The organism is Zongyangia acetica (genome assembly GCF_038739695.1).
Classification (GTDB): Bacteria; Bacillota; Clostridia; order Oscillospirales; family Ruminococcaceae; genus Zongyangia; species Zongyangia gallinarum.
The window spans coordinates 1-51,440 of sequence record NZ_JBBEWN010000017.1 but is presented as its reverse complement, the minus strand read 5'-3'; the positions used below and the strand labels follow the sequence as shown (position 1 = coordinate 51,440).

38 protein-coding genes, 1 tRNA gene and 1 pseudogene are annotated in these 51,440 nt (G+C 56.8%); 35 read left to right on the top strand and 5 right to left on the bottom strand.

All coding sequences use genetic code 11. From position 1 onward, the window contains the following. Positions 1 to 125: 125 nt before the first annotated feature. From WGC32_RS13285 to WGC32_RS13240, 9 genes and pseudogenes are all read left to right on the top strand, one after another. Positions 126 to 398, top strand: coding sequence for an antitoxin (locus WGC32_RS13285; protein ID WP_000301765.1), 273 nt, complete (start codon positions 126 to 128; stop codon positions 396 to 398). 1 nt (position 399) lies between these two features. Continuing rightward, a pseudogene (locus tag WGC32_RS15155) lies at positions 400 to 1,029 on the top strand (P-loop nucleotide/nucleoside kinase family protein). A 46-nt stretch (positions 1,030 to 1,075) separates the two neighbouring features. Further along, positions 1,076 to 1,813: a 23S rRNA (adenine(2058)-N(6))-methyltransferase Erm(B) gene (erm(B), locus tag WGC32_RS13270; protein WP_002292226.1), complete on the top strand. Its 738-nt coding sequence runs from the start codon at positions 1,076 to 1,078 to the stop codon at positions 1,811 to 1,813. A 145-nt stretch (positions 1,814 to 1,958) separates the two neighbouring features. Beyond that, complete coding sequence (locus WGC32_RS13265; protein ID WP_073459356.1) at positions 1,959 to 2,243, top strand: topoisomerase C-terminal repeat-containing protein; 285 nt, start codon at positions 1,959 to 1,961, stop codon at positions 2,241 to 2,243. A gap of 144 nt (positions 2,244 to 2,387) precedes the next feature. Further along, entirely contained in the window at positions 2,388 to 3,224 is an 837-nt protein-coding gene (locus WGC32_RS13260; protein ID WP_021377930.1) for a ParA family protein, read from the top strand. Between the two features lie 739 nt (positions 3,225 to 3,963). Further along, complete coding sequence (locus tag WGC32_RS15150) at positions 3,964 to 4,089, top strand: hypothetical protein (RefSeq protein ID WP_431834113.1); 126 nt, start codon at positions 3,964 to 3,966, stop codon at positions 4,087 to 4,089. 6 nt (positions 4,090 to 4,095) lie between these two features. After that, positions 4,096 to 4,344: a helix-turn-helix domain-containing protein gene (locus WGC32_RS13250; protein ID WP_002323370.1), complete on the top strand. Its 249-nt coding sequence runs from the start codon at positions 4,096 to 4,098 to the stop codon at positions 4,342 to 4,344. A 394-nt stretch (positions 4,345 to 4,738) separates the two neighbouring features. Then, positions 4,739 to 4,996 (top strand): helix-turn-helix domain-containing protein, encoded by a 258-nt coding sequence (locus WGC32_RS13245; protein ID WP_009269671.1) that lies wholly within the window; start codon positions 4,739 to 4,741, stop codon positions 4,994 to 4,996. Positions 4,997 to 5,014: 18 nt separating this feature from the next. Then, complete coding sequence (locus tag WGC32_RS13240; protein WP_003423078.1) at positions 5,015 to 6,460, top strand: site-specific integrase; 1,446 nt, start codon at positions 5,015 to 5,017, stop codon at positions 6,458 to 6,460. Positions 6,461 to 6,668: 208 nt separating this feature from the next. Here WGC32_RS13240 and WGC32_RS13235 read toward each other — a convergent pair. Then, positions 6,669 to 6,745: transfer RNA gene (locus WGC32_RS13235), tRNA-Arg, on the bottom strand. Between the two features lie 465 nt (positions 6,746 to 7,210). On the opposite strand from WGC32_RS13235, the gene WGC32_RS13230 reads away from it, so the two are divergent. After that, the gene (locus WGC32_RS13230; protein ID WP_342682554.1) at positions 7,211 to 7,639 is read left to right on the top strand and encodes a bis(5'-nucleosyl)-tetraphosphatase; all 429 of its coding nucleotides are present in this window, start codon (positions 7,211 to 7,213) and stop codon (positions 7,637 to 7,639) included. 88 nt (positions 7,640 to 7,727) lie between these two features. Here the strand turns inward: WGC32_RS13230 and WGC32_RS13225 are convergent, their stop codons facing one another. Continuing rightward, positions 7,728 to 7,961: an AbrB/MazE/SpoVT family DNA-binding domain-containing protein gene (locus WGC32_RS13225; protein WP_342682552.1), complete on the bottom strand. Its 234-nt coding sequence runs from the start codon at positions 7,959 to 7,961 to the stop codon at positions 7,728 to 7,730. A 762-nt stretch (positions 7,962 to 8,723) separates the two neighbouring features. Between WGC32_RS13225 and WGC32_RS13220 the strand changes: the two genes are divergently transcribed. Beyond that, complete coding sequence (locus tag WGC32_RS13220) at positions 8,724 to 13,766, top strand: GH32 C-terminal domain-containing protein (RefSeq protein WP_342682550.1); 5,043 nt, start codon at positions 8,724 to 8,726, stop codon at positions 13,764 to 13,766. A 1,381-nt stretch (positions 13,767 to 15,147) separates the two neighbouring features. On the opposite strand, the gene WGC32_RS13215 is transcribed toward WGC32_RS13220, so the two are convergent. Further along, positions 15,148 to 20,538 carry a cadherin-like beta sandwich domain-containing protein gene (locus WGC32_RS13215; protein WP_342682549.1) on the bottom strand — a complete coding sequence of 1,797 codons (5,391 nt, stop codon included), beginning with the start codon at positions 20,536 to 20,538 and terminating at the stop codon, positions 15,148 to 15,150. 419 nt (positions 20,539 to 20,957) lie between these two features. Here WGC32_RS13215 and WGC32_RS13210 point away from each other — a divergent pair, with 419 nt between their 5' ends. Further along, positions 20,958 to 22,097, top strand: a complete 1,140-nt coding sequence (locus tag WGC32_RS13210) for a glycosyltransferase family 4 protein (protein ID WP_342682548.1) — start codon at positions 20,958 to 20,960, stop codon at positions 22,095 to 22,097. Further along, a complete protein-coding gene (locus WGC32_RS13205) occupies positions 22,094 to 23,212 on the top strand; it encodes a glycosyltransferase family 4 protein (RefSeq protein WP_342682546.1) in 1,119 nt (372 codons plus the stop codon). The genes WGC32_RS13210 and WGC32_RS13205 overlap by 4 nt, the downstream gene beginning before the upstream one ends. Before the next feature lie 512 nt (positions 23,213 to 23,724). On the opposite strand, the gene WGC32_RS13200 is transcribed toward WGC32_RS13205, so the two are convergent. Together WGC32_RS13200 and WGC32_RS13195 are read right to left on the bottom strand one after the other, a co-directional pair. After that, positions 23,725 to 24,843, bottom strand: a complete 1,119-nt coding sequence (locus WGC32_RS13200; RefSeq protein WP_342682545.1) for a glycosyltransferase family 4 protein — start codon at positions 24,841 to 24,843, stop codon at positions 23,725 to 23,727. Positions 24,844 to 25,776: 933 nt separating this feature from the next. Next, entirely contained in the window at positions 25,777 to 27,504 is a 1,728-nt protein-coding gene (locus tag WGC32_RS13195; RefSeq protein ID WP_342682544.1) for a phospho-sugar mutase, read from the bottom strand. Between the two features lie 154 nt (positions 27,505 to 27,658). Here WGC32_RS13195 and WGC32_RS13190 point away from each other — a divergent pair, with 154 nt between their 5' ends. The 22 genes from WGC32_RS13190 to WGC32_RS13085 all read left to right on the top strand — a co-directional run bounded on the left by WGC32_RS13190 (position 27,659) and on the right by WGC32_RS13085 (position 51,320). After that, a complete protein-coding gene (locus WGC32_RS13190; protein WP_342682542.1) occupies positions 27,659 to 28,729 on the top strand; it encodes a mannose-1-phosphate guanylyltransferase in 1,071 nt (356 codons plus the stop codon). A gap of 814 nt (positions 28,730 to 29,543) precedes the next feature. Next, positions 29,544 to 30,581, top strand: coding sequence for a GDP-mannose 4,6-dehydratase (gmd, locus tag WGC32_RS13185; protein WP_342682541.1), 1,038 nt, complete (start codon positions 29,544 to 29,546; stop codon positions 30,579 to 30,581). A 22-nt stretch (positions 30,582 to 30,603) separates the two neighbouring features. Further along, positions 30,604 to 31,377, top strand: a complete 774-nt coding sequence (locus tag WGC32_RS13180) for an ABC transporter permease (RefSeq protein ID WP_342682539.1) — start codon at positions 30,604 to 30,606, stop codon at positions 31,375 to 31,377. Further along, positions 31,377 to 32,132, top strand: a complete 756-nt coding sequence (locus WGC32_RS13175) for an ABC transporter ATP-binding protein (RefSeq protein ID WP_342682538.1) — start codon at positions 31,377 to 31,379, stop codon at positions 32,130 to 32,132. Before WGC32_RS13180 ends, WGC32_RS13175 begins: the two co-directional genes overlap by 1 nt. 4 nt (positions 32,133 to 32,136) lie before the next feature. Continuing rightward, positions 32,137 to 32,463: a hypothetical protein gene (locus WGC32_RS13170; protein ID WP_342682536.1), complete on the top strand. Its 327-nt coding sequence runs from the start codon at positions 32,137 to 32,139 to the stop codon at positions 32,461 to 32,463. 584 nt (positions 32,464 to 33,047) lie between these two features. Continuing rightward, the gene (locus tag WGC32_RS13165; protein ID WP_342682534.1) at positions 33,048 to 33,518 is read left to right on the top strand and encodes a hypothetical protein; all 471 of its coding nucleotides are present in this window, start codon (positions 33,048 to 33,050) and stop codon (positions 33,516 to 33,518) included. Then, the gene (locus WGC32_RS13160; RefSeq protein WP_342682533.1) at positions 33,515 to 34,558 is read left to right on the top strand and encodes a glycosyltransferase family 4 protein; all 1,044 of its coding nucleotides are present in this window, start codon (positions 33,515 to 33,517) and stop codon (positions 34,556 to 34,558) included. The genes WGC32_RS13165 and WGC32_RS13160 overlap by 4 nt, the downstream gene beginning before the upstream one ends. A gap of 794 nt (positions 34,559 to 35,352) precedes the next feature. Then, positions 35,353 to 36,078, top strand: coding sequence for a hypothetical protein (locus tag WGC32_RS13155; RefSeq protein ID WP_342682532.1), 726 nt, complete (start codon positions 35,353 to 35,355; stop codon positions 36,076 to 36,078). Beyond that, positions 36,050 to 38,227, top strand: coding sequence for a hypothetical protein (locus tag WGC32_RS13150; protein WP_342682531.1), 2,178 nt, complete (start codon positions 36,050 to 36,052; stop codon positions 38,225 to 38,227). The genes WGC32_RS13155 and WGC32_RS13150 overlap by 29 nt, the downstream gene beginning before the upstream one ends. After that, positions 38,224 to 39,327, top strand: a complete 1,104-nt coding sequence (locus tag WGC32_RS13145) for a polysaccharide pyruvyl transferase family protein (RefSeq protein ID WP_342682529.1) — start codon at positions 38,224 to 38,226, stop codon at positions 39,325 to 39,327. The genes WGC32_RS13150 and WGC32_RS13145 overlap by 4 nt, the downstream gene beginning before the upstream one ends. After that, on the top strand, positions 39,324 to 40,526 hold the full coding sequence (locus tag WGC32_RS13140) for a Coenzyme F420 hydrogenase/dehydrogenase, beta subunit C-terminal domain (RefSeq protein WP_342682527.1): 1,203 nt from the start codon (positions 39,324 to 39,326) through the stop codon (positions 40,524 to 40,526). The genes WGC32_RS13145 and WGC32_RS13140 overlap by 4 nt, the downstream gene beginning before the upstream one ends. Before the next feature lie 970 nt (positions 40,527 to 41,496). Then, on the top strand, positions 41,497 to 42,723 hold the full coding sequence (locus tag WGC32_RS13135; protein ID WP_342682526.1) for a lipopolysaccharide biosynthesis protein: 1,227 nt from the start codon (positions 41,497 to 41,499) through the stop codon (positions 42,721 to 42,723). Next, on the top strand, positions 42,720 to 43,865 hold the full coding sequence (locus WGC32_RS13130) for a glycosyltransferase family 4 protein (protein WP_342682524.1): 1,146 nt from the start codon (positions 42,720 to 42,722) through the stop codon (positions 43,863 to 43,865). Before WGC32_RS13135 ends, WGC32_RS13130 begins: the two co-directional genes overlap by 4 nt. Next, positions 43,862 to 44,866 (top strand): acyltransferase family protein, encoded by a 1,005-nt coding sequence (locus tag WGC32_RS13125; protein ID WP_342682523.1) that lies wholly within the window; start codon positions 43,862 to 43,864, stop codon positions 44,864 to 44,866. Before WGC32_RS13130 ends, WGC32_RS13125 begins: the two co-directional genes overlap by 4 nt. Further along, positions 44,863 to 45,570 (top strand): glycosyltransferase, encoded by a 708-nt coding sequence (locus tag WGC32_RS13120; protein WP_191510714.1) that lies wholly within the window; start codon positions 44,863 to 44,865, stop codon positions 45,568 to 45,570. The genes WGC32_RS13125 and WGC32_RS13120 overlap by 4 nt, the downstream gene beginning before the upstream one ends. Continuing rightward, entirely contained in the window at positions 45,567 to 45,917 is a 351-nt protein-coding gene (locus tag WGC32_RS13115; protein ID WP_191483333.1) for a DUF2304 family protein, read from the top strand. Before WGC32_RS13120 ends, WGC32_RS13115 begins: the two co-directional genes overlap by 4 nt. Before the next feature lie 197 nt (positions 45,918 to 46,114). Continuing rightward, complete coding sequence (locus WGC32_RS13110) at positions 46,115 to 47,170, top strand: hypothetical protein (protein ID WP_342682522.1); 1,056 nt, start codon at positions 46,115 to 46,117, stop codon at positions 47,168 to 47,170. Positions 47,171 to 47,174: 4 nt separating this feature from the next. Further along, positions 47,175 to 49,286, top strand: a complete 2,112-nt coding sequence (locus WGC32_RS13105; RefSeq protein WP_342682520.1) for a hypothetical protein — start codon at positions 47,175 to 47,177, stop codon at positions 49,284 to 49,286. Continuing rightward, entirely contained in the window at positions 49,283 to 50,008 is a 726-nt protein-coding gene (locus tag WGC32_RS13100) for a hypothetical protein (RefSeq protein WP_342682519.1), read from the top strand. Before WGC32_RS13105 ends, WGC32_RS13100 begins: the two co-directional genes overlap by 4 nt. A 16-nt stretch (positions 50,009 to 50,024) precedes the next feature. Next, positions 50,025 to 50,279: a phage holin gene (locus WGC32_RS13095; RefSeq protein WP_342682518.1), complete on the top strand. Its 255-nt coding sequence runs from the start codon at positions 50,025 to 50,027 to the stop codon at positions 50,277 to 50,279. After that, positions 50,269 to 51,036, top strand: coding sequence for an N-acetylmuramoyl-L-alanine amidase (locus WGC32_RS13090; protein WP_342682517.1), 768 nt, complete (start codon positions 50,269 to 50,271; stop codon positions 51,034 to 51,036). Before WGC32_RS13095 ends, WGC32_RS13090 begins: the two co-directional genes overlap by 11 nt. Beyond that, complete coding sequence (locus WGC32_RS13085) at positions 51,033 to 51,320, top strand: hypothetical protein (RefSeq protein WP_191510465.1); 288 nt, start codon at positions 51,033 to 51,035, stop codon at positions 51,318 to 51,320. The genes WGC32_RS13090 and WGC32_RS13085 overlap by 4 nt, the downstream gene beginning before the upstream one ends. Positions 51,321 to 51,440: the final 120 nt, after the last annotated feature.

Genomic DNA, 51,440 nt, shown 5'->3' with positions numbered 1-51,440 from the left:
AGCCCAAGGAGTGATTGGTCAGCCAGTTGCTCCTCTCATTGTAGCTTAGGCACGAGATGGAGGGAAAGCCGGACTGGCTGTCCGGCTTTCCTGTCCAAATTTATTGTAATAGGAGTGAAAATGAAATGGCAGTTACTTATGAAAAAACATTTGAAATAGAGATCATTAACGAATTATCGGCAAGCGTTTATAATCGAGTATTAAACTATGTTTTGAATCATGAATTAAATAAAAATGACTCTCAATTATTGGAAGTCAATTTATTAAACCAATTAAAGCTTGCAAAACGTGTAAATCTTTTTGATTATTCTTTAGAAGAATTACAAGCCGTTCATGAGTATTGGCGGTCAATGAATCGCTATTCAAAACAAGTTTTGAATAAAGAGAAAGTGGCTTAATATGGCAAATATAGTCAATTTTACTGACAAACAATTTGAAAATCGCTTAAATGATAATTTAGAAGAATTGGTTCAAGGAAAAAAAGCGGTTGAATCGCCAACCGCTTTTTTACTTGGTGGGCAACCAGGGTCAGGGAAAACGAGTTTGCGAAGAAGATGATTGAGCAGGCAGGAACAAAGTGATAAATTCAAATTGTGAGGGAAAATATAGATGAATCAAGGAAGAATTATTGTGATTACAGGCTCACCGGGGACAGGAAAAACAACAACTGCGTCAATTGTCGCAAAGGAATCAGATATGGATAAATCAGTGCATATGCACACCGATGACTTTTTTCATTACTTAAGCAAAGGCGCAATACCACCACATTTGCCAGAATCCAACAAGCAAAATCTGGTTGTCATTGAAGCCTTTTTAGAGGCTGCAAAGCGATATGCTCGTGGCGGATATGATGTAATTGTAGATGGGATTGTCGGGCCATGGTTTTTGGAGCCATGGAAAGCTCTTGCCCAAGAAGATTACGAGGTACACTATATTGTATTAAGAGCGAGTATGGAAATAAGACTTAGAAGCAAACTTAAGAGTGTGTTGATAGTGCAGTATCTTAAAATTTTGTATAATAGGAATTGAAGTTAAATTAGATGCTAAAAATTTGTAATTAAGAAGGAGTGATTACATGAACAAAAATATAAAATATTCTCAAAACTTTTTAACGAGTGAAAAAGTACTCAACCAAATAATAAAACAATTGAATTTAAAAGAAACCGATACCGTTTACGAAATTGGAACAGGTAAAGGGCATTTAACGACGAAACTGGCTAAAATAAGTAAACAGGTAACGTCTATTGAATTAGACAGTCATCTATTCAACTTATCGTCAGAAAAATTAAAACTGAATACTCGTGTCACTTTAATTCACCAAGATATTCTACAGTTTCAATTCCCTAACAAACAGAGGTATAAAATTGTTGGGAGTATTCCTTACCATTTAAGCACACAAATTATTAAAAAAGTGGTTTTTGAAAGCCATGCGTCTGACATCTATCTGATTGTTGAAGAAGGATTCTACAAGCGTACCTTGGATATTCACCGAACACTAGGGTTGCTCTTGCACACTCAAGTCTCGATTCAGCAATTGCTTAAGCTGCCAGCGGAATGCTTTCATCCTAAACCAAAAGTAAACAGTGTCTTAATAAAACTTACCCGCCATACCACAGATGTTCCAGATAAATATTGGAAGCTATATACGTACTTTGTTTCAAAATGGGTCAATCGAGAATATCGTCAACTGTTTACTAAAAATCAGTTTCATCAAGCAATGAAACACGCCAAAGTAAACAATTTAAGTACCGTTACTTATGAGCAAGTATTGTCTATTTTTAATAGTTATCTATTATTTAACGGGAGGAAATAATTCTATGAGTCGCTTTTGTAAATTTGGAAAGTTACACGTTACTAAAGGGAATGTAGATAAATTATTAGGTATACTACTGACAGCTTCCAAGGAGCTAAAGAGGTCCCTAGCGCCTACGGGGAATTTGTATCGATAAGGGGTACAAATTCCCACTAAGCGCTCGGGACCCCTTGTAGGAAAATGTCCTAAGTGTGGCAACAATATTGTATTAAAAAAATCGTTTTATGGTTGTTCAAATTATCCTGAATGTACCTTCACTTTAGCTGAACATTTTAGAAAGAAAAAACTCACCAAAACAAATGTAAAAGAATTACTAGAGGGAAAAGAAACCCTGGTAAAAGGAATCAAAACGAAAGATAGAAAGTCCTACAATGCCGTTGTAAAAATCGGAGAAAAGGGATATATTGATTTTATCTCTTTTTCAAAATAAGCATAAAAGCCCTTTAAAGAGGGCTTTTATATATTAATCACAAATCACTTATCACAAATCACAAGTGATTAATCACAAATCACTTGTGATTTGTGATTCCTAATGATACAATATTACTATACAAAAAAAGAATGGGGCGTAGTTATGGAGAAGGAAGAACTCAAAATACTTGAAGAATTAAGACGTATTTTAAACAGTAAAAATGAAGCGATTGTTATCTTAAACAATTATTTTAAAGGTGGTGTTGGAAAGTCAAAATTATCGACTATGTTTGCTTACTTGACAGACAAATTTAATTTAAAAGTTTTAATGATCGATAAGGACTTACAAGCAACATTGACAAAAGACTTAGCAAAAACATTTAAGGTAGAATTGCCACGTGTTAATTTTTATGAAGGACTGAAAAATGGAAACTTGGCTTCTTCTATTGTTCATTTGACTGATAATTTAGACTTGATCCCTGGCACGTTTGATTTGATGTTACTGCCAAAATTAACTCGCTCATGGACTTTTGAAAATGAAAGTAGATTGCTTGCTACTCTTTTAGCACCTTTAAAAAGTGACTATGATCTCATTATTATTGATACTGTACCAACGCCAAGCGTTTATACAAATAATGCAATCGTGGCAAGTGATTACGTCATGATCCCTTTACAAGCAGAAGAAGAAAGTACAAACAACATTCAAAACTATATTTCCTATTTGATTGATTTACAAGAACAGTTTAACCCTGGACTAGATATGATCGGTTTTGTTCCTTATTTAGTTGATACGGACAGCACAACGATAAAATCAAACCTGGAAGAACTGTACAAGCAACATAAAGAAGATAACTTGGTTTTCCAAAATATTATCAAGCGAAGTAATAAAGTAAGTACCTGGTCTAAAAACGGCATTACAGAACACAAAGGCTATGACAAAAAAGTTTTATCTATGTATGAGAACGTATTTTTTGAAATGCTTGCATATAGTATGCAGTAATAATTCAAAAGCTGTTATCGTGTGCGGTAAATAAAAAAAACCGTTCCTAGATAATACACTTTTGTGCGTCTTGAAAAATAACGGGACGGTTTTGGATATAACCAGAACTGTCCTTTTTTCTTAGGAGTAAATAAGGCATAGCTCTGGTTAAAGGGGGCTATACCATGATTGCATACGGAAGAACGTTCTGCCGTTCTCAACTGAATAAATATTTCAGTCCACTATTACAATCATTACACCCTTTACAAGAATTAAAAATTCATATCAATAGAATTTATAAAACAGTCTGTTTGTGTAATTACACATTATCGGGCTGTTTTTGTTTTGTTAAAAATTTTTTTCAACTTTTTTCGGTTTCAACTTAGCAAATCACACCTGTCGTTCCCTATATGGTGCGGAAAGAGGGATAACCACTTTTCATATCGTAACGGAAAGGGGGTGAGATTGATGAAACCATCTGACTTCCAGAAAACAGTTCAATGCCGTTTTGAAAGTTGTTTGAAGAAAGTTGTCCGACATGTTGTTAAGGACTATCAGAAGAAATTAAAGCGACGACAAAAGGGAGAAACGCTTTTTTTGTGAACTTCCAGAAATCGTTGTAGAAAATCTGGCTGTCTGGGACGACTATGATACGGACTATACGATTTTCAATGTATGTGGTAGTGATATTCGTATTTGTGATGATGAACTGGCAGAAGCCTTGAAACATTTGTCTGAGCGTAATCGAGAAAATTTGTTGATGTATTATTTCTTGGAAATGAGCGATACCGAGATTGCAAAAAGACAAAATATTTCAAGAAGTGGTGTTTTTCAAAACCGACACAATTCACTAGAGCTTATGAAAAAAATACTAAAGGAGAAATGATAGCAAATGAAACACACAATGAAGAAGCCGTCCTACTACTTGCTTTCGCAGGCAATGGACGGGGACGAAAAAGCGATTGAAAAGATACTGGCATTTTATGACCCTTACATATCAAAGTGCTGTCTACGACCACTCTATGATGAATACGGCAATGTCTATATTGTTGTAGATATGGAATTAAAGGGACTTATCAGAGAAGCACTTATTAAAATGATTTTAGGGTTTGATATTGCCTTAGAAATCGAAGAAGAATAACAAGCAGTAACCGCAGAGCATGATTTGTTCAATCCCCTCTTTCCTGCTCTGCCCCTGCTTTTATATGAAAGCAACACGCTTTCGCCACAGCTCTTTGACAACTGAATAAAGCAGACAGATACGTTTGTGAGATAGCGAGCCACGGGAACTGTACGCCACGACCTTTTCAAAAGAAAGCGAGCGACCCACGCAGTGATCCGAGAGCGACTGTTGGAAAAGTCGTTTTGCCATGACCTATCCTCACAGAATAATGATACGTCCGCATGGTGCGGTTCTGCCCACAAGAATGGGAATAGTTGAGATACTAACGGAGCTTTCCAAAGCCGTCTGCCTGCTTATAATTGATAGTTTCAGCAACAAAATCTATCTACTCTTTTTATTTAGGTGTGTTATAATGACCTTATTAGACGAGTGTATTTTGTTGCTGTCACAAATGAAAGGGGTCTTAATAGTGATAAGTGATACACAAAATGCACAATCTCCTACAAAGGAAAAAAAGACTTATACAGTAGAGGAAATTGCTGAACAACTGGACATTAGCAAAAAGGTAGCTTATTCATTAGTAAAAAGCGGTCAATTCAGTTATGTTCGTGCTGGTAAAGCCATACGGGTATCAAAGGTTTCTTTCGATAAATGGTTAAATGAAATTTAACTATAAGGAGAGAAAATTATGGCTTCAATCAAACAAAGAAAATCAAGTTTTTCAGTTATTTATTGGTACTTAGATAGTGCAGGAGAAAGAAAACAAAAATGGGACACGCTGGAAACAAGAAAAGAAGCAAAACAGCGAAAAGCCTTTATAGAATACTATCAAGAGAAATTTGGATATGTGATAGTTCCATTAGAGGAACAATTTGCACATCAGATTGAAAATTCTAAAAAGGAGTTAGATGTTGTAGACAAAGATATTACATTGCGTGATTTCCTAGAAATTTTTGTTAATTTATATGGCACATCTAAATGGTCGCCGAGTACATTTAGTAGTAAGGTAGGCAGTATTGAAAATTATATCAATCCGATTATTGGAGATTGGAAACTGAATGAAATAACTACAAAAAGTCTATCAAAATACTACAATGATTTATTGAGCGTTCCAGAAGTACCACGGGCAAACAGAAAAGCAACTGGTCGTTGTGTTCAACCAGCGAACATCAAAAAAATACATGATATTATCCGCTGTGCCTTAAATCAAGCTATCCGCTGGGAGTATATTGATACAAACAAAAGAAACCCTGCGTCTTTGGCTACGTTACCAAAAATTCCAAAGACTAGGCGAAAAGTGTGGAGTGTTCAAACATTTCGAGAAGCGGTAAAAGCCACGGAAGATGATTTGCTTTCAATTTGTATGCACTTAGCTTTTTCCTGCTCTATGCGAATTGGAGAAATTACAGGACTTACATGGGAAGATGTTATTATTGATGAAGAGTCCATTGCTACAAATAATGCAAAGGTAATCATCAATAAAGAACTTTCAAGAGTAAATGCAGAAGCTATGCAGAAATTAAAGGAAAAGGATATTTTAAAGATTTTCCCAACGCAAAAACCGCATTGTACCACAAGGCTTGTCTTGAAAACGCCAAAAACAGAAACAAGTAATCGTGTTGTCTGGTTACCTAAAACAGTTGCGGAACTATTGGTGCAATATAAAAAAGACCAGCAGGAATTAAAGGAATTTTTAGGAAGTGCCTACAATGATTACAACCTTGTTATTGCGTTGGATAATGGCAATCCCGTGGAAAGCCGTATTGTTAGAGATAGGTTTCAAAAGCTCTGTGAAGAAAACGATTATGAAGTTGTGGTATTTCACAGCCTACGCCATTTAAGTACGGGTTATAAACTCAAAATGACAAACGGAGATGTTAAGTCCGTACAAGGCGATACTGGTCACGCAGAAGCAGAAATGGTTACAGATGTATATTCAGAAATCATTGACGAGGACAGACGTTTCAATGCACAAAAAATGGATAAAGAATTTTATTCTACGCTTAATGATGATACAGACAATCCAAAGCAAGATACCGACTTAACCGATAGTGATATGGCGTTATTGGAACTGATTAAATCTTTATCGCCAGAAATGAAAGAGCAATTTTTAAAGCAGGCACTTCAAAGATAGAATTTCAAAAGTGTTAGCAAATTCCAAAAAAACCAGCGATTTTTCTTCAAAAATAAAAAAGTGTTAGCAAGCCTATTTCCTTAAAAGTCTTAAAAAAATATCGAATAAAAAATGACAGATTGAAAACAATTCGTATTCAGCGTAAATAGAAAGCCATAAATAAAGAAACGCTGAAAACCTTGTAAAATAAGGCTTTCAGCGGAGTTTGTGGCGTCCCAGACAGGAGTCGAACCTGCGACGTTTCGCTTAGGAGGCGAACCCTCTATCCTGCTGAGGTACTGGGACATTCTTAAAAATCTATTCAATTTTATCTAGTTATCATATCAAAAGGCGTTTGTTCCACCTAGCCCTTAGGAGGGAAGCACTCTATCCAGCTGAGTTACAAGCGCGGATGTAAAAATGTGTTTGCAGGGAAATACGAGATAGATGATACTATCTCATACTACAACAAAAGCGTCCCGATGTCAACTCAACCCGGCCGGACCGGAAGGGAAAGGCTGGATAAAAGACGGCGGATGGCTTTTCGGCAGGGAGGCCTAGCCAAATCCGCAGCCTGGATGAAAATGCGCTTTGCTTTCCTTATAAAAAGTGCTATAGTAATAGAATAGAGCGACGGGAGAAAGACAGGATTGCTGGGAGACGCCAGCCATAGGATCGACCTGTAAAAGGGATGGAAGAAAGGGAAAGATCCGGAGCTGTCTTTGGCCGCGGCAGACGGCCGTGGTAGAGAAAAGAAAGGGAGAAAAGAGTGTGAAACGGGAGAAATCATGCGGAGCCCTGGTCTATCGGCTCCTGGACGATAACAGGACCCAGCTGCTGCTGCTCAAGCACCGGTACGGCGGTCATTGGTCCTTCCCCAAAGGCCATGTGGAGCGGGGGGAAAATGAGGTGCAGACCGCGCTGCGGGAAATCAAGGAGGAAACCGGCCTCAGCGTGGACCTGCAAAATGGGTTTCGGGAATGCGTATCTTATTCCCCCAAGCCCAATGTAAAAAAACAGGTGGTCTATTTCTTGGGCTATGCCCGGGACGACCGGGTCCAGAAGCAGGAGGAGGAGGTCAGCGAGATCCGCTGGGTGGATATTGAGGAAGCTCCAGCCCTGGTGACCTTTAAAAACGACAAGAATCTTATTAACAAAGCCACCCGATTCCTCTTTGAGGATAAGGGGCCGCGCGTATAAAAGCCAAGACGCCGCTTCCGGTTTCGGGAAACACAGATAAAAAAACAGCCGCATTGCGGCTGTTTTTTTATGACTCAGGGTCTTTGTGTCATGGTGATCTTTTCATAACACGGGTCACAGATGAGGTAAGGGCCTCGGGCATGCACCAACTCACTGCCGCCCACAGGGCACATGTTACCCCGGCCTTGCGCAGCAGGATGGCATCTTCCTGAATAGTAATCTCAAGAATTTGATCTTTTTCAAAGCCCATATGTTTCCTTACGTCCATTGGTAGAACAATGCGTCCTAGCTCGTCAACTTTGCGGGTGAATTTTATTTGCATTTCCCCCCACCTCCCAATACAATTATAAACATAATTGGTAAAAATTTCAAGTGGATGTTGTAAAATTTTGTAAAAAAGTGAAAGGGCAAAAGACACTCATTTAATTAGAAAAAAATGGAAGCCATCTCGGAAAAATCTTTTTCTCATGCCGGGAGGAGAAAGGTTAAAGTGAAAACGATGAAGATTTCTTTCCAGGCGGTCCATAAAATAACAAGGTGAATATAAATTCGGCGGCTGGAATAATAAGAAATTTATATTTTTATGCAGAAAGTGAATTATTTATAAACGCAGGAAATCGCTAAAATGACAAAAATAGTATTTGCCTAGGAACAGAGATTTTCGAGAAAGATTACATGCTGAATTTTTGATTAGATTTTTGGAGGAAATAGACAAACAACTTTACAGCGAGACAAAAAATAATGATCGTTTACCATTAAAGACAAAAAAATGTATGAAATTGTTTGTGAACTATGCGTAATTTTTAAACTTAAAATTGTTTATTATGCTCTATTGGGAAGCTTAAAATTAAATATGACACAAAAGATATATTCAAAATATGTACACAATATACAAATATGCTGTAAGGGATGGGTAGATATTGCGAATTTTTGAAGGACATGTTATCACAACAAAGCATTATGATGTCTTTATGAGGATGTTTTTCCATGAAAATGAAGGGGAGGTTCCTCAATAAGGACAAGCCGTTTACTTTTCCAAGGGCAAAGCCCTGAAAAAGAACACCAATGAGGAGGAAATGTGAGAATGAGAAACGGTTCACAAGCGCGTAAAGGCGCGACCCGTTGCGCATCCCTGCTGTTTGCGCTGATCATCGCGTTGACCAGCGTACTTCCCGGCGGGCTGCTGACAGCGAGCGCGGCCGCCGTTGGCTTGGGCGATCTCGATGGCGACAGCGTCATCAACGGCGCCGCTACCTATGAGATGCTCAACACCGGCGGTAACAACAAAGCGGTGGGCGGCGAGAAAACAAACGCTGCTTTCACCTATGAAGCAGACCTTACCTATGTTGAGGGCAATACCGCCTCCCTGATCTTCGGCGCGGGCGCCAACGACCCCGCCTTGATTGGACGTGAGGGCGACACCACCGACGGCTTCTTCGGCCTGGAGTTCTCCCGCACTGGGGAGGGTACCGCCAATATTAACCTGAAGCTGTTCTATGACGGCCCGAATGGTACCACCCTGGACGGCATTATTCCCCAGGGCACCCTGGGCGCTACCGGCGTGGACACCACTAAGCCCGTCCATGTGAAACTGGAAATGACCTCCGACGAGCAGCTGAAAATCTGGATTAATAGCCAGGAAGTCAGCTACTCCATGGATCCTGCCAAGGTAGACGGCTTTAAAGAGCGCTACGAGGCGGGCTACTGCGGCTTCATGACCTGGAGCACCGACGCTATCTTCGCTAACCCCACCGTTGACGGCACCACCATCCTGGAGAACGTCAAGGGCGAGAGCATGACCACCCGCACTTCCTATGAGCTGGCAAAACTGAATGGCAACAACCGTGCGGTTTCCAACACCAAGACCGCTTACTTCGAGTATTCCGCCGACATCCTCTTCCAGGATGGCGCCTCCGCCTCCATGATGTTCGGCGCCGGCAGCAATGTCTACTCTGACCTGGGCAACGCGGACGGCACTACCAAGAAATTCTTCGCGGTGGAACTTTCCCGGGACGGCGACGCAGATAACGCCAACCTGTTTGTCAAGATGTTTGAGGACGGCCCTGGCGCTATGGGCGAGGGCATCATCGACAGACAGCAGGTTGCTACCGGTGTAGACACCACAAAACCTGTCACCTTCAAGGTGGTTGTCACCCCTGAGAAGGAAGTCGAGCTGTATGTCAACAATAACAAGATTGAATACACCAAAGGCTCTAAATACGAGCAGTTCCAGAACGCCTATGCCGGCGGTTATCTGGGCTTTGTGACCTGGAATACCAAAGCTCAGTTCTCCAATGTATCCGTTGTCAACAACGGCACCGAGGTCACCGATGGTTTCCGCACCAACCTGACCGGGCTTTCCGCAGTGGGCGGCACCTGGAACCGGACCGACGACGGCCTCTATTCCAGCGGCAACGACGTCTTCTATATGAGCGACGTCAACCTCAAGAACTTCACCCTGGAAGCTACCGTCACCATCGACGGCACCGCAGCTGGCGCGTTGGTCTTCCGTGCGGCCAGCAACACCGACCCCAAAGGGGCGGGCACCTATGTGGCCAACGTCGACCTGAACCGAGGCGACGCCCGCATCTTCACCTTCGGCCAAGGCGGCGGGGATGTCGGCTCCTATGCCCTGCCCGATAAGACCAAGGGCACCTATAAGATGAAGATCATTGCCATCGGCAATATGCTCAACTATTATGTGGACGACGTGCTGGCGGTTTCCGCCACCAACGATAAGTTCGAAAGCGGCTACCTGGGCCTGATGACCTTCGGCGGCTCCGTCACCTACCAGGATGTGAAGTACACCGATCTGGGCGCTGACGCCACCGCTCCCGGCCTCACCGGTCTCACTGTCACCGGCGGCAGCCTGGAGCTGACCCCGGAATTTGACCCGGAGGTAACAAACTACACCTATTTTGCCGGCTATGCCGACAGCGTCACCGTGACCCCCACCGCCGAGGCGGGCACCAACCTGACCATTGCGGCCACCGGCCCTGAGGGCGAAATCTTCGCCGCCGAGGCCATCGCTTCCGGCAATTCTAAGGAGATCCCCCTTCAGGTTGGCAGCAACACCGTCAGCATTATGGCAACCAAGGACGGCGTTTCCATGGGCACCACCATCAAGGTGACCAAGAAGGCCAGCGCCGACTATATGGCGGCGGAGCCCTACCGTCCCCAGTTCCACTTCTCCCCTGAGATCAACTTTATGAACGACCCCAACGGTCTGATCTACGATTCCAGCAACGGCACCTGGCATATGTACTTCCAGTACAGCCCCCAGCTCCCCGGCATGGGTTACCAGACCTGGGGTCACGCACAGTCCACCGACCTGGTAACCTGGCAGGAGATGCCGGTGGCCATCCCCATGGATGACCTGGGCGCCATCTTCTCCGGTTCCGCGGTCATCGATGAAAACAACACCTCCAGGTTCTTTGACAATAACGAGCCCGGCGACTCCAAGCTGGTGGCTATCTTCACCCATGCAGGTAAACTCGGCCAGGTTCAGTCCATCGCCTACTCCACCGACCATGGCGTGACTTGGACGACCTATAAGTACAACCCTGTCCTAGACAAGGACGACACAGAGTTTGGCCACGACTTCCGCGACCCGAAGGTTTGGTGGCAGGAAGATCCCGAGGATTTAGATGATGGCGGCCTGTGGCTCATGGTTGTGGCCGGCGGACGTGGCCAGATCTTCTCCTCTGAAAACCTGATCGACTGGAAGTTTGAGCAGGCCCTGACCTTCGCGGACGGCAGCGAGCTGCACTCCGAGTGCCCGGCCCTCTTCCCGGTGAACACCGACGAAGGGGAGAAATGGCTCTATGTAGCGTCCAGTGACTGGTACTGCGTAGGCGACCTGGTGAAAACCGAGGATGGCTGGCGTTTTGAGGCTGAGACCGGCCGGATTGAAAGCGCCAACGGCGGCGCCTCCAAGATGTATGCTGGACAGCATTACTACAACGATGGCTCCGGCCAAAACCGGAAGCTGATGGTTCACTGGCTCCAGGATTACTCCGCCCCCGGCACCCTCACCGACAAGCGCTGGAACGGCGTTCAGTCCATCCCCCGTGTCACCGGCCTGAAGAAGATCGACGGCACCTGGCATATGACCGCTTATCCGGCGGAGGAGATCGAGTCCTATCGCAGCGACGTCATCTATGAAACCGAGAACCTGACCGTCAGCGCTGAGGATGGCAACATCCTGGGCGGCGCGGCTGGCCAGTACTACGATATCGAGGGTATCTTTGATCCCGGCACCGCCACTGAATTTGGCTTCAAGCTCCGCACCGGCAACGGCCAGGAGACGGTGGTCAAATACAACGCGGAAACTGAGCAGCTCATCCTTGACAAATCCAAATCCGGCCCCTGCAACACCGATTCCTTCAGCTGGACCCTCCATCCCATGGAGGACGGCAAGGTGCAGATCCGGATCCTCATGGATAACTCTGTGGTCGAGGTATTCGGCAACTACGGCGACGCCGATATGGCCGACCTGTGCTTCCCGGATCCCGGCAGCATCGGCATGGAATTCTTTGTAGAGGGCGGCGAGGTCACCATCGACGAGCTGCACATCTGGCAGATGAAATCCATGTTCAACGGCGAAGGCGCTACCAGCACCGAGCCTCTGTTCCTGTCCCTGTCCGCTCCTGACATTGTGGATCCCGGCGAGGAATTCACCGTCTACGCCAGCGTCCTGCCCATCACCGCTACCGACAAGTCCGTCACCTGGGACGTCGGCGATGGCCTGACCGTAGTTGAGCAGACTGATACTTACGTTGTGCTCAGAGCAGACGCGGAAGGCGATTACACCGTCAAAGCCACCAGCAACACCGGCGGCCTCACCGCTGAGGCCACCATCAGCGCTGAGTATCGCATCTTTAACACCAACGTAGCCGACTGGGTATCCAAGAGCGGCACCTGGTACAAGACCGGCGACGGCATGCGGGGCCAGAACGCTGGTTCCGGCGACTGCTTCTACCTGTCTGAGAACATCCTCCCCGACACCCCCTTCACCCTGACGGCGAAGGTCAAGACCCTGTCTGGCCAGGCCACTTCCCTGGTCTTCGGCATCCAGGACTTCAATAACCCCGGCGCTTCCTGGTACTGCTTCAATATTGAGAATACCTCCGGTAAGTTCTTCAAGAACATTAACGGCGCTGAGGTCATCCGCAAGGATTATCCCCTCACCGCAGAGCAGCAGGAGAGCCGCACCTTCGACATGAAGGTCGTCTACGACGGCAACGAGTTTATCGCCTACCTGGACGATAAAGAGGTTGCGAGATTTAGCGACACCGAGTACAACGGCGGTTACATGGGCCTTCTGACCTATCGTTCCGACAGCGTATTCAACGACGTATACCTGACCCTGGAAGAGGAGATCACCGCGGTTGATCCTATCGCTGACATCGAGGTCCAGCTGGGCTCCGACGTCACCATCGAGGACATCATCGCCTCCCTGCCGGCGCAGGTTACCGTGACCACCGAGTCCGGCGCTAAGGTCCTCAAGGACGTTGTCTGGGATACCTCCAAGGTTGACCTGACCCAGGCTGGCACCACCCAGATCACCGGTACTGTAGAGGGTACTGACATTCCGGCTATCATCAACGTGGTAGTCAAGGAAGAGGCAGTCATCGAGTCCCTGACTCCGGAAGAGATCAACGTCTCCGCAGTGGAAGGCTCCACCGCAGAGGAAGTTTGGGAGAAGATCGACAAGAACGTCACCGCCAACTACTCCGACGGCAGCACCGCCGACCTGGTAGTCTCCGATTGGGATTACGAGAACGTCAACTTTGACGAGCCCGGTACCTATGTGGCGACCGGCGCCCTGACCCTGGACGGCGTACCCATGGATCTGACCATCCAGATCAATGTGACCATCACCGCAGAGGGCGGCCAGGTTGCTCCTGGCACCGACAAGCCCAGCATTCCTGGTTCTGACGAAGGCCAGGTAGGCGGCGGCGATTGGGATTGGCCGTCTGGCAGCGGATCTGATTCCACCACCGGTTCCGGTTCTGGCGACAAAGAGAACCCGTCCTCCGGTGACAGCAGCATGATCGCTGGAGCACTGGCAGTCCTGGCTCTGAGCGCAGGCACAGCTGTGGTTCTCACCCGCAAAAAGAAATAAGGATGAATCCTTAGAAGAATAGGAGACGGAGCGCGGATTCCCGCGCTCCGATTCCTTTCGTGGGTATAGAAGAGGAAAGAGAAGAAGGAAGCGGGAAAAGGCTTGGGGCCGTTTGGGCTCCAAGCCTTTTCTGCGTCCTGTAAAAAAACGTTTTGAAAAAGTTGTATGCTCCGGCGCCAAGAAAATATTGATTTTGCATGTTTTCTATCGAAGTTTTGAAGAAAAGGTACAAAGTAATATTGGATTTCCTGGGCATAGCGCTGAGAATAAAAAACATGAGGCACTTATATTGCATTATTTGTGAAGAAGTGCTATGATAAAAACGATTTCATTTATGCGGGAAGTTGCATATCTTTTGACCTGTTTGAAGCCATTGAGAAATGCTTCGTCCCAGTGATGAAGGGTTTACTTTGCGTACACGGTAGTTTTTCTCACCTATTTATTTTCTTATCAGCAAAGGGCCGGCGATGGTTCGCCGGCCCTTTGTCTGTACCTTGCGGACGGCAAGTTGCCGCAGCCAAGCCGCGCTGTGGTGTCAATCGCAACATAATTGCGGGCATCGCGGACAGCGGTTTTAGCTAGACCGTGGGTGCGTCATCCCGCCCCGGTAGGGGCCGCGTCTTGTGCTCCGCAGGAGCGTGGGCGGTTTCGGCGGCAGCCGACGATTTTTCGGAACATCCCGGGGGAATCCAGTGGTGTTAGCCCCCGGGATTGGGAGAAAAATCGCCGCCCATACTACTGGGAAAGCAGAGAGCCCCATCAGGGGGATATCCAAGGGGCGTACCCCTTGGATCACTTTTGCATCCTTTTCTTGAGAGAAAAGGATGTGCCCGCCCCGGCATGAGGGGCTGCCACCAGCTACCGCTGGGAGACACTGCGCTGGCGGGCAGTGCCCGCGGCCAGATCGCGCTGTGATGCAATGGATAACTCAGTCGCGAGTGTCGCGGCAGTGTTGCTAAATAAAACTTAGGGCGCGTCATCCCGCCCCGGAAGGGGCCGCGTCATGCCCGTCGCTAGGCGCGCGGGCGGCGAGTCGCCGCAGCCAAGCCGCGCTGTAGTGTCAATCGCAACATAATTGCGGGCATCGCGGACAGCGGTTTTAGCTAGGCCGTGGGCGCGTCATCCCGCCCTGGGAGGGGCCCACCTACCGGTGGAGGATGTCGCGCTGGCGGGCAGTGCCCGCGGCCAGATCGCGCTGTGGCGTCGTCCGTAACAAAAACGCGTGAGACGCGGCAGTGTTGCTAAATAAAACTTAGGGCGCGACCTGCCGACCGCAGGTCCGCGTCATCCCGCCCCGGTAGGCGTGCGGGTAATGCAGGACATAAAAAAGCCCCCCATTTGGGGGGCTTTTTTGTTGCGAAGAAACAGCGGGATTGCGCCTTTATTTTCTCTTGCGGGAGAGAACCACCGCAGCGCCTGCGCTCAGGGTCAGGACTGCCAGTGCTCCAGCGATCATGCTGTGATCTCCGGAAGACGGGTTCTCTTTGTCACTGTTGCCAGAACCAGATCCGTTGGCGGAACCATTTCCACTGCCAGACGGCCAATCCCAGTCCCCGCCGCCTGCCTGATCTTCGTCAGAGCCAGGGATGCTGGGCTTATCGGTGCCAGGTGTGGGTTCTGGCTCTGTCACCGCTTCCTCTTCCCTTGTCACCACAATCACATATTCGCTCTCTTCACCTTCCAGGCTCAGGGTAACGATAATCTCGTTTTCTCCTACCCGCAGCGGGATCTCTTCAGAGTAGACGCCGCTCTCCAGCGCCTCTTCTCCCAGCATGGCTGTAATGCCATCGGCAAAGAAGGCTTTCACCTGTACACCCTCTGCCTCGTTTCCTACGGCAGCGGTGTAAGAGAAGGTGTCTTTGTCAAAGGCGGGAGTAAGAGTTCCTTCAGACAACTCCAGGCCATCCAGGAGAGGTTTCTCGCCTACAGGAGGCTGTTCTTCCTCTTCTCTCGTAACGGTGATGGTGTAGGTCTTGTCTCCTGCTGCTACGGTAATAGCATTAGGTCCAACCTCCAGGGCGATGTCCTCGGAGTAGGAACCGGATGCGACGTCCTTGCCGTTGACGGTGACAGCGGTGTCACCGGTGTAGGTAGGCATGACCTTGACAGAGGAGACGGAGTTTGCCACAGTGGCGGTGTAGTTCAGAGTATCCTTGTCAAAGACAGGAGCCAAGGTGCCGTTGGAGAGTTCCAGATCACTCAGCTCAGTGGGAACGACAGGATCTGGGAAATCGGTGGTCCGATCCATCTGCTTCATGGAGTAGATCTCCAAAGAATCGATGGTAGCGGTGCCGTTTGTAAAGAACTCCATACCGGCGTTCTCAAACTCGGTGTAGATGAGACCTGCTACAGCGGCCTCACCGTAGTTTCCGTAGACGTCAAAGCAGATCTGATCCAGAATCATCCGCAGATTGATCTGATCGCCTTCCATCAGGGTCAGGTCGGGCTCGTAGACACCCAGATAGCTGCCGCCGCCGGTCTTGGTCTTGTCTACATAGAGCTTGCCATCCTCACGGTTGTAGGTGATGACAAGCTCCTGGCCGCCGCCGGCCTCCCCGGTGCGCAGCTTAAAGCCCACCTGGGTGGCGGTGCCCAGGGTGATGGTGGCGTCCATATCGCAGAGGGTCGCCTGGATATCCTTCAGGACGTTTTCGCTGTTCTCGTCCACCTGGATGTCTTTGAGGTCTAGGATCTTTTCATCCCGCATGGAGTTGACCTCCTCGGCGGGGTAGCTGAAGAGCTTCACCTGGCCGTCCACCGTGTGGAGGCTGTGCTCCATGGGCAGGGACTGGGCGGAGTTCCAGTTTTTATCCTTCCACTGGGTAGAGGGATCCCGCAGCCAGCTGATGGAGATGGTGCGGCCCAGCTTCTCGTTGTGGAAGGTCTGGGTGGCATAGGTCTCAGGAGCCGGATTGCCCGGGCCCTGGTCGGCAATGCCGTTGAGGGCATAAATTTTGTCGGTTTCAGGGACAAACATGACAGAGTCGGGACCGGTTACCTCCATATGTCCCAGAATATAGAAGATACCGCCGCCGGTGTAAACCCATTTCACATTGTCAGGATCGCCGTCCACCGGCAGGGGGTAGAGGTCGGGGCACTCGGAATCAAAGACCTGGCCGTTGATCTGGGGCCGTCCGCAGAATTTCCAGTCAATGAGGTTGGGCGAAGTGAAGATATTCAGGTTGCCTACCGTCACCATGACCCAAATGCCGCCATTCTCCAGATCTTCGCTTTCATACCAGAAGACTTTGGGGTCCCGCAGGCCGCCGCCATAGATGTCGCCCGGGTTTTTGACCACCGGGTTGCCCTCATATTTGATGAAGGTCTGGCCGCCGTCGATGGAATAAGCCATGCTCTCCTTGGTATAGCCATATTCGCCGCCTACATTGGCGTAGAAGGCCACAATCCGGGAGCCGGGAGGCGTGTAGTTAGGCTTGGAAGGATCTTCTTCAAAGAGCCCGGAGGTGTTGTACCGGTCAATGACCGCTGAGCCGGACCAGGCCATGCCAAACTCATCCGGGGTGATAGCCAGGGGCAGCTCCCGCCAGTTGATCATGTCCTTGGAGATGGCATGTCCCCAGCTGGTGGTGCCGGAAAGCCCTTCTACACCGGTGTCAAAGGGCCGGTTGCACTGGAAGAAGAGGTGATAAAGCCCCGTTACGTCGTCATAGAACAGGCCGTTGGGGTCGTTCATCTGATACATATAGGGGGTGAAGTGGAGCTGGGGCCGGGCCGTCTCGTGATAGAGGGTGTCCGGATCCGGCTGCCGGGTGACGTTGATGGTGTAGGTGTCGGAGAGATCGGAACCGGGATCCCGGACCACCACCCGGACGGTGTTGAGGCCATCAGCCAGGTTGACGGAAACTTCCTCTCCCGGGGCGGCCTGCTGCTCGCCGACGGTGACGCTGTAAAGGGTGTCGTCAAAGTCGGTCTTTACCTTGACAGAGCTGACGCTGTGATCCACCTCGGCCCAGTAGGAATGCTCCGCCGGGTCAAAAGGTTTGTCCATCTCAGCGCCAACCAGCTCCAGTCCCTCCAGCTTAGGTGTTACAGCGGGATAGTAGTTGATATTGTCAAAGGTGGCGGTGGTGGGACCGGACACCATGACGCCGAAATAGCCGCCCTCGAAGTTTGGCAGGGAGATGGATTTATAAAGGGTGCCGTTGATGTAGAAGTTGGCGGTCTTCGACTCCAGATATTCTACCCGCAGATGGTAAATTTCGGTGGTCTTATCCCCGTCGGAAAGGCCGGCGGTTTCGATAAATTGGGGAGAATTATCCTTATGGGCAAAGGCCATAAAGTTGCCGTCGCCTTTGGCCGCCATGATGCAGTACCACTGGCTGGGATAGCCGGCTGGGTTGTCCGGATCCTTGACGCCGAAGATGAGGCCGCCGGCGTGGTTGCCGGCGCTGAGCTCCATATCCCCTTCAAAGATAAAGGAGGTGTTGCCGTCAATCTCAAAGTCCTCGGCAATGGCCCAGGTATTGCCGCCGGTGGAAACGCCCTGGAATCCGCCGGCCTCTGTGGTCCAGGTGCCGTTGACGCCCCGCCAGCCGGTGAGGTTGGAGGAGAAGGCGGCGTCGGAGCCGTTGATGGTGTAATAGACATGGTTAAAGGTGACGGTGGAATTGCAGGACATAACGCCGAAGTAGCCGCCCTCAAAGGTGGTCAGCTCTTTTTCCAGCAGGAGCCGGTCGCCCAGGTAGAATTTCACCGGGCCGTCCTCCACCTCCCGGACGACCTTGAGATGGAAGGTGGTTTGGACCTTCTCATCATCGGTGAGGGGGAAGTCATGGATAAAGTCGGGATTGCCGTTGGTCTGGGCAAAGATCCGGGAAAGAGGACCGCCCCGGTCCACATTGATGCAGAACCATTTGCCGGAGGGGTTCTGGGGATCCTTGACGCCGAAGGTGATGCCGCCGGCGGTTTCTTCCAGGGGCAGCTCCATGTCCGCCTCAAAGGTGAAGGGATCGTGGGAGTTGACCGCCTTGGTGGACATGGCAAAGACATTGCCGGCGCCGGAGCCTTTGTAACCGTCCTCGGTCTCACTCCAGGTGCCGCTGACGCCTCTCCAGCCGGAGAGATTGGTGACAAAGCCTTCCCCGGCAACCTTGCCGGTCTCGGTGAAGTTGACGTTGTTAAAGATGCCGCCTCCGGTGCTCATGACGCCGAAGTAGCCGCCCTCGAAGCCGGCAAAATCCTGGACAAGGACTTCCCTGTCGTCCAGGTAGAATTTAAAGGTGGTCTCCCCTTCCCGCACCACCTTCATGTGGTAGGTATCCTTGGCCTTCTCCTCCTCGGTGAGAGGCTCGGCCCGCAGGACGTTGGGGGTTCCGTTGGTCTGATCGAAGAGCATGGTGTTGGAGCCGCCGTCAGCGGTGCGCTCCACATTGAAGCAGTACCAGCGGGTGACGGGGTCGTCGGGATTCTGGACGCCAAAGACGATGCCGGAGGCATTGGTCTTGGGGGTCATATCCGCCTCGTAAACAAAGAGGACGTCGTCGCCGATCTCCTTGCCGGACATGGCGAACTGGTTGCCGGCGCAGTTGCCTTCATAGCCGTCCTGGGTGAAGTTCCAGGTGCCGGAAACCCCGTGCCAGCCGGAGAGGTTGGATGTAAAGCCTGCGATGGAGGTGCCTTCCTCGGTGAGGCCCGCGTTCTGGAACACAGCTTTTCCGGTGGAGAGCACTCCGAAGGTGCCGCCCTCATAGGCTGCGTAGGTTTCGGTTTGCACCAGCCGCTCCCCGAGGTAGTACTCGAAGGAGGAAGCGTCCTTGCGCACCACCTTGAGATGGTAGGTATCCATCCCCTTCTCCTCCTCGGTGAGAGGGATGACCCGCAGGCTGTCCCCAGGGTTGCCGTCGGTCTGGTTAAAGATCAGGATATTGTCCCCCTCCACGCTGAAGCAGTACCAGCGGGCGGTGGGGTTCTGGGGATCCTTGACGCCGAAGGCAAGGCCGTTGTTGTTGCTCTCCGGGGTCATGTCCACCTCATAGGTGAAGAGGGCGTCGCCGGAAAGGGCCTTATCCGAGAGCAGGAAGCAGTTGCCCGCGCAGTCGGAAGCATAACCCTGCGGGGTCTCGGTCCAGGTGCCGCTCTGGGCGGTCCAGCCGGTCAGGTTGGAGACAAAACCCTGGGTGGAACCGGTGATGGTCAGCTTCACATTCTGCCAAACGCCTTTATCGTTGGTCATCATGCCCACATAGCCGCCCTCGAAATTGTCGTGGGTGGTTTTATAGACAGGGGTATCGTCGATGAAGAACTCAAACTCGGTCTGGCTGTTGCGGACAATCTTTACATGATAGGTGTCCTTCTCCTCAATAGCGCCGGTCTGCACGCCGCTGAGGGGAGCGCCGTTGGTTTGGTCAAAACGGATGTATTGGTTGCTCCCCGGCATGACGCCGAAATTATAAAAGCGCTCGCTGGGGGTGCTGGGATTTTTCAGCCCATAGATGAGGGAGGCGTTGAAATCCGGGTTGGTGATGTCGGAGGTGATGTCCGCCTCATAGATAAACAGGTCGTCGGCCCCCACCACATCGTCGGCGATGGCAAAGTTGTCCCCGCCGGCGGAGGCGCCGTGGAAACCGTCATCCTCAGCCGTCCAGGTGCCGGAAAGGCCGTGGAGGTTGGTCAGATTGGTTTCAAAGCCGCCGGCCGCCGCAGCGACGCCGGGCATGACCAGGGAAACGGCCATGGAAAGGGACAGGATCGCCGGGAGCAGGCGGCGTTTGAGCAGTCCGCCCAGGCGAGAGGCCCCGTGTCGTTGTTTCATAGAAAAATCTCCTTCTTCTCGCAAGCTGTCCCCCAAGGGTACAGCCCAGGTTTTTATGCCGCCCTTTGGCGGCGGGATCATACGGATTTTCTCACGGCTACAGCTACCTTTCCTCCCCTCCGGCCGCGAATATTTCAGAAAAACCAATAAATAATTTCGTTATAAGATGCATGTATTATTTGTGCAATTGTAAAAACATTTCCCTTTCATATTTCGGCGCAACAGCAAATTTCCACTACCGTTTCTTGTGAAAAAGGACAAGATGTTGTACGTCTGGGAAAGGGTAAGAAAATACCGCTGGAGAGCATAGAAAGGCGGGAAAAGGGACATGCTGTAAGGGAAGGATTTTACCGTCCGCAGGGACGGTGGATTTTACAGCGGCAGAGCCGGCGGCTTTGGGGAGAAAGGAGGGGGATTCTGTGAAGAAAAAGGTGCTTTTTTGCGCCTCCACCCTCTCCCACCTGCGCAACTTCCACCTGCCCTATCTCAAGGCCTTCGGGGAGATGGGCTATGAGGTCTGGGCGGCGGCGTCGGATGTGGGAAAGGTGCCCTATGCCCACACGGTGGTCACCCTGCCCATGAAAAAGAAGCTGACAAGCCCCCAAAACCTTACCGCCATCCTGGCCGCCCGCCGCCTGATCCGCCGGGAGGGGTTCTCTCTGCTGAGTACCCATACCGCCCTGGCCTCCGGGGTGGCGCGGGCGGCCCTTGTGGGGATGAAGCGCCGTCCTTTGGTGGTCCATACCGTCCACGGCTACCTTTTTGGGGAGGAGGACGGGATGGGAAGATGGCCCTACCTTCTGCCGGAGATGCTGCTGGCCCCCCTCACCGACGTGGCCATGGTCATGAACCGGGAGGATGAAAGGCTCTGCCGGAAATACCGCCTGGCCCGGCGGGAGCCTGTATTCATCCCCGGCATGGGGGTGGACCTGGAGCGGTTTCATGTCAACCGGCCGCCGGAGGAAAGATCCCGGCTCCGGGAAAGGTGGGGGCTTTCCCCGGAGAATTTTGTCTTTGTCTGCGCCGCCGAATTTTCCCCCCGGAAGAATCAGGAGGCCCTCCTTCGGGCCTTTGCTAAGGCCGCCCCGGAGATGCCGGGGGCAAAGCTTATCCTGGCGGGCCAGGGCGACCTTCTCCAGCGCTGCCGCGCCCTTGCCGGGGAGCTTTCCCTGGGAAAAAGGGTGCTCTTCCCCGGCTTTGTGGAGGACATGCCGGGGCTTTATGCCGCCTGTGACTGCGCCGTCTCCGCAAGCCGCCGGGAGGGGCTGCCCTTTCATCTCATGGAGGCCATGGCCTCCTCCCTGCCAGTGGCGGCAAGCGACGTCAAGGGCCATCAGGAGCTGATCTCCTCCGGGAAAAACGGCCTGCTCTTCCCCCTGGACAACCGGAAGGGATGCGCCCTGGCCCTTCGGTGGCTCTATACCCACCGGCAGGAGGCGGTTCAGATGGGCCGCCGGGGCCGGGAGATGGCGCGGCAGTACAGCTTGGACCAGGCCTTTCCCAAGATCATGGGGGTCTATGAGGAGGCCGTCCGGCGGTGGGAGGGGATGGGGCCATGAAGAAGCGTCTTGTCATCAGCGCCACCCAGTACCAGGAGAAAAGCAGCGGTATCGGCATCCTGATTTATGAGCTGTTTGGACGGCTGGCCCAGCATCCCGGCCGGGAGGCGGCGGTGCTTCTCTCCGCCGACAGCCCGCCCTTCCCCCAGGGTCAGGCCCGCCAGATCCGGATCCCGGTAAAGAAGGGGCGGGCCCTCCTCCGGGGGCTGTATGAGTCCCTTTGGATGGGGCGGCGCTACTGCAAAAACTGCCTTTACCTCACCACCGATTCCAAGATCCCCCTGCTGCTGCCCCCAAGCTGCCAGGTAATGCCGGTGGTCACCGATCTGGCCCTCTTCCGGATGGGGGAGGTCTACCGTGCCTCCCGGGTCTGGTACTGGCGGCTCCAGTACCGTCTGCTGCGAAAGCGGGCGGTCTGCTACGGGGCCATCTCCCCCTTTACCAAAGAGGAGATGACAAGGCTCTTGGCCATCCCGGCGGAAAAAATCCACGTTATCCCCTGCGCCGCCGACCCGGCCCTGCGACGGGTCGAGGATGAAAAAACGCTGGAGGCTGTCCGGGAAAGATACGGCCTGCCGGAGCGTTATCTTCTCTTTGTGGGGAACTTTAACCCCCGCAAGAACCTGACCCGGCTTATGGAGGCCTTTGACCTGCTGAAATCCCGGCCGGCCGGAGCGGGCTGGAAGCTTGTCATCGCCGGGGAGCAGGGCTGGAAGTTTGACAGAGAGAAGGCCCTTGCCGCCATCCGCTGCCGGGAGGATGTCCTTTTCCCCGGCTATGTGGCGAGGGAGGATCTGGGGGCCCTCTATTCCATGGCAGAGGCGTTTTTATTCCCCAGCCTTTATGAGGGGTTCGGCATCCCGGTCATCGAAGCCCAGCAGTGCGGCGCCCCGGTGATCTGCTCCGGCACCTCCGCACTGCCCCAGGTGGCGGGGAGGGGCGCCCTTTATGTAGACCCTATGGATCCAGAGGACATCTGCCATCAGATCCACCGGCTTCTCACCGACCCCGCCCTGGGAAATCAGCTGCGGCAGGCGGGGTATGAAAACGCGGCCCGTTTTTCCTGGGAAAGATCAGCGAAAGCTTTGGCGGAGCTTTTGGAACAGCTGCCATGACCGCCACCTACCGGTGGGCGGCGAGTCGCCGCAGCAGACCGCGCCACCTGCCGGCGGAGGAAGTCGCGCTGTGGCGCTAACTGCGGCCTGTTCGCGTGCTTCGCAATAAGGTTTTAAACAAGATCTAGTGCGCGTCATCCCCGCCGCAAGGGGCGCGCTGTGGCGCAATGGGTAACAAAATCGCGTGAGACGCGAACGATGTCTTAAATAAAAACAAGTGCGCGTCATCCCCGCCGGTAGGCGCGCGGGCGACGCGACAGTATCTCGAATAAAACGCAGGGCGCGACCTGCCCGCAACAAGGGGCGCGCTGTGGCGCAATGGGTAACAAAATCGCGTGAGACGCGAACGATGTCTTAAATAAAAAACAAGTGCGCGTCATCCCCGCCGGTAGGCGCGCGGGCGACACGACAGTGGTTTTTGCTAGGCCGTGGCCGCGTCTTCCCCGCCGGTAGGCGGGCAGGTCCGGCCCCATAGAAAGAACAGGAGGGGGAATTTCCCCCTCCTGTTCTTTCTATGACATCATCTCCCGGTAAAGCGCCAGAAGCTTTGCCGCCGAGGCCTCCCAGGAAAACCCGGCGGCATGCTGAAGCCCCGCTTCTATCTTCCGCCGCCGAAGGTCTTGGTCGGTCAAAAGGGTATAGATCCCCTGGGCGATTTCCTCTGTATCCAAAGGGTCGATGAGCAGCGCCCCCTCTCCCCCGGCCTCGGGCATGGAGGAGGTTTCCGAGCAGACCACCGGCGTCCCCAGGCTCAAAGCCTCCAGAATGGGGATGCCGAACCCCTCATAAAGGCTGGGAAAGACAAAGACGTCGGCATGGGCGTAAAGCTCCGCTTTCTCCTGGGCGGAGACAAAGCCGGTGAAGATCACCTGGCCTTCCAACCCCAGCCGCCCGGGCGCTGCCAGGATGCCGTTATACCGCCAGCCCAGACCTCCGGCCAGGACCAGCTGGTGGGGGATCCCCGCCTCCCTTTTGAGCAGGGCAAAGGCCTCCATGAGCCGGATGAGGTTTTTCCGAGGCTCCAGGTTCCCCAGAAAGAGGAGGTATTTTTCCCCGATTCCCCATTTTTCCCGGAGGGGAGTGAAGTTTCCCTTTGGCCTGGGGGTGTCAAAGGAGGGCGGGATGACGGCCACCCGCTCCGGCGGCAGATGAAATTCCCCCAGAATTTCTTCCTTTGCGCTGCGGGAGATGGTGACAATCCGGTCGCTGCGCTCCACACTGTAGCCGATGCCCCTCTGGATCCGGCGCAGGTTTTTGGGCTCCAGGGTTTCGGGGTAATAGAGATAGGAGAGGTCATAGACCGTGTCCACCACCCTGCCCCCGACCCTGGGCGGGACGATGTAGTTAAAAAAGTGGGTGATGTCCGCCGGCCCAAACAGGCGGACATAAGAAAAGGGCAGGGCTTTCCAGACCCGCCGGTAGACCCCATAGGGCAGGATCCGGCTTTCCCGGATAGGAAAGGAGAGCCCCTCTGTCACCTCCCCGCCCTGGCTGCGGGAGAGAAAATTAAACAGGTTCCCTTGAAACGATATGTCCGGCTGCTGGGTCAGCCTGCGGATAAGCTCCAGGGTATAGGCGCCAATGCCGCTGCGCATCCCGCAGCAGGGCTGTAATTCCAAAGCTACCTTCATCTTTCTCCTCCTCGCGGGCAGTGCCCGCAGCCAAACCGCGTTTATGTGTCAATCGCAACGTAATTGCGGGCATCGCGGACAATGTCTCAAATGAAACCTAGAGCGCGTCTTGCTGCCCGCTAGGAGCGTGGGCGGTTTCGGCGGAAGCCGACGATTTTTTCGAATTGAGCGGGGGACTCCCTCAGGCCTCGCCCCCGCGAATCGAGGAAAAATCGCTGCCCATACTGGTGGGAAAGCAGCGAGCCTCATTAGGGGGATATCCAAGGGGGGCTCCCCTTGGATCACTTTTGCATCCTTTTCTTGAGAGAAAAGGATGGCGGCGAGCCGCCGCAGCCAAGCCGCGCTGTTGTGTCAATCGCAACAAAATCGCGTGTGTCGCGGCAGTGTTACAAACAGAACTCAAGGCGCGACCTGCCAACCGCAGGTCCGCGGCATGAGCGCAGAACCACCTGCCGGTGGGGGACACCGCGCTGGCGGGCAGTGCCCGCAGCCAAGTCGCGTTTATGTGTCAATCGCAACGTAATTGCGGGCATCGCGGACAATGTCTCAAATGAAACCTAGAGCGCATCTTGCTCTCCGCTAGGAGCGTGGGCAGTTTCGGCGGCAGCCGACGATTTTTTCGAATTGAGCGGGGGACTCCCTCAGGCCTCGCCCCCGCGAATCGAGGAAAAATCGCTGCCCATACTGCCGGGAAAGCAGCGAGCTTCATTAGGGGGATATCCAAGGGGAGCTCCCCTTGGATCACTTTTGCATCCTTTTCTTGAGAGAAAAGGATGTGCCTGCGCGGCATGAGCGCAGAACCACCTGCCGGTGGGAGACACCGCGCTGGCGGGCAGTGCCCGCTCCCAAGCCGCGTTGTGGCGTCGTCCGCAACAAAATCGCGGGTGCCGCGGCAGTGTCGCAAACAGAAGCCAGAGCGCGTCTTGCTGCCCGCTAGGGCCGCGTCCTGCCCGCCGCTAGGCGCGCGAGGATGTTTCCGAAAGCGGCGCGGCACCGCGCCTCCAGCGCCTGGGCTTCGGCGAGGCTATCCCCCCGGAGGGAGTAGTAAATCTTCAGCTTTGGCTCGGTTCCCGAGGGCCGGACGGTGACGGTCACGCCCCCTTCATAGCAAAACCGCATCACGTTAGAAGAGGGCAGCCCGGTGGGGGATTTTTCCCCGGCGGCAGTGCGGCGGACGCCGGCTTTGTAGTCGGCGTTCCAAAGAATCCGCCGGCCGCAGAGGATATCCGGCGGATGTTGGCGGAGGGCATCCATAAGCCGCTCCATCTGCCCGGCCCCCTCTGCCCCCTCAAAGGCCATGGTCTGCTGGGTATCCACAAAAGCGCCAAAGCGGGCGGAGAGTTCCGCAAGGCCGTCCATGAGGGTCATGCCCCGGCCACGGTAGTCGCAGAACATCTGGCAGATCAGGAGGCTTCCCAGCACCCCGTCCTTATCCCGGACGGCGGTGCCGGTCAGATAGCCGCAGCTTTCCTCCATGCCAAAGAGAAAGCGGTCCTCTTCTCCTCGGCCCTCTAAAAGGCTCAGCTGCTCCCCGATGTATTTAAAGCCGGTGAGGACGTTTTGCAGCCGCACCCCGTATCCGTCGCAGATGGCCTGGGCCATCTCGGTGGTGACAATGGTTTTCATGGCCACCGGACGCTCTGGCATGGCGCCCATCTCCTGCCGGCGGCGGCAGAGGAAGTCTAAAAGCAGCGCCCCCACCTGATTGCCGCTGAGCAGGAGGAAATCCGCCCCCTGCCGGACGGCGGCGCCCACCCGGTCGCAGTCGGGATCGGTGGCGATAACCAGATCCGCCCCCAGCTTCCTGGCCCAGCGGATCCCCTCCTCCATGGCCTGGGCCTCCTCCGGATTGGGTTTGGGACAGGTGGGAAAGTTCCCGTCCGGCCCTGCCTGGGAGGGGACCACCGTCACCTGGTCAAAGCTGGCCCGGCCCAGGGCCTGGGTCACCCAGGAAAACCCGGCGCCGTGAAGGGGGCTGTAGACAATGGGCACCCCCCTTCCCCGCTGGGGCGGCAGCAGGGACTGGGATAGGACCGCGCCCAGATAGGCATCGGTGACCTCCCGGCCCAGAAAGGCGATGCGTCCGTCGGCCTTCCCCTGCTCCAAAGAGACGCGGCGGATGCCCCGGAGGAGATCCACCTCATCGATCTGCGCTTTGATGTCCCGGGCGGCCTCCTGGGTGATCTGGCCGCCGTCGGGGCCGTAGATCTTATAGCCGTTGTAGGGGGCCGGATTGTGGCTGGCGGTGATGACGATGCCGCCGGAAAGGCCCAGGTGGCGCACGGTGAAGGAAAGGATGGGGGTGGGCATGATCTCCGAAAAGAGATAGGCCTGGATCCCGTTGGCGGCCAGCACCTGGGCGGCGGTCTGGGCAAACTCCTGGGAAAGGAGGCGGCTGTCGTAGGCAATGGCCACCGCCGGCTGGGAAAAGCGGGAGCGGAGATACCGGGCATAGCCCTGGGTGGCGCGGGCCACGGTGTAGATGTTCATCCGGTTTTCCCCGGCGCCCATCAGCCCCCGCAGGCCGCCGGTGCCAAAGGACAGAGGCGCTCCAAAGCGCTCCGCGATCTGGCGGGGATCCTTTTCGATTTCTGCTAACTCCCGGGCAAGGCGTGGGTCCGGAATATTTTTCCACCGGTGGTAGGTTTCTATGGGGTTCATGGGGGCTCCTTTCCCCTCCGCTTGAGAAAAAACGAAGGCGCTGCAATTTTTTCGGATGCTATGGGCATGATAGTCATAGTATGGACAGCAATTTCAGGAAAAATCACGAGGAAATCTGCGCCTTCAGCTTTTGGAGGCCGTGGGGAGGTTTTTTATGAAGAAAACAGCCTTGATTATGGCGGGAGGACGGGGGGAGCGGTTCTGGCCCAAAAGCCGGAAAAGCCATCCCAAACAGTTTCTCTGCCTGACAGAGGACGGCAAGACCATGATCCAGCACACGGTGGAGCGGATTTTGCCCATGGTGGAGCCGGAGAACATCTATATTGCCGCCAACCGGGATTACAAGGAGCTGGTACGGGGGCAGCTGCCTCAGATTCCGGAGGAGAACATCCTCTGCGAGCCGGTAGGGCGGAACACCGCCCCCTGTATCGGATGGGCCGCCGCCCATATCCGGCGCAGGTATGGGGACGCGGTGATGATCGTCCTGCCCTCCGACCATCTGATCAAATATAACGCCATCTTCCTGGCCACCCTCCGGGAGGGATGCCAGGTGGCGGAGGAGGGGCGGAACCTGGTCACCATCGGCATTACCCCCAGCCATCCCGAGACAGGCTACGGATATGTCCAGTTTGACAGCATCCGGATGAAGGGGAAGGCCTTTGCCGTGGACCGGTTTGTGGAAAAACCGGACCGGGCCACCGCCAAAGCCTATCTGGAGTCGGAGCAGTACCTTTGGAACAGCGGCATCTTCCTGTGGAAGGCGTCGGCTATCCTGGAAAACATCCGGGCCTATCTTCCCCACATTTATGAGGGGCTGGAGAAGGTGGAGGCCGCCATGGGCACCGCCGAGGAGGAGAAGGTCCTGGAGCGGGAATTTTTTCGGATGCCCAGCACATCCATTGATTACGGCGTCATGGAAAAGGCCAAAGATATCTACATCCTCCCCGGCGCCTTTGGCTGGGACGATGTGGGCTCCTGGCTGGCCTTGGACCGGATCAACCCCCAAGACGAGATGGGCAATGTGATTTCCGGCAACGTGATCACCGTGGAAACCCACAACAGCATCATCCAGGGCGGTGAAAAGCTGATGGCCCTGGTAGGGGTGCGGGGGATGATTGCGGTGGATACCGGCGACGCCCTCCTCCTCTGCGACAAGGACAGCACCGGGGAGATGAAACGGGTGTTGGAAAACCTCAGGGCCCAGGGCCGCGCCCAATACCTCTAGCCCCACCTACCGCCGGGCGGCGAGTCGCCGCTGACAAGACGCGGATAGGCGCTGGCAGTGACCTATTCGCGGGCTACGCGGCAATGTCGCAAATAAAACCAAGAGCGCGTCTTGCTCTCTGCAGGAGCGCCACCTCCCGGTGGAGGACATCGCGCTGTGGCGCTGTGCGCAACAAAAATGCGTGTGACGCGGCAAAGTTTCAAATAAAACCTAGGGCGCGACCTGCCTGCCCCGGTAGGGGCCGCGGGCAACGCGAACAGTGTCGCAAATAAAGCCCAGGGCGCGCCAGCTACCGCTGGAGTGTGGGCGGTTTCGGCGGAAGCCGACGATTTTTCGGAACATCTCGGGGGAATCCAGTGGTGTTAGCCCCCGGGATTGGGAGAAAAATCGCCGCCCATACCGCAGAGAAAGCAGCGAGCCTCATCAGGGGGATATCCAAGGGGCGCTCCCCTTGGATCACTTTTGCATCCTTTTCTTGGGAGAAAAGGATGTGCCCGCCCCGGCATGAGGGGCCGCTATTCACCTACCGGTGGGGGACACCGCGCTGGGCGGGCAGTGCCCGCAGCCAAGCCGCGTTGCGGCGCAATGGGTAACTTAGTCGCGTGGCCCGCGGCAGTGTCATTAACTAGGCCGAGGGCGCGTCATCCCGCCCCGGAAGGGGCCCAGCTACCGCTGGAGGATATCGCGGATAGGCGCTGGCAGTGACCTATTCGCGTGTGACGCGGCAAAGTTTCAAACGAGACCTAGGGCGCGACTTGCTGACCGCAGGTCCGCGTCTTCCCCGCCGGCAGGCGCTAAGGAAAGGAGAAATAGTATGAAACACGCACTGATCACCGGGATTACCGGCCAGGACGGTTCCTATTTGGCGGAGCTGCTCCTGGAAAAAGGATATGAAGTCTATGGCATCATGCGGAGAAAAAGCGTGGTGGACTATGGCAATGTAGAGCATATAAAGGACAAAATCCATCTGGTCTATGGGGATATGACTGATCTTGCCTCCCTGCAAAAGGCCATGGATGTATCCCAGGCTGATGAGGTCTACAACCTGGCGGCCCAGTCCTTTGTGGGCACCAGCTGGGAGCAGCCCATTGCCACGGCGGAAATCGACGCCTTGGGGGTGACAAACCTGCTGGAGGCCATCCGGCGGGTCCGGCCGGAAGCCCGGTTCTACCAGGCCTCCACCAGTGAAATGTTCGGCCTGGTCCAGGAGATGCCCCAGCGGGAGACCACCCCCTTCTATCCCCGGAGCCCCTATGGGGTGGCCAAGGTCTACGGCCACTGGATCACCAAAAACTACCGGGAAAGCTACGGCCTTTTCGGCTGCTGCGGCATCCTCTTTAACCATGAGAGCGAGCGGAGAGGCTTAGAATTTGTCACCCGGAAGATCACCAACGCCGCGGCCCGGATCAAGCTGGGGCTTCTCCCCTGTGTGGAGCTGGGGAATCTGGATGCCCAGCGGGATTGGGGCCATGCCGCCGACTATGTCCGGGCCATGTGGCTGATGCTCCAAGGGGAGCGGCCGGATGACTATGTCATCGCCTCGGGAGAGACCCGGACCGTCCGCCAGTTTGCCCAGGCCGCCTTTGACGCCGCCGGCATCCAGGTGGCATGGCAGGGCCAAGGGGTGGAGGAAACCGGCGTGGATGAAGCCACCGGAAAAACAGTGGTCCGGGTCAGCCCCCAGTTTTTCCGTCCGGCGGAGGTAGAGGTGCTGCTGGGGGATCCCACCAAGGCGGAGGAGCAGCTTTCCTGGAAACGGGAGATCTCCTTTGAGGAGATGGTCCGGCGGATGGTGGAAACCGACCTGAAGCTGGCAGCAGGGGAGACGGCGTCCGGCGGCCGGGAAGGATAAGACGGCAAAAGGATGGTGGCCTATGGGGCTGATAAGAGAACTTTTTGACTACCGAACCATGCTGGCCACCATGGTCCGCAAGGAGCTGGTCACCCGGTATAAAGGCTCGGTCCTGGGCTTTCTCTGGGCCTTTGTCAATCCCCTTTTGCAGCTGGCGGTCTATTCGGTGGCATTTTCCAGCATTATGCGGGTGGATGTGGACAAATACTACATTTATCTGTTTGTCGCCTTTATCCCCTGGTTTTTCCTGTCCACCTGTCTGGGCGGCGGGGCAAACTGCGTGGTGGAAAGCGCCAACCTGGTCAAGAAAATCTATTTTCCCCGGATGGTCATCCCCCTGAGCACGGTGACGGCAGGCTTTGTCAACCTCTGCCTTTCCATGGCGGTGGTGCTGGGGGCGGTGCTGTTTTCCGGCATAGGGCTCAGCGCCTGCTGCCTGCTGCTGCCGGGGATTATGGCCCTTGAGTATCTGCTGGTCCTGGGCTTTTTGCTCATCTTCAGCGCCCTGAACGTCTATCTCCGGGACCTGCGGCACATGCTGGAGATCCTGATGATGGCCTGGTTTTACGCCACCCCCATTGTCTACACCCCCGACATGGTGCCGGAGGGCTGGCGGTGGGCCCTTTCCCTCAACCCTATAACCGGGCTGGTGGAGGCCTACCGGGATCTGCTCTATTACCAGAGGCTGCCGGATATCTCCCACCTGCTCTGGCCCTTTGGCCTGGGCCTTCTCCTCTGCTTGGGGGGAGGATGGCTGTTTCAGCGGTTGCAGCGTAGTTTTGCGGAGGAGTTGTGATGAAAAAAGACGCTATTGTGGTCAGCCACCTGGAGAAGTCCTTTAAGGTCTACCCCGACAAGGGGAGCTCCTTAAAGGAAAAGCTTCTCTTTTTAAAACGCAACGCCTATGACCGGCGGCAGGTCTTAAAGGATATCAGCTTCACCGTATCCCCAGGGGAGGCGGTGGCCCTCATCGGGCGAAATGGCTCCGGCAAATCCACCCTGCTCAAAATTCTCACCCGGATCATCTATCCGGACCGGGGAGAGGTGGATATCCAGGGCAAGGTATCCAGCCTCATAGAGCTGGGAGCGGGCTTTCACCCGGACATGACCGGCAGGGAGAACATCTATGTCAACGCCTCCATCTTTGGCTTGCAGAAGAAAAAGATTGATGAACGGCTTTCGGATATCATCGCCTTTTCGGGACTGGAGGACTATATGGACGTCCCGGTGCGAACCTATTCCTCCGGCATGTATGCCCGGCTGGCCTTTGCCGTAGCCATCCACGTGTCGGCTCAGGTGCTGCTCATCGACGAGATCCTGGCGGTGGGGGACGCCGCCTTCCAGCGCAGGTGCTTTGCAAAGATGGAGCAGCTAAAAAGGGAGGGGACCACCATTGTCCTTGTCTCCCACAGTATGGAGGACGTGGCCCGCCTGTGTCCCCGGGCTATCTGGATTGACGGGGGCCTTGTCCGGATGGACGGCCCCGCCCAGACCGTCATCGGCGCCTACCTGGCCAGCGCCCAAGAGCCTGGATGGGGACAGGGGAGGTGATGGGATGGACGTTTCTCAGATGCCCGGGCCGGACCGGCGGTATGCGGCGGGGGTGTTCCGCCATGAGCTGAATATCCCCCTGGAAGCAGAGGAGGCGGCGGGTCTTGACGGCGCCCTTTTGGAGGAGGCCCAGCCGGGGCTGACTTCGGAGGAAACTCTGGAAGAGATCCTGGTAGCGGCTCGGGGGCCGGTCCGGTGGCTGGCCCCTGCCGCCTTCCGGATGCGGAAGGCCATTAAAAGGATTCCCCTGGTGGGCTCTCTGGCCCTGCGGATCAAAAACCGCTACCTCCTCCTAGCGGAGGGCAAGACGCGCTCTAAGTTTTATCGGTGACACTGTCGCGTCTCACGCGTTTTTGTTACAAACGACGCTACAGCGCGACTTCCCCCACCGGTAGCCGGCGCAATCTGGCTGCGGGCACTGCCCGCCATCCTTTTCTCTCAAGAAAAGGATGCAAAAGTGATCCAAGGGGTGCGCCCCTTGGATATCCCCCTAATGGGGCTCGCTGCTTTCCCAGTAGTATGGACGGCCCCTCCCGGGGCGGGATGACGCGCTCACGGCCTAGCCAAAACCACCGCCGCGTTGCCCGCAACTATGTTGCGATTGACACATAAACGCGACATCCTCCAGCGACAGCTGGCCCCGGGATGTTCCAAAAAATCGTCGGCTGCCGCCGAAACCGTCCACACTCCTGCGGTAGCCGGCGCGCCCTAGGCTTTATTTGCGACACTGTTCGCGGCTCACGCAAATAGGTCTCGATTGACACATAAACGCGATCTGGCAGCGGCGAGTCGCCGCGCCTAGCGGCGGGCAGGTTGCGCCCTGGGCTTTATTTGCGACACCGCCGCGTTGCCCGCAGCTGAGTTGCGATTGACACCGCAGCGCGAATTCCGCCCCGGGAGGGAAGGAGGAAGATGATGAAGATTATGACAGCGGAGACATTTGTCCCCTTTGGAAAAAAGCCGGCGCTCTCCGCCGCCTCCCTTGCCCGCTGGCTGGAGGCGGAAGGGGCTGCGGCCGAAGCCGTCTCCCTTCCCCTTTCCCCTGGGAAGGAGGGGGAGCTTGCCCAGCTTTTTTCCCGGCGGCTGTTTCATCTGGAGCACGCCTGCGGCCTTCTCATCCCCCTGGATCTCACAGCGGTGCTGCTGCCCCACCCCCATAAGGTGGTTTGGATGACAGGGCCGTTTCCTCTTCTGGGAGATGAAATCCTGGATCAGTACCGGCTGCGGGCCGTTACCCGGGGCCTTGGGGAGGCGGAGAAAATCTTCGCCGCCGGGGAGGAGCTGGCGGACTGGCTGGCCCAAAGCTGCCATGTCCGGGCAGAGCTTCTGCCCCTGCCCGGGGATGATAGGGCGGGACGGGAAGCGGCAAGGAGGCTGATGGGATGAAAATCGCGGTGGCAAACGCCCAGATCCCCTTTGTGAAGGGAGGGGCGGAGGTGCTCTGCGACAGCCTCTGCCGGGAGCTTATCCGCCGGGGCCATACGGTGGAGAAAATCCTCCTGCCCCTCCAGGAGTTTCCCCCTGGCCGGCTGATGGAAAATGTACTGGCGGCAAAGCTGATGGAGATCCCGCAGGCGGACCTGCTCATTGCCCTGAAATTTCCCGCCTATCTTATCCCCCACCCCAACAAGCGGTATTGGATCATCCACCAGCTCCGTCAGGCCTATGACCTCTACGGCACCCCCTTTGGATACCGGGACGCCCCGGCTCTCAGAGCGGCCATCGCCCGGGAGGATACCGCTGCGTTGGGGGGAGCAAAGGGGACGATCTATACCATCAGCGACCTGGTGTCCCGGCGGCTTTGGGAGGCAAACGGCATCCCCTCCACCCCCCTTTACTGTCCCCTGGATGAGCCGGAGTCCTTCTCCCTGGCAGGATACGGGGACTACGTCTTTTACCCCAGCCGGGTCAACGCCCTCAAGCGCCAATCCCTGCTGGTAGAGGCCATGGCCTATACCCGCACCCCGGTGCGGCTGCTGCTGGCCGGGCGGGGGGACAGCGGGGAGGAAGAAAAGCGGATTATGGCGCTGATCCGGGGCCGGAGGCTTCAGGAGAAGGTGACCTATGAAAACCGCTTTATCTCCCAGGAGGAGAAGCTCCATCACCTGGCCCGGTGCCTGGCGGTGGCCTTTGTGCCGGTGGAGGAGGACTATGGCTACATCACGCCGGAGGCCTTTGCCTCCCATAAGGCAGTGCTCACCTGCACCGACTCCGGCGGGCCGCTGGCCTTTGTGGAGGATGGGGTCACCGGGTTTGTCCGCCCGCCGGAACCCCGGGCCCTGGCCCGGGCCTTGGACGGGCTTTACGTCCACCGGGAGAGGACAGCGGCCATGGGCCAGGCGGCCTGGGAAAAGCTGAAAGGGATGGATATCACCTGGGATCATGTGATAACGGCTCTAACGGCGGCCCCTGCCGGGGCAGGATGACGCGCCCTGAGTTTCATTCGCGGCATTGCCGCGGCACACGCGATTTTGTTGCGAATGATGCCACAGCGCGGCTTGGCTGCGGCGACTCGCCGCCCGCGGCACCCGCGACTAAGTTACCCATTGCGCCACAGTGCGATATCCCCCACCGGCAGGTGGCGCTCCTGCGGAGAGCAAGACGCGCCTTAAGTCTCGTTTGCAACACCGTCCGCGGCACCCGCGATTTTGTTGCGAATGATGCCACAGCGCGGCTTGGCTGCGGCGACTCGCCGCCCGCGGCATAATTAAAACCACCGTCCGCGACACACGCGTTTTTGTTGCGAACGACACCACAACGCGGTATCCTCCACTGGTAGGTGGTAGCAGCCCCTCATGCCGGGGCGGGCACATCCTTTTCTCTCAAGAAAAGGATGCAAAAGTGATCCAAGGGGGCGGCGGCTGGCTGCCGCATAGCCTTTTCTTGATAGTTATGTCCTTTCCTCCAACACAGCTCTCCTGGGAATACGCCTCAGTCGCCCCATGGCCGCCTCTCCCCCTTGGATATCCCCCGCGCCTAGCGGCGAGCAGGACGCGGCCCTAGCGGGCAGCAAATCGCGCCCGCGGCATAATTAAAACCACCGTCCGCGACACACGCGTTTTTGTTGCGAATGGCACTACAGCGCGGCTTGGCAGCGGGCACTGCCCGCGCCTAGCGGCGGGCAGGACGCGCCCTGAGTTTTGTTTGTGACACTGTCCGCGGCGCACGCAAATAGGTCTCGATTGAAACCACAGCGCCGCCCCGGGAGGGGAGGAGGAAGATGATGAAGATAGGATACTTTGCGCCGGAAGGCCGGGAGGACACAGTAAAAGCGGCCTTTTCCGCTCTGGGCCGGGTGGAATGCCTCCCCCTTCCAACGGGGGAGACGGACCCGGCCTCCCTTTCCGGCTATGACCTTCTCCTCTATCGCCTGGGGGATGACTGGGACCGCTACGGCTCTGTCTATAACCTGGCCGGAGCTTATCCGGGGGTGATGGTCATGGAGGACGCCAGCCTCCGCCGGTTCTTTGGGGGATACAGCGAAGCCCGGGGAAAAGATGGGACAGCCCTCTTCCGCCGCCTTTACGGGGAGCGGGCCCTCCGAGATTTCCGGCGGCGGAAAAACCACCGGCGGCATGGCGATCAGGCCGATCCCGCCGCCTACAGCCTTCTGGAGGGGATCCAGGACCGGGCTTTGGGCGCCATCGCCCTTTCCGCCCCGGCGGAGGGGGCCCTCCGAATGGCCTACAGCGGCCCCATAACGCTGATGATACCGGGTTGCCGGGAGGAAAACCAGGCGGCCGCCCGGCGCCTTTGGGAGGAAATCCAGTTTCTGGCCCCGTCCCGGCGGCTCATCGGCCGGATCGCCGGAAAACTCCGGGACACCCAGAAAGACTACCGGCCTCCTCTTTGCCGGAAGGCGGCGGAGGAAATCGAAGATCTCTTTTACATCCAAAAAGGGGAAGGGAGGAATTTCATTGACGGGATGGAAGGAAAAACTCGGTGAGGAGAAAACAAGGGTGACCCTGGCCCTGGTGCTGCTGTTTGTAGCGTCGGCCCTGCTCCGGACGGTCTGCGCCCTCAGCTTTGGGGAGCGGAGCATCTTTTATGACGAGCTGCTCCACTGGAAGACCGGCCAGTCCCTGGCCCAGACGGGGAAGATCGCCCTGCGGGGGTTAAACCTCAGCTATTCCGAGGTGCTCTACTCGGTGGTCATCGCCCTGTGCAACCTGCTGTTTTCCGACGGACAGGCGGCCTACACGGCGGCATTGGTGGCCAACTGCATCCTGATTTCCGCCGCCGTTTTCCCCATCTACATCATGGCCCGCCGGATCATCGGGGAGCGGAAAAAGGCGTTTTTCCTCTGCGCCGTCATCTCCTGCCTGGCGGAGCTGTCCGTCTCCATGCGCATCTTCCAGGAAAGCTTGTACTTTCCCCTGCTCATGGGCTTTTTCTGCCTGTTCACCCTGCTTGTCACAGGGGAGAAGCCGCCTACAGTGCCCAAGATGGTGGGCCTTTCCGCTTATACCCTTCTGGTGACCTCCTGCAAGCAGATGGGGCTTGGGATGGTGGCGGGGATGGCCTGTTACTTTGTCTATGTCCTGGTGACGGAGCGGGAACACCGCCGGCAGAATCTCATGAATGCCGTGGCCTATTTGGGCTCCTTTATAGCTTTTTGGCTCAGTTATAACCGGATTTATTTCCTGCTCAACCAGTCCCGGGGGGCCACCAGCAGTGCGGGCGCCCTCTCCCTCCTCTTTCAAAACCTCTCGGACCTTTCTGTCTATCTGCAGGCCTTTGTCATGGCCCTCTACTACCTGGCGGGGATCATCCTGCTGATGGGCATTTTTGTGGTGCTGCTCCCCTGGGCGATGTGGCGCCGGCTGCTCCCCCAGGAAAAGAAGCTGCTCATCCTGACGGCAGGAGCCATCCTGGCCACGGTGGGGATGCTCTGCTTTACCGTGGCCCTCAATGAAAGCGAGTCCCAGGGCATCCGGCTCCATTTCCGGTACCTTTGGTATATGACGGCGCCCTTTTTGGCCCTGTTTTTCGCCCTGTATCCCCGGCTGGGGGACAGGCGGCCGCCCGCCCGTTTTTTTGCCCTGGGCGGCGTCTTTATGGCCCTGATGACCTTCTGTTTCCTGCTGCCCATCGGCGCCGGAACCGACTGCCCCAGCCTGGAACTGCTCCTGAAGCTGGCCCAGGCCGGCGGGGTGGAGATCATCCGGGCGGCGGCGGTCATCGCCACCATCCTGGGATGCTACCTCCTCTTTGTGAAAAAGGCCAAGGCGCTGTACCTGTGGGTCTGTCTGGCCCTTGTGGCCAACGGCCTCATAGGAAGCGCTTTCCAGTACGCCACCATGGCGGGATACCGGGAGAAATTCGCCTCCCGGGACGCGGCGGCCCGGCAGATCAACGACTATCTCATGGGGGAGGTCACCCCGGGCAACGAAAATATCCTGCTGGTGGCTCCCGGCAAGGTGGGCTTGGCCCTGGAGGAGTGCTGGCTGCAGCTTCCCTACTACTTCTGCACCTCCGCCAACCTGGGGGTAGATGAAAAGGGAAACCTGGCTCCGGAGCTGACACAGCTGCAGGGGCTCAACGACACCTTTACCACCGTCCGGGTCAGCGAGTGGGATTATATCGTCAGCAAGGAGGAGCTGGACATCTCCGGCTATGACCTGGCGCTGCGCAATGAAAGCGGATATGTCTACAAAGAAAACGGAGCGCCTAAACGGCTGCGGGGCAAAATCCAAGAAAAGGATATCTACGAGGACCGCTGGGTGGGGGAAGAGGCGTCTCTGGAGATCTGGATGCCCACCGACGCTAGGGAGATGGTGCTGACCTTTCAGGCCGACACCATGCATTTTGACCGGCTCTCCGTCTCCTGCGTGGACGGCGCCGGCCGGGAGCAGGAGATTGTGGTCACCGGCCAGGAGGAAACCTATTCCCTGACCCTGACCCGCACCTCCCCCGACCAGGACTTTCGGGTGACCTTCCTGCCGGAGCACACCTTTGTCCCCGCCGAGGAATTAGAGGGCTCGCTGGACACCCGCTCCCTCTCCTTCCGGATCCTGGAGGCCGAGACCGATTACGCCCCGGAGGAGGAGTCCGGCGGATGGGAGCCCATGGCGGGCCAGGAGGATACCCAATGAAAATCGGAATTTTGACCTATTTTTTCGCTTCCAACTACGGGGCGGCCCTGCAGGCCTGGGCTCTCACCCAGCTGCTCAGGGAGGCCGGGGCCCAGGCGGAGCTGATCAACTACCGCTGCCCCGCCCTGGCCCGGCCCTACGCCCTGGATCAGATCGCCGCCAAAGGGGCGGGCGGCTATCTTTTGGGGGTGGCGGGGCATCTGGCCCGGCTGCCCCGCCGGGGAAAATTTTCCTCCTTTGTAGAAACCATGCCCCTCAGCCCCTCGGTGACCCGCCGGGAACTGCCCCAGCTGGGCCGGGAATACGACGCCTTCCTCACCGGCAGCGACCAGGTGTGGAACTGCCAGGTCAACGGAGGGGATCCCACCTATCTCTTGGACTTTGTCCCGCCGGACGTGGCAAGGCTCAGCTTTTCGGCCAGCTTCGGTTTTTCCCACCTTCCCCCGGGCCAGGAGGAATTTTACCGCCGGCACCTGCAAAAATTTCAGAACCTGTCGGTGCGGGAGGAATCAGGAGCCAAGATCATCGGACAGCTTCTGGGACGGCGGGCCCAGGTCACCCTGGACCCCACCCTCCTTCTGCCGGGCGAGGCGTGGGAGGCCCTGGCGGCAGGGGAGCCGGCGGGCCGAACCCCCTATATCCTGGTCTATCAGCTGGGCTTTTCCAGCGCCATGCTGGATTTTGCCCGGCAGCTGGGGGAGAAAACGGGATATCCCATCCAGGTGGTCTCCCTGCCTCTGGGCAGGCCCCTCCGGGCCAGGTGGCGGATGGACGCCGGCCCGGCCCAGTGGCTGGGGCTGATCCGGGACGCGGAGTTTGTCGTCACCGATTCCTTTCACGGCACGGTGTTTTCCATCCTGTTTCACAAGCGGTTTTTCACCGAGACGGGAGGATCGATCCAAAAGACCAGCGGCCGGATCGGCCACCTGCTTTCCACCCTGGGCCTGGAGGGGCGGATCCTCTCCCCGGGACAGCTGGACAGCTTTTCCCGGGAAATCGACTACAGCGGGGTGGAAAGGAGGCTGGAAAGGGAGCGGGAAGCATCCCTCCGGTATCTGAAAAAAATCGCGGGGCTCACCCAAGGAGGAGAAAACTCATGAAACTCTGGGAGAAAAAAGAGGACTGCTGCGGCTGCACCGCCTGCAAAAGCGTCTGCCCTACCTCGGCCATCACCATGTTCCGGGATGGGCAGGGTTTTTGGTATCCATCCATTGACCCGGAAAAATGCATCCAGTGCGGCATGTGCCGCCGGGTCTGTCAGTACATCCACGAAAAAGGCTCCATTTCCCTGCCCCCAAGACAGGAGGGCTTCCCACGATTTTACGCGGCAAAGCACAAAAATCCCCAGGTGGTGAAGGACAGTTCCTCCGGCGGATTTTTTACCGCGGTGTCCGACCATCTGCTGGCCCAGGGCGGTGTGATCTACGGCGCCGCCTTTGCCGGGGATTTTTCCGTCGCCCATATCCGGGGGACCACGGCGGAGCAGCGGGATGGGATGCGGGGCTCCAAATATGTCCAAAGCCGGGTGGGAGACGCCTTTTTGGGGGTGCGGGAGGATTTGGAGCAGGGCCGTCCCGTCCTCTTCACCGGCACCCCCTGCCAGGTCCGGGGACTGCGCCATTTCCTGACGGCCCGGCGTGTTCCCGCCGACGGCCTCATCCTCTGCGACTTTATCTGCCACGGCACCCCCAGCTCCCGGCTGTGGGAGGATTACCTGGCCCGGCTGAAAGGGCGGTACGGCCCATTAGAGGATGTGGAGTTTCGCAACAAGGACCGGGGCTGGAACCGGACCCGGATGAAAATCCGGGCGGGGGACCGGATTTTGGAGGAGAGCTGGGAGGATAATCCCTTCTACCGGCTTTTCTGGGCAGGGGTTTGTCTGGCCCCCGGCTGTTACCGGTGCCAGTGCGCCAGCCTCCACCGGGCCGGGGATCTGACCATGGCGGACTTTTGGGGCGCCGAGCATACCCATCCCCGGATGGACCAGGGCCAGGGGGCCTCTCTGGTACTGGTCAATACTCCCAAGGGGGAAAAGCTGCTTAAGGAACTGGCCCCTGTCCTCTCCCTGGAGAGGGCGGGGGCGAAGGAGTTTTTTCAGCCCAACCTGGCGCGGCCCACCGCCCGGCCGCCCCGAACCGACCAGTTCTGGGAAGAATACCGCCGGGAGGGCTTTGACTTTGTCCTGCAAAAATACAGCCGCCTCTCCCTGCCCCAGCGGTTGGTAAAAAAGGTGGCGGCTCCCCTGCTCAAAAAAGCCGGGCTCTATGAGAAGGCGGCGCGCGCCTGGCGGCGGCCCTAGCGGGCAGCTAGACGCGCCCACGGCTTAGCTAAAACCACTGTCCGCGATGCCCGCAACCATGTTGCGATTGACACATAAGCGCGATATCCGCCCCGGGAGGGGCGCGACCTGGATGCGGGCACTGCCCGCCAGCACGATATCCCCCACCGGCAGGTGGATGGCGGCCCCTCATGCCGGGGCGGGCACATCCTTTTCTCTCAAGAAAAGGATGCAAAAGTGATCCAAGGGGAGCGCCCCTTGGATATCCCCCTGATGGGGCGCGTTGCTTTTCCAACGGTATGGGCGGCGATTTTTTCTCGATTCGCGGGGGCGAAGCCTGAGGAAGTCCCCCGCTCAATTCGAAAAAATCGTCGGCTTCCGCCGAAACCGCCCATGTGCCTTTGTTTTTAGCGGTGACATTGCCGCGTTGCACGCGTTTTTGTTTCGATTGACATATAAGCGCGATTTGGCAGCGACCACTGCCCGCCAGCGTGATGTCCCCCACCGGCAGGTGGGCCCCTATCGGGGCGGGATGACGCGCCCTTGGTCTTGTTTGAGACACTGTACGCGATGCCCGCAACCTTGTTGCGATTGAAACCACAACGCGGCTTGGCAGCGGGCACTGCCCGCCATCCTTTTCTTGAGAGAAAAGGATGCAAAAGTGATCCAAGGGGTGCGCCCCTTGGATATCCCCCTGGAAGGGGCGCGCCTAGCGGCGAGCAAGCTGCGCCCTTGGTTTTATTTGTGACACTGTCGCGGCGCACGCAAATAGGTCTCGATTGATACCGCAACGCGATATCCTCCGGCGGTAGCCGGCCCCCGCTCAGTTCGAAAAAATCGTCGGCTTCCGCCGAAACCGCCCATGTGCCTTTGTTTTTAGCGGTGACATTGTCGCGTCGCACGCGTTTTTGTTTCGATTGACACCGCAACGCGATGTCCGCCACCGGTAGGTGGTGGCAGCGGGCACTGCCCGCTTAACGGAGGTGGTGAAATGAAAAAAAGAGGCGCTTTTTTCTGGAATATGGCGGGGTGCACCGTAAATGCCGGCGCAACAGTGGTCCTATTGGCGGCGGTGACCCGGATCTGCGGCGCTGAGGAAGGGGGAGTATTCTCCATTGCCTTTGTGACGGCCCAGATGCTCATGACCCTGGGCGCCTTTGGGGTCAGGGCCTACCAGGCGTCGGATATGGAGGAGGAGTTTACCTTTCCCCAGTACCTGACCCACCGCCTTCTGACCTGCGCCCTTATGGTAGGGGCCGGGGCCTCCTGGGCCTTTCTCAGCGGCTACCGGGGGGAAAAGGCGGCGGTGGCTGTCCTCCTGTGCGTTTTTAAAATGATCGACGCCCTGGCCGATGTGCTGGAGGGCCGCCTCCAACAGAAGGGGCGGATGGATTTGGCGGGAAAATCTTTATGCCTGCGCACCCTCCTTTCCACTACCCTGTTTGTGGCGGCCCTGTGGCTGACGGAAAAGCTCACCTTCGCCTGTATCCTGGCGGTGGCCGGGGCGGCAGCGGGGCTTGTGGCCTTTGGCCTTCTCCCCTGCCGGCGGTATGCCAGATTGGCCCTGACGGGGAAACTCCGGCCGGTGGGGCAGCTCTTTGCCCGATGCGCCCCGCTGTTTTTCTCCCTGTTTATCCTGGCCTATCTGGTCAACGCGCCTAAATACGCCATCGACCGGCTGCTGCCGGAGCAGTACCAGACCTACTATAACATCATCTCCATGCCCGCCCAGGTGATCTATCTCTTTTCCACCTTTATTTTCAAGCCCATCATCACCGACCTGGCGGAGGATTGGCAGGCGGGGCGGAGAAAGAAGTTTCGAGGGGCGGTGACCCGGCTGCTTCTGTTCACCGTCGGGACGACGGCAGCGACCCTGGCCGCCGCCTTTGCAGCGGGGATCCCGGTGCTGGAAGGGATCTACGGGGTGGAGCTTTCCCCCTACCGTACCCATCTGCTCCTCATCCTGGTGGGCGGCGGCCTCCATGGGACGGCCAACCTTCTCTACTATGTGCTGACGGTGCTCCGGTGTCAGGGCAGTATCTTTGCCAGCGCGGGAGCGGCCTTTGCGGCGGCGCTGCTTCTGCCCGGCGCTTGGGTTTCCGCCGCCGGGATGATGGGAGCGGTGCTCTCCTATGGGACGGTGATGCTGCTCCTGGCGCTTTTGATGCTTTTCTTCCTGGGCTGGAAATATCACAAGGAAAGGGGAAAACAAGGGTGAAAATATGTATGGTGGTGGGCCACTTTTACCCCCATGTGGGCGGGGTGGAAAAACTGTTTATGGATTTGGCCCACAGCCTTGCCCGGAGGGGCCATGAGGTGCGGGTTATCTGCTGTGAGGAGCCGGGAGCCCGGGGCCGCCGGGAGATGGACGGCTACGAGATCTTCTACTACCCCTGGCCCATCCTCTTTGGCCATCCCCTGGTCCGGGGCCGGGACCTGGCGGAACATATCCGCTGGTGCGACGTCGTCCATACCACCACCTTTACCCCGGCGCCCCCCGCCCGGCGCCAGGCCCGGCGGCAGGGCCGCCCCATTGTCCTCACCGTCCACGAGGCTTTGGGGGAAAGGTGGGGATGGATTGAGGAAAATCCCCTGAAGGCGGCGGCCTTCCGGGCCTTTGAGAAATACGTCATCACCCGGGACTATGACTTCTGGATAGCCGACTCCCTGGCCACCCAGGCGGATATGGAAAAGCTGGGGATCACAGAGCGGGTTGGATGCGTCTATCCCATGGCCGCGGCTCAAAAAGCCCCGCCCTCCCTCGGAAAAGGCGGGGAGCTGGGGGAATACTTTGGCCTCCCCCAAAAAACCCGGGCCTTTCTCTATTACGGCCGGCCGGGACAGCCCAAAGGGATTTTTGTCTATCTCAAGGCCATCCGGCTCCTTTTGGAGAGATATGGGGAGGCGGCCTTTGGGGACACGCGGTTTTGCTTTATCCTGGCAAACGACCCAAAGGCCCAGAAGGATAAATTCCTCTCCCTTGTCAAAGAATATGGACTAGAGGGGAAGGTCATCGTCCGGGACCCGGTGGAGCGGGAGAGGCTTTCCGCCATGATCCCCCAGGCCTTGGCGGTGGTGGTCCCCTCCATCACCGAAGGATTTGGATATTCGGCGGTGGAGGCCTGCGCCCTGGGGGCCCCCCTCATCCACAGCGACGGAGGCTCCCTGCCCGAGGTGGCCTATGGCCGATGCCTTCCCTTCCGCAACCGGGACAGCGGGGATCTCTGTGAAAAACTGTGGCAGGTGATCTCCGGCAAAGCCCAGTTTCGGCAGATTCCGGCCAAGGAGTTTTCTCCCCAGGCCATGGTGGCGGCGGTGGAAAACATCTATGGGAAGATGCTGGGAGGAAAAGGACGATGAAAGAGCGGATTTTGTGGCTGGACTGCCTCAAGGGCTTTGCCATCCTGCTGGTGGTGCTGGGCCACTGTATCCACACCATGGCCGGGCCGGGCGAAACCCTATGGGGCGGCGCCCTTTATCTGATCTACTGCTTTCACATGCCCCTGTTCTTCGCCGCCAGCGGCTATCTTTACGGCCCCCGGGGGGAAAGGTTCCGCCAAAGCCCCCAGGGGATGGGCGGCTACATTCTTTCCCGGGCGCTGGCCCTGGGCATCCCCGGGGCGGTGTTCGGCCTTGTCCAAGGCATCCTTTCCTTCACCCGGCAGACCCAGGGCAGCCTGGGCCAGCGGCTGCTTTCCGCCGGGATGGAGGGGGTAGCCGCCTACTGGTTTTTGCCGGTGCTCATGGCCCTGTCGGCGCTCCTCCCCCTGTTAGACGCCCTTCTCCGTCGGGAGGGAGCGGTGGCGGGGCTATTGCTCTTTTCCAGCCTGCTGGCGGGGATTTGGCATAACGGGGCGGGCGTCTTTCTCTTTTACGGCTTCTGCTTTTATGGCGGCGCCCTGCTGGAGCGCCATCCCAAGGCCCTGGAGGGCGGCCCCCTGCCGGTGGTTTTAGCCGCCTCCCTCTTTCTGGCGGGGGCGGCGGTCAGCTTTTTTGAGCGGGATGGGGCCCTCATTACAGACTTATATCTCAAAGCCCTGCTCGGCGTCCCCGGGGCCTATGCCTGCCTGTGGCTGTTCCGGCGGCGGAAGCTTCTGACCAGGTGGAAGTTCCTGGCCCGGATGGGGCGGGATACCCTGGCCGTCTATCTCCTCCACGGCTTCTGCTATGAGGGGGTATGGGTCCTTCTTGGTCTGGCCGGCTGGGGGATCCCCTGGCTTGGCGTCCCGCTGGGGACGGCCGCCGGCATTTTGCTCCCCATGGGAGCGCGGGCCCTGGCGGGGAAAAATAAGCACCTGGATTTTCTCTTCTCCCCCGGGCCCATCCTCAAAAAGTACATGTGCAAAGGAGGCAAAGGATGAAAACCCTCATCATCATCCCCGCCTACAATGAGGCGGAACATATCGCCCAGGTGGTCGGTGAAATCAAGGCGGCGGCGCCGCAGGCCGACTGCCTGGTGGTCAACGACTGCTCCCGGGACGCCACCCAGCAGGTGTGTATGGAGCGGGGGCTGTCCTTTGTCAGCCTGCCCTTAAACCTGGGCATTGGAGGCGGGGTCCAGACCGGCTATCTCTACGCCCTGGACGGGGGCTATGACATCGCCGTTCAGATGGACGGGGACGGCCAGCATGACCCAGCCTATCTGGAAAAGCTCATCGCCCCCATCCAGCAGGGGGAGGCGGAGGTGGTCATCGGCTCCCGGTTCCTCACAGGGGAGGGATTTCAGTCCTCCGGGCTGCGGCGGTTTGGCATCCGCTTTCTCAGCGGTCTCATCCGGCTGTGCAGCGGCATCCGGGTCAGGGATGTGACCAGCGGCTTTCGGGCGGTGAACCGCCGCTTTATGGAGATTTACGCCCGGGATTACGCCCAGGACTACCCTGAGCCGGAGGCCATTATCGCCGCGGCCATGTTCGGCGGCCGGGTGAAGGAGGTGCCGGTGGTCATGCGGGAGCGGGCCGGCGGGGAATCCTCCATCAAAAGGTGGAAAACGGTGTATTATATGCTGAAAGTCTCCCTGGCCATCGCCCTGTACCGGCTGACCTTCCGGAAGGAGAAAAAAAGATGAATATGGTGCTCCGTTTCTTCCTCTTCTGCGGCCTGCTCCTCTATTTCTACCTGATCCTCCTGTTCCTCAAAAGAAAATCCCTCAACCTGAAATACTCCCTGCTCTGGATCTTTTCCGGCGTCCTCATGCTGGTGTTCATCCTCTTCCCCACCCTCATCAACTGGGCGGCCCGGCTGCTGGGGGTGGCGGAGCCCATGAACACCATCTTTGCCCTGGGGCTTTTCTTCACCATGACGATCCTCATGTCCATCACCGCCATCGTCTCGAAATTAAACGACCGGATCAAACGGCTGATCCAGGCAAACGCCCTGCTGGAGCGCCGGATCCGGGAGCTGGAGAAAAAATAAAAAGCCATGATATCACGCCCGGAGGCAGAAACCCGCCTCCGGGCGTTTGCTGTGGGAAAAGGAGGCCGGATTCAGGGCCAAACAGCTTTTGTCCAGCAAGGCAAGGCCATGTTGCACAGGCCCCTGCAACCGGCAAACCAAAAGGGAGGATGGATGTAGGGAAAAATACCCGAAGAAAAAATAAAGGCGGTGGAATGATGAAAATATGGGTCAAAGGCCGCTCCCTGCTCCATGACGGCGCCCCTCTGGGGATGCAAAACGACAGCGGGGTGGAAAGGGTGGAATTTATCCTGGAAAAGGGGGAAGAGCCCCTGCCCCTGTCCCAGGGGATCGCCTGCCTCAGCTTCTGCCGGGCCGACGGCTTTCAGGGGATGGTGCCTCTACAGAAGGAAGCGGGGGCCGGCGGCACGGTACTCCTTTGGCAGGTGAGCAATGAGACCACCTGTGTGCCGGGGCTTCTCCGGGTGCAGCTTGTTGTCAGCGGCTTGGACGCCAGGCTGTGGCACAGCGAGGTGGTCTCCCTCCAGATTGGGGAGGGCATTGCCGGGGAAGATGGGCAGATCATCCCCCTAGAGCCTTTGGAGGCGGAAAAGCGCCCCTCCATCACGGTGGTGGAGCGCCGGCTCCAGATCCCCTCGGTTTATCAGAAGATCGCGGTGCGAAACGACGAGAACTCCCAGTCGGTGCTCATCCGCCTCCCCCGTTATTACGGCGGCGTGGATCTGTCCGGCTACGAAATCTTCCTCAAGACCATCTCCTCCGGCGGCCGGGACGACCTGCACCTGGCAAATCCCACCGTGACCGACGGGGAGATCCACTGCGTGTGGACCTTGGCTCCTCCCCAGACCTCCTATGCGGGGATACTGCGGCTGCAAATCTCCATCAAGGGGGAGGATTTCCAGTGGGAAAGCCAGCCGGGCCAGGTGGAGATTGTGGAATCCCTGGACGCTGGGCCTGTGAACCTAGAGGCCCCCACAGTTTTGGACAAGATCCTCTCCCAGGCCCTGGCCGCCGCGGCCCAGGCCAGCGCCGCCAGCACCGCGGCCCAGCAGTGGGCCCAGAAGTCGGAGCAGGCCGCCTCCCACGGCCCGGTCATCGGTGAGGACGGATGCTGGCAGCTGTGGGATGGGGAGCTTGGGGCCTATGTTTCCAGCGGTGTCCTGGCCGAGGCAGATTTTGACAGGGCGGATTTTCAGGTGGACGAAACCACCGGCCGGCTGATGCTGGATCTCGATTTGGATGAGGAGGAATGAAGGGATGAAAGATTTAGGAAAGGTTTCCCTGACGCCCCGGGGAGATTATGACGCCCAGGCGTCCTACGAGCGGCTGGATATGATTTATGACCCCCAGAGCAACCAGTCCTATCTGGCCAGAAAGGACGCCCAAGGGGTTCCCCTGACCGACACCGATACATGGATGAAGTTTTCCACCGGAGGCAGCGGCGGCGGTGGAACCCAAGGCCCTCCCGGCCCCCAAGGTCCCGAAGGCCCCCAGGGTGAGCAAGGTCCCCAGGGCGAACAGGGCCCCCAAGGAGAGCCGGGAGAGGACGGCCAGGACGGCCACACCCCGGTCAAAGGGGTGGATTACTTCACCGAGGCCGAAATCGCGGAGGTGGCCCAGGACGCCGCCGATCTGGTGGATATCTCCGGCAAGGCGGATAAGGTCGGCGGCGCTGCCTCCGGCCACCTGGCGGGGCTGGATGCTTCCGGCAACCTGACCGATTCCGGAAAAGCAGCCGCCGACCTGGTGATCTCGGTCAACGGGGTAGAACCGGACGAAACCGGCAACGTAGTCATTGCCGCCGGGCAGGGCCCCAAAGGCGATCCCGGCCCTCAAGGCCCCCAGGGAGAACAAGGACCGCCGGGAGAAACAGGAGCGACAGGCCCCCAAGGCCCGGCTGGTCCCGAAGGTCCTCAGGGCCCCCAGGGTGAGCAAGGTCCTCAGGGCGAACAGGGCCCCCAGGGAGAGCCGGGAGAGGATGGCCAGGACGGCCACACCCCGGTCAAAGGGGTGGATTACTTCACCGAGGCCGAAATCCAGCAGGTGGCCCAGGACGCCGCTGAATTAGTGGATATCTCCGGCAAGGCGGATAAGGTCAGCGGCGCTACCTCCGGCCATCTGGCGGGACTGGACGCTTCCGGCAACCTGACCGATTCCGGAAAAGCTGCCGCCGACCTGGTGACCTCGGTCAACGGGGTAGAACCGGACGAAACCGGCAACGTAGTCATTGCCGCCGGGCAGGGCCCCAAAGGCGATCCCGGCCCAGAAGGCCCCCAAGGCCCGCAGGGAGAACAGGGTCCCCAAGGGGAACAAGGTCCAGCTGGTCCCCAAGGAGAGCCGGGAGAAGATGGCCAGGACGGCCACACCCCGGTCAAAGGGGTGGACTACTTTACCGAGGCCGAAATCGCAGAGGTGGCCCAGGACGCCGCCGATCTGGTGGATATCTCCGGCAAGGCGGATAAGGTCGGCGGAGCCACCTCCGGCCACCTGGCGGGACTGGACGCTTCCGGCAACCTGACCGATTCCGGAAAAGCAGCCGCCGACCTGGTGATCTCGGTCAACGGGGTAGAACCGGACGAAACCGGCAACGTAGTCATTGCCGCCGGGCAGGGCCCCAAAGGTGATCCCGGCCCTGAAGGTCCCCAAGGCCCCGAAGGCCCTCAGGGCCCCCAGGGTGAGCAAGGTTCCGAAGGCCCGCAAGGCCCCCAGGGCCCGGCAGGGGAAACGCCGGAGAAAGGGGTGGACTACTTTACCCCAGCCGATATTGCGGAGATTGCCCAGGACGCCGCCGATCTGGTGGATATCTCCGGCAAGGCGGACAAGGTCAGCGGTGCTGCCTCCGGCCATCTGGCGGGGCTGGACGCTTCCGGCGATCTGACGGACAGCGGAATCGCCTCCACGGCGGTTGTCCGGTCGGTTTGTAATGTTTCCCCCAATACCAGCGGCAACGTCACCCTCTCCGCCTCCAATGTCAGCGCCATCCCTACCAGCCAGAAGGGAGCGTCCAGCGGCGTGGCCTCCCTGGATACCGCCACCAAGGTGACAGCGGCCCAAACAAGCGCGGACATTATGACCACATCGGGAACAGCGTTGACCCTCAGCTCTACCTATGCCGGGAAGCTGGTGAAGTGCACCAGGTCTTCCGGCACCTGCACCATCACCATCCCCTCCAATACCACAGCGTCCCTCCCGGTGGACACCGAGATCGAGATTGTGAGATATGGGGCGGGAGAGGTGACCATCTCCCCGGCCTCTGGGGTCACCCTCTACAGCAAGGACAGCGCCAGGAGCATTGCCAGCCGCTACGGAGCGGTGAGCCTGAAAAAGATGGGCACCAACGAATGGTGGATGGTAGGTGATCTGGAATGAGGATGAGTTTCCGAAGGGCGCTGCTTGCCCAAGGCGGTATTCCCCCAGTGCCCACTTCCTGGGCCGCCCACGGGGTGGTGGCCTCCACCGGCAGCTGGAGCCCCGATACGGCAGGATGGTACCGTTTCTATGTCATTGGCCAGGGGGGAGATGGAGGAAGCGGCGACCAACGATATAGCACAAGCTCTATGCTTATTAACCGTGCCGTAGGGGGAGGCGGAGGCGGCACCGGAGGCGTCGCCGTCCATCAGCTCTACCTTACCCCGGGGAATAGCGTATCCATTACAGTGGATACTACTCAAACAGAGCTGTCATACGGCGGGGAAACTGTTACCGCAACAGCCGGAGGCAATGGAGGGAGCGGCGTCGCCAACACGTTAAGCGCCGGAGTTGGGGGTTCCGGAGGAACGGCTACAGGAGGGAACGTTTCCAACATCGACGGAAGCCAGGGAGGCAACGGCGCTCTTAACAGCAGCGGATCCAATGAGTCGCCCCTTTCCGCCCAGGGAGGGGCAGGAGGAACGCCAACGGCAGAGATGAAATATGTGGCCTCGGCAGCCTCAAGCGGAGCGGCCACCGGCGCGGCGGCCCCCTACAGCACGGATGTGTCCAATCCACAACTAGGAGGCGGTGCTTCCGGAGGTGGCGCTAGAAGCAGGGGTTCCGGATATAGCGGCGGGGCGGGAGCCCCAGGCGGCGTGGTCATCGAGGCCGGCGCGTAGAAAGGAGCGAATACATATGAAAAAGATATCTGCGGAAACCATAGTGAGAACGATTGTGTTAGCCTTTGCCCTTCTCAACCAGGTGCTGACCATGTTCGGGGTCAACCCCCTCCCCTTCTCAGAAGAGGAGGTATACCAGGGCTGTACCGCCCTGCTGACGGTGGCCTCCTCCCTCTGGGCCTGGTGGAAGAATAACTCCTTTACCCAGGCCGCCATTCGGGCCGATGAGGTCCTCAAGAAAAATAAGGAGGGCGCGGATAATGAGCAATAGCCCTCTAGTGAACTATGTTAAGATCAGCCCCAACAAAAACAGCCCCCGAAATCACAAGATCGATACCATCACCATCCACCACATGGCGGGAAACCTTTCGGTGGAAACCTGCGGCAACCTGTTTGCATCCTCTTCCCGGCAGGCCAGCGCCAACTATGGCATCGGCAGCGACGGCAGGGTGGGCATGTATGTGGAGGAAAAAGACCGCTCCTGGTGCTCCTCCAGCGGGGCCAACGACCATCGGGCCATCACCATTGAGGTAGCCAACGACCAGATCGGGGGAAACTGGCATGTCAGCGATACCGCCTTAGAGAAGCTCATCGAGCTTTGCGCGGATATCTGCAAAAGAAACGGCATCCCAAAGCTCAATTACACCGGGGACACAAAGGGCAATCTGACCATGCACAAGTGGTTTACGGCTACAGCCTGCCCTGGGCCTTATCTGGAGAGCAAGTTTCCCTACATCGCGGAGCAGGTCAACCAGAGGCTGGGAGGCTCCGGCGGGGAAGCCGTGAACCCGGATGATACCCTCTACCGGGTGCAGTGCGGGGCGTTCAGCAAGAAAGCCAACGCCCAGGCCATGGCGAAGCGGCTGGAAGCCAAGGGATACAGCACCTATCTGGTGCAGGTAGACGGCCTCTACAAGGTGCAGACGGGAGCCTTTTCGGTAAAAGCCAATGCTGACAACCTCTGCGAGAAGCTCAAAAAGGACAGTTTCTCCGCCTTTGTGGCAAAGGGAGAGGAGGGCCTGGCATGAACTGTGAAGCCTGCCCCCAGGAGGACCGGATCAAGGCGCTGGAGGAGGACAGCCAGCGCAACCAAAAGACCCACAAGGAATTTTTCAGCAGGTTTGAGGCCCTCAACCTGGAGGCGGCCGGCATCCAGAAGGACTTTCAGAATATCCTGCTGGTCCTCAACGAGGTGAAAGCGGACGTCAAAGAGCTCAAGGACAAGCCCGCCCGCCGGTGGGAGAGCGTGGTCAACCTAGTGCTCCAGTGGGCGGTGCTGGGGCTTTTGGCCGCCGCCATGATCTTTCGATGAGAAGGGAGCGTTGCAGAATGAAAACCTGCAGCGCTCCCATTTTCGTTTTTCGGTGGAAGCCTGAGACCGGGAAAGCACCGGGAAAGCAGAGAAAAACGCGGAGTTTTCCACAAAAAAGGG

Excerpts from the sequence above, each read along its gene's own strand:
- WGC32_RS13285 (WP_000301765.1), top strand. The coding sequence starts at position 126 with ATGGCAGTTACTTATGAAAAAACATTTGAAATAGAGATCATTAACGAA.
- WGC32_RS13260 (WP_021377930.1), top strand. The coding sequence starts at position 2,388 with ATGGAGAAGGAAGAACTCAAAATACTTGAAGAATTAAGACGTATTTTA.
- WGC32_RS15150 (WP_431834113.1), top strand. The coding sequence starts at position 3,964 with ATGTATTATTTCTTGGAAATGAGCGATACCGAGATTGCAAAAAGACAA.
- WGC32_RS13250 (WP_002323370.1), top strand. The coding sequence starts at position 4,096 with ATGAAACACACAATGAAGAAGCCGTCCTACTACTTGCTTTCGCAGGCA.
- WGC32_RS13245 (WP_009269671.1), top strand. The coding sequence starts at position 4,739 with ATGACCTTATTAGACGAGTGTATTTTGTTGCTGTCACAAATGAAAGGG.
- WGC32_RS13240 (WP_003423078.1), top strand. The coding sequence starts at position 5,015 with ATGGCTTCAATCAAACAAAGAAAATCAAGTTTTTCAGTTATTTATTGG.
- WGC32_RS13225 (WP_342682552.1), bottom strand. The coding sequence starts at position 7,961 with ATGCAAATAAAATTCACCCGCAAAGTTGACGAGCTAGGACGCATTGTT.
- WGC32_RS13220 (WP_342682550.1), top strand. The coding sequence starts at position 8,724 with ATGAGAAACGGTTCACAAGCGCGTAAAGGCGCGACCCGTTGCGCATCC.
- WGC32_RS13215 (WP_342682549.1), bottom strand. The coding sequence starts at position 20,538 with ATGAAACAACGACACGGGGCCTCTCGCCTGGGCGGACTGCTCAAACGC.
- WGC32_RS13205 (WP_342682546.1), top strand. The coding sequence starts at position 22,094 with ATGAAGAAGCGTCTTGTCATCAGCGCCACCCAGTACCAGGAGAAAAGC.
- WGC32_RS13200 (WP_342682545.1), bottom strand. The coding sequence starts at position 24,843 with ATGAAGGTAGCTTTGGAATTACAGCCCTGCTGCGGGATGCGCAGCGGC.
- WGC32_RS13195 (WP_342682544.1), bottom strand. The coding sequence starts at position 27,504 with ATGAACCCCATAGAAACCTACCACCGGTGGAAAAATATTCCGGACCCA.
- WGC32_RS13190 (WP_342682542.1), top strand. The coding sequence starts at position 27,659 with ATGAAGAAAACAGCCTTGATTATGGCGGGAGGACGGGGGGAGCGGTTC.
- gmd (WP_342682541.1), top strand. The coding sequence starts at position 29,544 with ATGAAACACGCACTGATCACCGGGATTACCGGCCAGGACGGTTCCTAT.
- WGC32_RS13180 (WP_342682539.1), top strand. The coding sequence starts at position 30,604 with ATGGGGCTGATAAGAGAACTTTTTGACTACCGAACCATGCTGGCCACC.
- WGC32_RS13175 (WP_342682538.1), top strand. The coding sequence starts at position 31,377 with ATGAAAAAAGACGCTATTGTGGTCAGCCACCTGGAGAAGTCCTTTAAG.
- WGC32_RS13170 (WP_342682536.1), top strand. The coding sequence starts at position 32,137 with ATGGACGTTTCTCAGATGCCCGGGCCGGACCGGCGGTATGCGGCGGGG.
- WGC32_RS13165 (WP_342682534.1), top strand. The coding sequence starts at position 33,048 with ATGAAGATTATGACAGCGGAGACATTTGTCCCCTTTGGAAAAAAGCCG.
- WGC32_RS13160 (WP_342682533.1), top strand. The coding sequence starts at position 33,515 with ATGAAAATCGCGGTGGCAAACGCCCAGATCCCCTTTGTGAAGGGAGGG.
- WGC32_RS13155 (WP_342682532.1), top strand. The coding sequence starts at position 35,353 with ATGATGAAGATAGGATACTTTGCGCCGGAAGGCCGGGAGGACACAGTA.
- WGC32_RS13145 (WP_342682529.1), top strand. The coding sequence starts at position 38,224 with ATGAAAATCGGAATTTTGACCTATTTTTTCGCTTCCAACTACGGGGCG.
- WGC32_RS13140 (WP_342682527.1), top strand. The coding sequence starts at position 39,324 with ATGAAACTCTGGGAGAAAAAAGAGGACTGCTGCGGCTGCACCGCCTGC.
- WGC32_RS13135 (WP_342682526.1), top strand. The coding sequence starts at position 41,497 with ATGAAAAAAAGAGGCGCTTTTTTCTGGAATATGGCGGGGTGCACCGTA.
- WGC32_RS13125 (WP_342682523.1), top strand. The coding sequence starts at position 43,862 with ATGAAAGAGCGGATTTTGTGGCTGGACTGCCTCAAGGGCTTTGCCATC.
- WGC32_RS13120 (WP_191510714.1), top strand. The coding sequence starts at position 44,863 with ATGAAAACCCTCATCATCATCCCCGCCTACAATGAGGCGGAACATATC.
- WGC32_RS13115 (WP_191483333.1), top strand. The coding sequence starts at position 45,567 with ATGAATATGGTGCTCCGTTTCTTCCTCTTCTGCGGCCTGCTCCTCTAT.
- WGC32_RS13110 (WP_342682522.1), top strand. The coding sequence starts at position 46,115 with ATGAAAATATGGGTCAAAGGCCGCTCCCTGCTCCATGACGGCGCCCCT.
- WGC32_RS13105 (WP_342682520.1), top strand. The coding sequence starts at position 47,175 with ATGAAAGATTTAGGAAAGGTTTCCCTGACGCCCCGGGGAGATTATGAC.
- WGC32_RS13100 (WP_342682519.1), top strand. The coding sequence starts at position 49,283 with ATGAGGATGAGTTTCCGAAGGGCGCTGCTTGCCCAAGGCGGTATTCCC.
- WGC32_RS13095 (WP_342682518.1), top strand. The coding sequence starts at position 50,025 with ATGAAAAAGATATCTGCGGAAACCATAGTGAGAACGATTGTGTTAGCC.
- WGC32_RS13090 (WP_342682517.1), top strand. The coding sequence starts at position 50,269 with ATGAGCAATAGCCCTCTAGTGAACTATGTTAAGATCAGCCCCAACAAA.
- WGC32_RS13085 (WP_191510465.1), top strand. The coding sequence starts at position 51,033 with ATGAACTGTGAAGCCTGCCCCCAGGAGGACCGGATCAAGGCGCTGGAG.